This is a genomic window from Vagococcus sp. WN89Y, assembly GCF_052220145.1.
In the GTDB taxonomy this organism is placed as follows: Bacteria; Pseudomonadota; Gammaproteobacteria; order Enterobacterales; family Enterobacteriaceae; genus Kosakonia.
This window is the reverse complement of sequence record NZ_JBQPOM010000030.1, coordinates 57,672-115,342: the sequence shown is the minus strand read 5'-3', so window position 1 is coordinate 115,342 and position 57,671 is coordinate 57,672. Positions and strand designations below refer to the sequence as shown.

The window sequence follows — 57,671 nt, the reverse complement described above, 5'->3', positions numbered from 1 at the left end:
GCTGAACGTGGTTACCTGGCGGATGTTGAACTGGCGAAAATCGGTAGCTTTGAAGCCGCTCTGCTGGCTTACGTTGACCGTGACCACGCTCCGCTGATGCAAGAGATCAACCAGACCGGTGGCTATAACGACGAGATCGAAGGCAAGCTGAAAGGCATCCTCGACTCCTTTAAAGCAACCCAGTCCTGGTAACGTCTGGCGGCTTGCCTTAGGGCAGGCCGCAAGGCATTGAGGAGAAGCTCATGGCCGGCGCAAAAGAGATACGTAGTAAGATCGCAAGCGTCCAGAACACGCAAAAGATCACTAAAGCGATGGAGATGGTCGCCGCTTCCAAAATGCGTAAATCGCAGGACAGAATGGCGGCCAGCCGTCCTTATGCAGATACCATGCGCAAAGTGATTGGTCACCTTGCTCACGGGAATCTGGAATATAAGCACCCGTACCTGGAAGAACGCGACGTTAAGCGCGTGGGCTACCTGGTGGTGTCGACCGACCGTGGTCTGTGCGGTGGCTTGAACATTAACCTGTTCAAGAAACTGCTGGCGGATATGAAAGAATGGTCTGATAAAGGCGTTCAGAGCGAACTCGCAATGATCGGCTCAAAAGGCGTCGCGTTCTTCAATTCTGTTGGCGGCAATGTTGTCGCACAGGTGACAGGCATGGGGGATAACCCTTCCCTGTCCGAACTGATCGGCCCGGTTAAAGTGATGTTGCAGGCCTATGACGAAGGTCGTCTGGACAAGCTTTATATTGTCAGCAACAAATTTATCAACACCATGTCTCAGGCTCCGACCATCACTCAGCTGCTGCCGCTGCCGGCTGCAGAAGATGAAGAGTTGAAGCATAAGGCTTGGGATTATCTGTACGAACCCGATCCGAAAGCGCTGCTGGATACCCTGCTGCGCCGTTACGTCGAGTCGCAGGTTTATCAGGGTGTTGTGGAAAACCTGGCCAGCGAGCAGGCCGCACGTATGGTGGCGATGAAAGCCGCGACCGATAATGGTGGCAGCCTGATTAAAGAGCTGCAGTTGGTATACAACAAGGCTCGTCAGGCCAGCATTACTCAGGAACTCACCGAGATCGTCGGTGGTGCATCCGCGGTATAACCAGGTTAATTCGTAGAGGATTCAAGATGGCTACTGGAAAAATTGTCCAGGTAATCGGCGCCGTAGTTGACGTCGAATTCCCTCAGGATGCCGTACCGCGCGTGTACGATGCTCTTGAGGTGCAAAATGGTAACGATCGTCTGGTGCTGGAAGTGCAGCAGCAGCTCGGCGGCGGTATTGTTCGTACTATCGCAATGGGTTCTTCCGACGGCCTGCGTCGCGGTCTGGAAGTGAAAAACCTTGAGCACCCGATTGAAGTCCCGGTGGGTAAAGCCACTCTGGGCCGCATCATGAACGTACTGGGCGAGCCGGTCGACATGAAAGGCGAGATCGGTGAAGAAGAGCGTTGGGCTATTCACCGCCCTGCTCCGACTTACGAAGAGTTGTCTAACTCACAGGAACTGCTGGAAACCGGCATCAAGGTTATCGACCTGATGTGTCCGTTCGCGAAGGGCGGTAAAGTTGGTCTGTTCGGTGGTGCGGGTGTAGGTAAAACCGTAAACATGATGGAGCTGATTCGTAACATTGCAATCGAGCACTCCGGTTACTCTGTGTTTGCGGGCGTGGGTGAACGTACTCGTGAGGGTAACGACTTCTACCACGAGATGACCGACTCTAACGTTATCGACAAAGTATCCCTGGTGTATGGCCAGATGAACGAGCCGCCGGGAAACCGTCTGCGCGTTGCGCTGACCGGTCTGACCATGGCAGAGAAGTTCCGTGACGAAGGTCGTGACGTTCTGCTGTTCGTTGACAACATCTACCGTTATACCCTCGCCGGTACTGAAGTATCCGCACTGCTGGGCCGTATGCCTTCAGCGGTAGGTTACCAGCCGACGCTGGCAGAAGAGATGGGCGTGCTGCAGGAGCGTATTACCTCCACCAAAACCGGCTCCATCACCTCTGTTCAGGCGGTATACGTACCTGCGGATGACTTGACTGACCCGTCACCAGCCACCACCTTTGCGCACCTTGACGCAACCGTGGTACTGAGCCGTCAGATTGCTTCTCTGGGTATCTACCCGGCCGTTGACCCGCTGGACTCCACCAGCCGTCAGCTGGACCCGCTGGTTGTTGGTCAGGAACACTATGATGTTGCTCGTGGCGTGCAGTCTATTCTGCAGCGTTACCAGGAACTGAAAGACATCATCGCCATCCTTGGTATGGATGAACTGTCTGAAGAAGACAAACTGGTGGTAGCTCGCGCTCGTAAGATCCAGCGCTTCCTGTCCCAACCGTTCTTCGTTGCGGAAGTATTCACCGGTTCACCAGGTAAATACGTTTCCCTGAAAGACACCATCCGTGGCTTTAAAGGCATCATGGAAGGCGAATACGATCACCTGCCGGAGCAGGCGTTCTATATGGTCGGTTCTATCGACGAAGTCGTGGAAAAAGCCAAAAAACTTTAACGCCTTAATCGGAGGGTGATATGGCAATGACTTACCACCTGGATGTCGTCAGCGCGGAGTTACAGATGTTCTCCGGGCGGGTCGAGAAAATCCAGGTAACGGGCATCGAGGGTGAACTGGGTATCTACCCAGGCCACGCGCCGCTGCTCACCGCCATTAAGCCTGGTATGATCCGCATCGTGAAACAGCACGGTCATGAAGAGTTTATCTATCTGTCCGGCGGCATTCTTGAAGTGCAGCCTGGCAACGTGACCGTTCTGGCTGATACCGCTATTCGTGGTCAGGATCTCGACGAAGCGCGAGCCCTGGAATCGAAGCGTAAAGCTGAAGAGCACATTAAATCTTCTCACGGTGACGTGGATTACGCTCAGGCGTCTGCGGAGCTGGCGAAAGCTATTGCGAAACTGCGTGTTATCGAGTTGACCAAAAAAGCGATGTAACCCGGCTTGCAACTGAAAAAGCCAGTCTGTTATCAGGCTGGCTTTTTTTATGGCTGCGTTTCAGGAAAAATAAAACTGAAACGTTAGTTTATTTATTTTGTGACACACATCACAAAAATGTTGATCGGTTAAAAAATGAGGCGTAGACTTGTTTTTGTGAAGTTCATCACAAAATTAATTCTGACAATAACGGACACCATCATGAAACTGATCAACAAAATCATCGCACTCTTTAGCAACATGAACGTTTCCTTCGGTACGTTCAATCACTAATACGCGACGCGACGTGGCGCTGCGCTTACTATGAGATGGTAAGCGAGCGCCATCCTGCTACATTTTCAGCTCTGCCAGCACAGCCTTGCTGTCCATGATTCTCCCTGCTTTATTCATGCTTTTGCCATCGACGATAAAATAATTTGTCGCGTCTATATTCCCCACCACCGCATCGTCATATTTTCCCGGATTACTACGTAACGACACATTGCCGCGAAATACACCCTGTGTAGACGCATCGCCATAAGGGCTGGCGCGGAAAATAAAGTTAAAGCGTTGATTATCAGCAGCAATATTGTTTTCAACGACTAACTTGCCGGGGTTAAAATTATCGGTAAAACCATCCAGATGGTTGCCCGTGGCTTTGCTGTTGCGAATTTCATGCGCGACCGGCTGCCCCTCTCCACCCAGCTTGAAGCCGTTGCTGGTATTGTTGCGGGCAATAGAATCCTCGATCACCACAACGCCATTGGCTCCGTCTTCGATTTTGTTAAACAGGTCAAAGCCGTCATCAATGTTGTCGTGGGAGTAGCATCTTTCCAGACGATTGCCCTCGCCCACGCGCATCTTCACCGCAAATCCGTCGGCGTTAATTTTGCCCGGATCTTCATTTCCCCAGGATTCCGAGTCGATAACTCTGTTATGACTTGCCCATAGCGCACGGCCAATTTTCTCCGGCGAAGAGATTTGAATACCGGTATCGTCGTTGCGCCAGGCGACAACTTTTTCAATCAGGTTATGGCTACCCTGCACGCGCAGGCTTTTCTCCGTCACGTCGATCCCTTTGATGTGCCAGAAATTGGCATCCACCAGCAAACCGCGAATCACCACTTTCCCTTCTGCTTGCAGTGTTTTTAGCTTCCCTGGCAGGCCGCTGGCCGTCAGAGGGATCTCTGCGCGTGCGTAATCGCCTGCTTTCAAAAGCAACGTACCGCCAGGCGCGAGCAGATTAATGGCTGAAGATAAATCTAACGGCGAGGCCGCCGTTCCTTTGCCGTCAGGCGTACCATCCGCCGCAACGTACAGCTGATTAGCCGTTGGCCCGGCGATTTTCTCCACGTTAATGGTCTGGCTTACCGGCTCGCCGCTGGCAGGGGTAAACGTCAGCACATAAGATGCCGTCGCTTCCTTAATAGTGGTGGGAAGGGTATACATCTCACCCGCTTTTATCGATTTTTCATTACCGATCACCACTTCGTTTTGCCGCACGTTAAACTGGCCGTCAATGTTGGCGCGTGCCTGTAACGTATAGTTTTCGCTGGTGGTTTTGGCGGGAGAAGCCACCTGGACGATGGTCGGCAGCGGTTTAGCTTGCCAGGGTTCAGACACGACAGTTTGCGCCGTGCTGGTGGTGAGTGACGCCTCACTGACGGTAATTTTTGCATTACGCGCAGCAAAGAAGCCCACGTAATAATGTTCTTTATTTTGCACGGCGATGAGATCCGCGCGCGGGATCGTTTTACTCACCCACTGGTCACTGCCCTGCGGGGCCCATGAGCTGATAAAACCGTCATTAGTGCGCTCAAGCTTCAGGCGGAATGTCGGCGTCTGGCGCAAATCTATCTCTTCGCGATAGCTCTGTTTGGTAATTTGCGCCCCTGAATTTCCCCACGGCTGGCTAATCCCTTCGCGGGAAATTGCCTGCATTTTGACGCGGAAATGATCTTTTTTATCCTGCGTCATGATGGCGTTCATCACCATGTTCGATGCCGCAGGAAACTCTTCATAGCCTTCTTTCAACGGTTGCTGGCGCGGGATACCAATAATATCGCGCACCAGTAACCCGGCGCCCTCCTGCGCGGCGGGCTTTGCACCATTCTCCGGGCCGAATTGATCCACGCGAATGGTTGCCTGCAAGACAAAATTTTCCTGTATGGGAAGCGTGGTATAAAAGAAGGTCAGCCCATCGTGCGAATTGCCTATTTTGCCGCCACGGCTCTCAATGGTGAAAGGTTTTGCGAGGTCGGCTTTTTCATCGACCGCGAGTTTCTTGCCGTCGAGAGTGACATCATTGACGCCAATCTTTTCCGGCAGCACATTTGATGAAAAGTTAAGGTCAGTCGATTGCCCGAAAGCGATAGCGTGCCAGGCCGGGGTCGGTGCAGCCAGTGAATATGCTGAAATAAGTGAACTGCAAATGCTAAGTGCCAGAGGTATCTTATAATTCATTTTTTATTCTCCTGATTAATGATTGCTGGCTATTATCATCAACTTGAAACGCTGTTTCTTTTTTGTGCGTCACACTCTTCGATGATTAAAACAGCGTTTTGTTTTTGTTTAACCTTTATTCAATCAGGAAAATAAGGGCTAACCCCTTGTATGATTGAGCAACAAAGAGAAATGTCGCTATTTTTTCACGATCAACCGTTCGGCTCTGGCGTTAAAATAGCTGTCAAAGGGCTTGTATTTCGTCGCGCTGGTCGTTTTATCAGCAGCCCATTTCATGCTACAAAATATGTAGAATTTTCAAAGTGAAACAGGTTAACTTCTCACTCCAGTGACAGTCAGGACGCGTATGTTGAACACAAATTTAAGCGTAGTGATCCTTGCCGCAGGCAAAGGTACACGCATGTATTCCGACCTTCCAAAAGTGCTGCATACCCTTGCAGGCAAAGCGATGGTTCAGCATGTCATTGATGCTGCCAATACTCTTGGCGCAAACCACGTTCATCTCGTTTATGGTCACGGCGGCGATTTACTCAAAGAGCGCCTGACGGGCGATAAACTCAACTGGGTGCTGCAAGCTGAACAGCTCGGCACCGGTCACGCCATGCAACAAGCGGCTCCCGGGTTTGCCGACGACGAAGATATTCTGATGCTGTATGGCGACGTGCCGCTGATCTCGGTTGAGACGCTGCAACGCCTGCTGGCGGCGAAACCGCAGGGCGGTATAGGGTTATTGACGGTGAAACTCGATGACCCGACAGGGTATGGCCGTATCACGCGCGATAACGGTGTCGTCACCGGTATTGTTGAGCAAAAAGATGCCAGCGAAGCCCAGCTACAAATTCAGGAAATCAATACCGGTATTCTGGTCGCCAACGGCGCAGATTTGAAACGTTGGTTGAGTAAGCTCACCAATAATAATGCGCAGGGTGAATATTACATTACCGACATTATCGGTCTGGCTTATCAGGAAGGGCGCGACATCGTTGCCGTGCATCCACAGCGCCTGAGCGAGGTGGAAGGGGTGAACAACCGCCTGCAACTCTCTCGCCTTGAGCGGGCCTATCAGGCTGAGCAGGCCGAAAAGCTGTTGCTGGCAGGCGTTATGCTGCGCGATCCGGCGCGTTTTGACTTGCGCGGTACGCTTGCTCATGGGCGGGATGTGGAAATCGATGCTAATGTCATCATTGAAGGTGATGTCAGGCTCGGTAATCGTGTCGTGATCGGTGCGGGCTGCGTTATTAAAAACAGCGAGATTGGCGACGATTGCGTTATCAGCCCTTATAGCGTGGTCGAAGATGCGCGTCTTGAAACCGGCTGCACCATCGGGCCGTTTGCACGCTTACGTCCTGGCGCTGAGTTGCTGGCGGGCGCGCATGTCGGCAACTTTGTTGAGATGAAGAAAGCACGCCTGGGGAAAGGCTCGAAAGCCGGGCATCTGACCTACCTGGGTGATGCGGAAATCGGTGATAACGTTAATGTTGGCGCAGGTGTTATCACCTGTAATTATGATGGTGCCAACAAACATAAAACCATTATTGGTGATGATGTGTTTGTCGGTTCCGACAGCCAGCTGGTCGCGCCGGTGACTATCGGCAAAGGCGCTACCATTGCCGCAGGCACAACGCTGACGCGTGATGTTGGCGAAAACGAACTGGCTATCAGCCGCGTGCGTCAGACTCAAAAACAGGGCTGGCGTCGCCCGGTAAAGAAATAGAATTTTTTCGGGTTGAGGGGAAACCATAATTCCCCCGCCCAACAGGCAGTACCTATAAAAAATAACCCCACTCTCTACAAGGCTCGGGGAATACAGGTTGACCGACAACAGCTGGCGAAAAGCCAAAATCGGAATCTAAATCTATGTGTGGAATTGTTGGCGCAGTCGCGCAGCGTGATATTGCAGAAATCCTTCTCGAAGGTTTACGTCGTCTGGAATACCGTGGATATGACTCTGCCGGTCTGGCAGTGGTTGACAACGAAGGGCACATGACCCGCCTGCGTCGTCTCGGTAAAGTACAAATGCTCGCCCAGGCAGCAGAGGAGCACCCTTTGCACGGCGGAACCGGTATCGCGCATACCCGTTGGGCAACGCACGGTGAACCTTCCGAAGGTAACGCGCACCCCCACGTTTCTCAACATATTGTGGTGGTGCATAACGGCATCATCGAAAACCACGAACCGTTGCGGGAACTCCTTAAATCACACGGTTATGAATTCGTGTCTGAAACAGATACGGAGGTCATCGCGCATCTGGTGCACTGGGAGCTGGAGCAAGGCGGAACGTTACGTGAAGCCGTACTCCGCGCTATTCCCCAACTGCGCGGGGCTTATGGCACCGTGATTATGGATACCCGCGATCCTGGCACTCTGCTCGCTGCCCGCTCCGGTAGCCCGCTGGTTATCGGTTTGGGTATGGGCGAGAACTTTATCGCGTCTGACCAACTGGCATTGTTGCCGGTTACGCGTCGTTTTATCTTCCTCGAAGAGGGGGATATCGCCGAAGTGACGCGCCGCAGCGTCGCGGTCTTTACTAAATCTGGTCAGCCTGTACAGCGCCAGGAGATCGAGTCCAATCTGCAATATGATGCGGGCGATAAAGGCATCTATCGCCACTATATGCAAAAAGAGATCTATGAGCAGCCGAACGCCATTAAAAATACCCTGACCGGGCGCATCAGCCACGGTGAGGTGGATTTAAGCGAGTTGGGGCCGAACGCTAACGATCTGCTGGCAAAAGTTGAGCATATTCAGATTGTTGCTTGCGGAACGTCTTATAACTCCGGGATGGTGTCGCGTTACTGGTTTGAAGCGCTGGCCGGTGTGCCGTGCGATGTGGAAATTGCCTCCGAGTTCCGTTATCGCAAATCCGCCGTGCGGCGCAACAGCCTGATGATTACGCTGTCGCAATCCGGTGAAACTGCGGATACGCTGGCGGCGCTGCGTTTGTCGAAAGAGCTGGGCTACCTGGGTTCGCTGGCGATTTGTAACGTGCCGGGCTCCTCGTTGGTGCGTGAGTCCGATCTGGCGATGATGACCAAAGCCGGTACCGAAATTGGCGTGGCCTCGACCAAAGCATTTACCACTCAGTTAACCGTGTTGCTGATGCTGGTGGCGAAACTGAGCCGCCTGAAAGGGCTGAGCGAATCTATCGAGCACGATATTGTGCACGGTTTGCAGGCGCTGCCTAGCCGCATCGAGCAGATGCTGTCGCAAGATAAGCGCATTGAAGCGCTGGCGGAGGATTTCTCTGACAAGCATCACGCGCTGTTCCTGGGCCGTGGCGATCAGTATCCGATTGCGCTGGAAGGCGCGCTGAAGCTGAAAGAAATCTCCTATATCCACGCAGAAGCATACGCAGCGGGCGAGCTGAAGCATGGCCCTCTTGCGCTGATCGATGCGGATATGCCGGTGATTGTTGTCGCGCCTAACAATGAACTGCTGGAAAAACTGAAATCCAATATCGAAGAAGTGCGCGCCCGTGGCGGTGTTCTGTACGTCTTTGCCGATCAGGATGCTGGTTTTAGCAGCAGCGACAATATGCACATTATTGATATGCCGCATGTTGAAGAGGTGATTGCGCCTATCTTCTACACCGTGCCGCTGCAGCTGCTGGCGTACCACGTGGCGCTGATTAAAGGCACTGATGTTGACCAGCCGCGCAACCTGGCGAAGTCGGTGACGGTGGAATAATCCGTAACCATAAAGAGGATGCCAGGCGGCATCCTCTTTTCTTAATTATTTGATTTTGCTGCTGAGATCGCTCACCGAACGCTTCAGTTCATCAAGGTTGCGCTGCAAATCATCCACTTTACGGCTCAAAGCTTCGTTGCTGCTTTTCAGACTGTTATTTTCTCTTCTCTGCTCTTCGACCGTTCGTTGCAGGTCACTTAAATTCCGGGTTTGCTCCGGAAATTTATCCACCACCTCTTTCAGGCTACGTATAGACAAATCGCCTCTGACAGCAAGTTCTTGCGCGCCGGATTTATCTGTCCCCTTATAAACCAGCAACGAATCAGAATAGTAATCCGAGCTGGAGGAAACCACGACCTCCGCATGACTCGGTACGGCGGGGAACAGCGCGAGACAGCAAATGGCCAAAACAGAAGACTTACGCATCCTTTAATCCTCAATGTTTTGCAGACATACCTGCCTTTGCAACGTAGCATGAAAACATCGCTTCGGTAAGATGTTTTTTCCGGACTATTATCTTAAATATCTTATATATAAAGAAGATACAGAGCTAAGGCGTTGCCTGGATACAGGCGGCAAAAAGTACGCTTTTTTCGGCACGGCCGGAGATAAATATATTCGGGATGATAATGAATTTATGGCAACATATTGCTGGCACTGATCTCCTGGCGCTGATTGATTACTGTCAAACCGTTGATGAACAGATCGCCGGACGAAAACTGGCCCGCCTGAAGGAAACCGCGCAGAGGTTTCGCGAAATGCCGAAGGCGTATTACATTGGCGTGGCGACCTATTTCGCCAGCGCCATCACGTTATTTTATGCTTTGCTGCTGAGCACTCTCTGTCTCGCCATCATTCAGGACGGCGGCCGGGCGTTTATCGCGGGCGTCACTGTGTTTGTATTGCTCGCTATTGCGTTGTCCGGCGTGACAAAAGCACGCGCCTTATCCCTGCGTCTGTTTCTCAGCATCTGGTCTTTGTTATGTCTTTATCATCTGCTGATGGCAGGATGGCTGCTGTTTTTGCCATTTTCATGGCTCTCGCTGGGGTTATGGACGGCAAGCGGGCTACTGTTGTGGCTGGCAAGGCAAATTATGAACGGGCCGGAATTAACGAAACTGATGCAATGGCGCGTGTCAGTAAAAATCGCGCAATTTCGCCGCCTGGCATTAACGCAGCCGAAACATAAATAACACGATATACGGCTATTTTTTATCGCTTTTTGTTGTGACTTCTTGCCAGCTTCAGCTACTTTTTTAATGTCACAAAAAGAAAATATGCCTGAAATTTTCTTTTGCTAACCAGACTCAATTGCTTGATTTAAATCATTTTTACTTGTCGCGGCAATGATTTTTCTGCGTTGTCATTAAACAGTAACAATCATTGCATATAACTGTCATCAAAGTGTCCTATTTTGCTCCGAGTAGCAACTCAAACAACAATTTACGATCCCTGGCAGGAGACATTATGAACGTTATGCGTACCACTGTCGCAACTGTTGTCGCCGCGACTTTTTCCCTGAGTGCTTTTACTGTTAACGCGGCTGCAAGTCTGACGGGTGCGGGCGCCTCTTTCCCGGCCCCGGTATATGCCAAATGGGCTGATACTTACCAGAAAGAAACGGGTAATAAAATCAACTACCAGAGCATCGGTTCTTCTGGCGGCGTAAAACAGATCATTGCTAAAACCGTTGATTTTGGTGCTTCTGATGCGCCGCTGTCTGATGAAAAACTGGCTCAGGAAGGCCTGTTCCAGTTCCCGACCGTGATTGGCGGTATCGTGCTGGCTATCAACGTTCCTGGCGTGAAAGCCGGTGAGCTGGTACTGGACGGTAAAACGCTGGGTGATATCTACCTGGGCAAAATCAAAAAATGGGATGACGCAGCAATTGCTAAACTCAACCCTGGCCTGAAACTGCCTTCACAGAACATCGCTATTGTGCGCCGTGCTGACGGTTCCGGTACTTCTTTCGTGTTCACCAGCTACCTGGCAAAAGTTAACGAAGAGTGGAAATCTAAAGTCGGTTCCGGCTCCACCGTTAACTGGCCGACTGGTCTTGGCGGTAAAGGTAATGACGGTATCGCGGCTTTCGTACAGCGTCTGCCGGGTTCAATCGGTTATGTTGAATATGCTTACGCTAAGCAGAACAACCTGACCTATACCAAGCTTATCTCTGCTGATGGTAAAGCCGTTAGCCCGACGGAAGAGAGCTTCTCTAACGCGACAAAAAATATCGACTGGAGCAAATCCTTCGCTCAGGACCTGACTAACCAGAAAGGTGATGATGTGTGGCCGATTACCTCCACCACTTTTATTCTGGTGCACAAAGAGCAGGCTAAACCGGAGCAAGGCGCTGAAATCCTGAAATTCTTTGACTGGGCTTACAAAGACGGCAGCAAACAGGCTAACGAGCTGGACTATGCAACCCTGCCGGACAGCGTGGTTGAGCAGGTTCGCGCGGCCTGGAAAACTAACGTGAAAGACAGCAGCGGTAAAGCGCTGTACTAAGAGCAGATTTTTGAAGAATATGGCGAGTGGCGCTTACACCGCTCGCCTTACAGAATCTCTGTATGCCCGGCGATGTAAGCTTCTCCGGGCAAATTCGTAAGACGTTAAACTGAAGAGTAATTTATGGCTGCAACCAAGCCTGCATTTAACCCGCCGGGTAAAAAAGGTGACATGTTATTCAGCGCGCTGGTCCGACTGGCTGCGCTGATTGTGTTATTGCTGCTTAGCGGCATCATTATTTCGCTGATTTTCTCCGCATGGCCAAGCATCCAGAAGTTTGGTTTCTCTTTCTTGTGGACCAAACAGTGGGATGCACCGAACGATATCTATGGCGCGCTGGTGCCTATTTACGGCACCGTGGTCACCTCCTTTATTGCGCTGCTGATTGCCGTTCCGGTGAGCTTCGGTATTGCTCTGTTTCTGACGGAGCTGGCGCCGAACTGGCTGAAGCGCCCGCTCGGTATTGCTATTGAGCTGCTGGCCGCCATCCCCAGTATCGTGTACGGCATGTGGGGGTTGTTTATCTTCGCTCCGCTGTTCGCCACTTACTTCCAGGAGCCGGTGGGCAACGTGCTCTCCGCCATTCCATTCATTGGCGCTTTGTTCTCCGGCCCGGCGTTTGGTATCGGTATCCTGGCGGCTGGCGTGATCCTCGCCATTATGATTATTCCCTACATTGCGGCGGTAATGCGTGATGTATTTGAACAAACACCGGTGATGATGAAGGAGTCGGCCTACGGTATTGGCTGCACCACCTGGGAAGTGATTTGGCGCATCGTGCTGCCGTTCACGAAAAACGGGGTCATTGGTGGCGTCATGCTGGGTCTTGGGCGCGCGCTGGGTGAAACCATGGCGGTGACCTTTATTATCGGTAACACCTACCAGCTCGACAGCCCATCGCTGTATATGCCTGGCAACAGTATTACCTCTGCGCTGGCGAATGAATTTGCCGAAGCGGAATCCGGCCTGCATGTTGCAGCGCTGATGGAGCTCGGCCTGATCCTGTTTGTGATTACTTTTATCGTGTTGGCATTCTCTAAAATTATGATCATGCGACTGGCGAAAAACGAGGGGGCGCGCTAATGGCGACACTCGAATTGCAGAGTACCGCGCAGCTGGCTGAATCGCGCCGTAAGATGCAGGCTAAGCGCCGCATGAAAAACCGTGTCGCACTGACACTCTCCATGGCAACCATGGCGTTTGGTCTGTTCTGGCTTATCTGGATTTTGCTCTCAACGCTCGCGCGTGGTTTTGATGGCATGTCGCTGGCCCTGTTTACCGAAATGACGCCGCCGCCGAATACAGCAGGTGGCGGTCTGGCAAACGCCCTGGCAGGCAGCGGCCTGCTGATCCTGTGGGCGACGGCTATCGGGACGCCGCTGGGTATCATGGCGGGGATTTATTTAGCGGAATATGGCCGAAAATCGCTGCTTGCTGAAGTGATCCGTTTTATCAACGACATTCTGTTGTCCGCGCCTTCCATCGTCGTCGGTCTGTTCGTTTACACCATTGTGGTTGCGCAGATGCAGCACTTCTCTGGCTGGGCGGGCGTGATCGCGCTGGCGCTGCTGCAGGTGCCTATCGTTATTCGCACCACAGAGAATATGCTCAAACTGGTGCCGGACAGCCTGCGCGAAGCGGCTTACGCCCTGGGGACACCGAAGTGGAAAATGATCTCGGCGATTACCCTGAAAGCTTCGATTTCCGGGATCATCACCGGCGTGCTGCTCGCTGTTGCGCGTATCGCCGGGGAAACCGCGCCGCTGCTGTTTACCGCGCTCTCTAACCAGTTCTGGAGCACGGACATGATGCAGCCCATCGCCAACCTGCCGGTGACTATTTTTAAATTCGCTATGAGTCCATTTGCTGAGTGGCAGCAGCTGGCCTGGGCCGGGGTGCTACTTATCACGCTCTGCGTACTGCTGCTGAATATTCTGGCGCGCGTTATTTTTGCGAAGAATAAACACGGTTAATTTTTGCGGCGCGGCCAACGCGGCGCCGAGTTGAGGAATGAAATAAATGAGTATGGTTGATACCACGCCGGGAAAAATTCAGGTTCGTGATTTGAACTTCTACTACGGCAAATTCCATGCACTGAAAAACATCAGCCTGGACATTGCCAAAAATCAGGTAACAGCCTTTATCGGCCCGTCTGGCTGCGGTAAATCTACGCTGCTGCGTACCTTTAACAAAATGTTCGAGCTCTATCCTGAGCAGCGCGCCGAAGGCGAAATCCTGCTGGATGGCGACAACATTCTTACCAATACCCAGGATATCGCGCTGCTGCGCGCGAAGGTCGGGATGGTGTTCCAGAAGCCGACGCCGTTCCCGATGTCGATTTATGACAACATCGCTTTCGGCGTGCGCTTGTTCGAAAAACTCTCCCGCGCAGAAATGGACGAGCGCGTGCAGTGGGCGTTGACCAAGGCCGCATTATGGAACGAAACGAAGGATAAACTGCATCAGAGCGGGTACTCTCTCTCTGGTGGTCAGCAGCAGCGTCTGTGTATTGCTCGTGGTATCGCTATTCGCCCGGAAGTGCTGTTGCTTGATGAACCGTGCTCGGCGCTGGACCCGATTTCAACCGGTCGTATCGAAGAGCTGATTACGGAGCTTAAACAGGATTACACCGTGGTTATCGTGACGCACAACATGCAGCAGGCTGCGCGTTGCTCCGATTACACCGCGTTTATGTATCTTGGCGAGCTTATTGAGTTCAGTAATACGGACGATCTGTTCACTAAGCCGAAGAAGAAACAAACCGAAGACTATATTACCGGGCGCTACGGTTGATATGCCCGAACCGCAAAGGTTTTCGCAACCTTAATCACGTGAAATTTATCGGGCATCTGGAGTTGAACAATGGACAACCTCAACCTTAACAAACACATTTCCGGGCAGTTCAACGCTGAACTGGAAAGCATCCGCACTCAGGTGATGACCATGGGTGGCATGGTGGAGCAGCAGCTTTCTGATGCGATAACCGCCATGCATAATCAGGACAGCGAGCTGGCAAAGCGCGTTGTCGAGGGTGATAAGCAGGTCAATATGATGGAAGTTGCCATCGATGAAGCCTGTGTGCGTATTATCGCCAAGCGTCAGCCGACGGCGAGTGATTTGCGTCTGGTGATGGCTATCATTAAAACCATCGCCGAGCTTGAGCGCATCGGTGACGTGGCGGATAAGATTTGCCGCACGGCGCTGGAGAAATTTTCCCAGCAGCATCAGCCGCTGCTGGTAAGTCTGGAGTCCCTGGGCCGCCACACGGTGCAGATGCTGCATGATGTGCTGGATGCGTTTGCCCGTATGGATCTGGACGAAGCGGTGCGTATCTACCGGGAAGATAAAAAAGTGGATCAGGAGTACGAAGGCATCGTCCGTCAATTAATGACGTATATGATGGAAGATCCACGAACCATCCCAAGCGTGCTGACGGCGCTGTTTTGCGCCCGCTCCATTGAGCGTATCGGCGACCGTTGCCAGAACATCTGTGAATACATTTTTTACTTCGTGAAAGGGCAAGACTTCCGTCACGTTGGCGGCGATGAGCTGGATAAGCTGCTCGCCGGAAAAGATCCCAAAGAGTAACCCTCCCGCCCCCTCGCCCTGAGGGGGTTTTTGTATCTTGTATGTAGCGTTTTTTAAAATACACAAAAGAATCAATTTGTTAAAAATTCCTTTCACTAATTGATGGGCGTAAGTTTCTCTGGCTTTGGGTTGTAATGGCCAGACGTCACGCGCTGCGCTGTTTGCCCTTTGCTTAATCAATTTGCCCTCCGCTCCGTCCAGACCTCTGAATATTTCCCGTAATTACAACAAAATGGATTTTTAACGATGCTCGATAAAATATACCCCGTGAGCCGCACTTCGTGTGCTCTTGTTGAAACCGTCAGCCAAACACAAAAAACCGGAAAAATGGTGCCGCAGCTTACCTCTGTGAGTAACCAGGCCGCGTCGCCTGCGCTTGCCGCTTCGTCTGTTTTACCCGAAGAGACGCCTGTCGATACCTTATATCAGGCGGCAAAACAAAAATTGGCTGAAAAACTTCCGCTGTATAAGGAATACCTTTGTTATGGCAGCAACTTTGAGGATACGGACAAGCTCTTAAAGGCGCTGAGCGCCACGCTGGCACATACGCCGCAGGCTGAGCAGCTCAACGTGCAATTACCGGCCCTCAATTACCTGAGCAGAAAGCTTCAACAGTGGGACGAAAACACAACGCTAACCCCGGCACAGCGAGCGGCGCTGACTCAGCGAAAGGAGGTGATTCAGCGTCTGGTGAGCGCTTTTTGCCGCTTACCCGATCTGCTGCTAAAAACCGACTGGCAAGAGCACTTCGCCGCCACGCGCGCGGCCCGCCAGGGACTGAAAGATACGCTGGAGGAAAGTACTTTACGCCGGTTGCTAAACGGAAAATGCAACGGACAGGAAGAACTCAAAGCGCAAGTTCGCCAGTTGCTTGATGCCTGTCCGCAGCCGGTCGCGCTAAAAGAGCGGCTCGAATACTTTTATGCCACCGGCCTGATGAAGCTCCAGCAGCCGGTGCGTGATGAGCTTAAAGAGCAGATTCGCACCTTGAATGATGTGGTTAAAGCCACCCGGCATCTTATTGCCTGGAGCGATCCTGGTGAAGATACCCGCTTTGTTTCGGCTCCTGGCGAGCTGGCTACTGCGCTTGAGAGGATTGCGCAAGAGCTGGAAAAGCGTCTTGTGGTCATGTGCAGCGCAGAGCATGAGATAAAAAAACCGGTTCGCAACCGGGATCAATGGCTGAGCCATGACGGCATACGCCTTTCGGTGCCGGGAAAGAAACTGGCGCATGCGGCGCAGCGTTTATCGCAAAAGATGTTGCCCGTCGACAAATTAAAATCTCTCAATATCAGCCTGCCATCTACCTCTTTTATGAAACTTTCCCGCGAAGAAAAAGAGCACTGCCTGAGGCTGAAAAAAATCGCCTCGCCCGTGCGGGCAAATGCTGCCTTGTTGCAACAGGCAGCCGGGCGGCTAAAAAAAACCATTCACCAGGCCATCGGTGAAAATATCCGCGCCCTGCCGGGTTCTCACTCCGCTGAAACGGCGCTGTACGCCGAACTGCTGGCATTAACGGAAGATAACGCGCAAACGCGCTTGATGAGCGCAATTCAGGCCGCTCACACTCTTGCAAGCCAGGTGTTAAGTACGTCGGCATTGCTTCATGCGCCCGCAGAAAAAAACAGTTTCCCCAACCTTGTGGCTGAACTTAGCGGCACGCTGACATCTGTTGCGGCATCACTTAGAGACAGCGCTTTACACGCGCAGCACAATTTTCGCCAGCAGAGCGTCATCAGCGCCCTGAATAATGTGGAAAAAACGGCGGGCGATATTTGTGGTTTGCTGGATAACGGCCTGACCGCTGCCACGGGGGTATCGAGCCATGAGGGCCATGTATGGCTTGATAAGCTACAGCTGGACATTCGCAACAACTGGCAAGGCATCACCGGGCTACTCAGCAAAGGTTCGCGGCGCTATCCGGTCATAAAAGACAACACCCGGCAAAGTGCGCAAGAAAAAGCGTTGTATAGCGACATTCACCAGGCCGTACTGCCGCTGCTTAATGAAACAGAAAAATTGCGTCTGGCATGTCGGCAGCTGGAAATGACCGCCGGTAAACGCGGCGTCAGCGATGACGCGTCCCGGGATCAGGCGGCCGAAAAGTGCCGCAGTATTGATTTGGCATATATTCAAAAAGCGGGCGAGGCGGTAATCCGGCGGCTTGGTAAGCAGGATATCGCGGTCTATCAGAAAGGCGATGAATATGTCGGTAATTCGGTCACGCTGGGGAAAATAGTGTCTCGCCTGGCGATGAACCTGGTAAAGGCGGGCGATACCTTACAACAGGCGTCATGGTATGCCGTCTGGGCGCCTGGCAATGACGAACTCAAACTGGCGCTTTCTGAGGTTCGCGGCGAGCTGGAGAGCATCAAAAAAGGATTCAAAGATGTGGTGGAAGCCGCGACCGGAACCCGGCTGCATAATAACCCGCCGGAAGGCATGATAGCGAAAGATGCCGGAGAGTGGCTTGCCAGTTTAAAGCAACAAGGCGCGGAACAAAGCATGATCGAAGACATTACCCGCCAACTTGCTCGCAAGTTTGCCACAGACGACGATCCGGCGGGTAAATTATTTCACCAGCGGGTGGCTCTGGCGATTCGTGATACTGAACTGGAGCAATTACCCTGGCCTTTAACCGCAGAAGAGCATCTTGCCGGTACGAAAACGCAAAAAGACTATACGCTGGCCTGGGCTGAAAAACGCCTGACATACGGATTATTGTACAACGTGCTGATCCACGGCTCGCCAGCAGGCATGTTATCACTGTACAAAAAAACGTTTGTTTCCCCGCTGCGTTTGTTGAATCTCTTCCTCACGCCTTTAAGGATGGAACTGACGCAGCGGAATATTAAGAAGGTAAAGCCGGGCGAAACACGACCCGTCGCGCAACTTGAAGAGTATCGCGCGCGTGAGATATACCAGATGGCTTTCCGTCTGGTTTCAATGGTAATGCCGCAGCTTCCTAAGACTCTCGTTGCACTTGGCATTGCGGGGTACGGGCTGGCAGAAGGGGGAGAATATCGCGATGCATTTTTGCAGCGTGCTGTCTCCAGGCTACCGGCCGATTTGTTCTGGGTAAGCGGGTTTGCGCTGTGGCGGCAGGCGGCAAGCGTTATTGGCGGCAATGTGCATGCTGGCCAAACTGCAATATCACACGAAAGGAAGCAGCTTGCCGAACTGGCTCAGGTAGCGACCTACCCCGCTGCGCTAGCGTTGCAAGGCGCTACCCATGAAGAGAAAGCGCCTTCGTCGGCGAAACCTGTTGCTGGCAGCAGACGGATACCTCGTTCGGTTGTTCTGGATGATTTACGTTTAGCAGCACAGAATAATGCGTATGTTACGGCATCGTTGTCCGCGATAGATAATGAAGAATTGCCGGAGAAAATCTATTCGCGAGAGGAAATAGAAAAACTTATTATTAAAGTAGCAAACAATTATAACTATGTCGATTCTGCCAGTAATATCATCAATTATAAGTATATTGATGAACGGGTGGCTGCGTCAGCGTTCTCTGCGGATGGCGCAGTAAATAATAATTTTTTAATGACACAGGGTGAGTTTAAGTCTTTCTTTAAAGATAAGTTATTGCAAGTGGTATGCCAGCATGATGTCGATAACGCTTTTCACGATTATATTGATAATCTTCTGCAAAAGGTGCTGTCGCAGAAAGAGGTGGAGTATAAAAGAGGAGAGGAAACATATATCAAACTACCTACCGCTATTTTTTATATGTACAACTCAATGCTTAATCATGTCAGGAATTTTGATAAGTACAGTTATTTTGGCAACTTTGAAACAGATGAAATATTAAAGTTCACCCGTCTGAAAAACAGCCTTAAGATTTCCAGTGAATGGGTAAAAGATCATTATCAACAAGATATTGTTAAAGAGTTTGATAAAATCGATGACGTTATTTACCATACGACAGGCATAAACGAAGCTGAGCAGCGAAAACTGCTGGATTATCTTACTCAGCCCGCGCTGGACAAAACATCTGGCCTTTATAAAAAAATCGCTAAAGATATTACAGACAATCATAATCAGTATGATACGCAACACATAATCAGCGGTGTTTATAATAAAACCCTGGATGAAATAAAAAAAGTGATAAACCTTCCTCTTCCTTTTATGAATGAGGAATCAGAAACCGGAAAGTACATCAATACGCTTACTCAGGTATTAAAAAATGCGCAGAACATGTTTGGTGGGCTTTACTATTTTGATAGAGAAGATTCTGTTAATACATCTCTTGCTGATTCGGTTAGAAGCAAGATACTGACAACATATGATGCGCTTGATAAAGCAGGAGGCAGCAGTGGCTATAGTGATGAGGTCGAGAAATTTGCGTCTAACAACACGCTGGCTGATGACAAAAACAAACTGGCTAAAAAATACCGGGCTCTCATTAATAAGCAACTGGATAATTATCTTCGAACTTTAAGTGATAAAGATTTTATCAAAAAACAAACCAGCGTTAACAACAGCAATACAGCTTTTATCGCTGAACTACAGCGGCTGGTGGCGAAAAAAAACTCCCGATACTCTAATAAGAACGAACAGCTTTATGTTACGCTGGATAAATTCTGCAAAGGTAAATTAAGTAAGCAAGATTTCAATTTACAACGAAGTGATATAGTTAAGTTTTTTACTGATAAAACCCTTAAATCTTTTATGAATGATAGCAATTTGCGATCTGACTGGTCTTTATCATTGTTAACGAAACTCTCTGGTATTGATTTCACTAAAATAAATAATAACACAGAACAAGCGCTGTTACATAACGGTGAGTTTGCCAGGCTAAAAAAACACAGCCTGGGAAAATATAACAACGAAACCATTAAATATTTAGAGTATGGTGTAAAGTTGCTATCGCTGAAAAATCCTGATGAAAAGGAGAAAATAATCATCAAAGCCTTAACGGAGAGTCCAGGTACGCCGTTAAATGTGGATGATATCAAGGATGAAAAGGACATTATTCTGCATGAAGATTTTAACCTTGCTCTTGATTTTGTTTCAAAGACACTGCGCGCCGATGATGATATCAAAACGTTCACTGAAAGTGTAATTTCAGAAAAAATAACAAAGCTTGAAAAACAAAAAAAATTGGTCGAGTCTCAACTTTATAAAAGTGGGGTAAGTCAAATCGATTTTGATGTAAATAATTTACGCCTGAAGAAAATTAATATTTCATTGTTAAACCTTAAGCTTGAGTTAAAAGAACGTTTTGAGGTTATAAATTATATTGATGAAATTATTGAAAAATGCCAAAAGGTTAACAATAAATATGTTTCACTTTGCCTTCCGGAAGAACAATCTGCAGACGGTGTTAAAAATATCGAAGATGTAAAAATAGCGGCAATCAAACACTTTTATAATCTAAAAGGTGCGCTAACGACAGAAAAAAAACAGGAGTATCTGAATATTTTTAATGCGCATATTGCGGGAGAGACGGCGGATGCATACCACTTGAAAAATCTCGCTTCGCTGTATTGGGTTATTTTTTATCATCCCTCTTTCACCGATATTACCCAGGATGTGCTGCCCTGGTTTGGTAAAGATAAATCAAGCGGGAAAAGAAAGGATTTTAGCGATATTGTTAACAATGAAAGCAATAGCTTACGTCTTAAAGCATTAGTTTCTTATGCTTCTATCTCCCGATTAAATACTTTACTGGCCAGATATACTGATATTTATCAGCAAAAAGAGGCCTTTGCGGAAGTTATTACCAGTGGCGATAACCTTCCCGGTACCTATTTCTCCATCTCGGATATTAAGAAGCGCTCAGAGATCCCTGGTCGTTCTCTGGAGTCATTTGCGGCACAATTTAGCCGCTATACGCCCGCTGACATGGAAGCGGACATCACCGTGATTACCGGGCAAAGGATACGTAAGTCAGGTGTTGATGTTCGCCAGTTAAGCTTAAAACCCAAAGCTGTATATTCTTTTAAGCATATTGAACGTCCGTGTGGTCAACCGTTATTTGTGCGCGATCGCACTCGTCAGCAACCGAGGGGCAATGACGTCCTTATTGTGGTGATGCAGGATAACAGTATGTTACTTTCTGCTGCCTGGGGTGGCCAAAGCGCTATTTCCTGGCTACCGCCATCAAGTCAGGAGCCAGGCTTAGCGAAGCTGCCTGCGGTAGTTAAAGATCTCGCACCCTGGGCGCTGGATTATCAGTTTAAAAATCGGGATAAACCTGAACAGATGGCAAAATGGCGTAATGCGGTCAGCAACGGTATGTCACTATTTTATCAACTGGACGGCGAGTTAAATTATTCTTTTAATAATTCCACACTCTCTTCGGATTACCTTGTCCTGGATGCGAACGAACTTAATATTCCGGCAGATAAGGATATTTACTCCTGGGCGCGTAAGAATCTTATCCTTTTACAAAAGACGTCCGTTAATGTTGCGGATACCGATACTGTGGAGAACATTTTCCGTCAACAATTTAAAGATTCGCTCAATGAATCTCTCGAAGTCATGAAGGAAGTTTATAATGATCAGGAAGATATTGTTGGCGAGGTTATAAATGCGGCCCCTTTGCCTTTAACCTCTGTGGCGGCAGCTGCTCGTAAATTAATCGATGGGCTTCCTTTAAATGATGCTGATGTTGGGCTGATGATTGCTGATGTCCTGGGGATCAGCGATTATTTTGCCAAAGGCGTCAATACAATAAGAAAAATTAATCTGATAAACAAAACACGCAACGCAATCGGTGCGCTAAAAATCAATAAAAGTACCCTTGCTGCCGATGCTGAAAGTGGACTCGAAAAAGCAGTGCGTGGATCGGTAAGTAATGTGATCAGTAAAAGTTCTCTGTCGGCATTTTTGCCTGGGGGTAAAATTATGAAACCTACGGCAGAACAGTTGCAATATGATTTTTCAGATCTTGCTCTCAGCAATGATGGAAAATTCCTCACGTCAGCGTCACAAGTGCCGCTGAAAAAATCATCTGCACAATCTGCATCAGTGTTTAAAGATGCCAGAGATTTCGCGGATAAATTTTATTACGATGAACTGCGTAAAACCCTGGGTAAAAAAAAGCTGGGCGATTTAGGAATTAAAAGTAGTTATTCAAAAGGTAAAAATTTATTCTTTCAGGGAGATATTGAAGAATATATTGAGTTTGTTGAAATGCACGAGCAAGCAAATATTCTGGCTGACGGGCAATACAGAGATTCACATATTGCTTACGACCAAAAAGTCAATAACGCATATGTACGTTTTAGCCCGGCCACTCAGCATGCTTACATACCGCTGGCAAGTATGCTGGCTGAAGGTAATATCATTTATGGATACGGTATGCCCGGTTTAAGAGAGCTGGAGAAACTGGGTGCTGAAGGAGGGGATTTATTTCATCGGGCGCAGAATATGGTGAATGGCGTCAAATCCGCCGATATGTTGGTCAGCAAAGCTGGACTTATTTTTGATAAGGCTTTTCAACCTGGCAATGAAGCATTATTAAACAATCTGAAAGCAGATATCAGGAACATGTGGGCTGAGCTTGATGAAGTGCAAGTCACCGATATACTGCGAACGATTTCTGCACGTAATAAGCTAATGATAGAGTTGATGGACGGAATAAAAGCGGACAATTTTTCGCGACTCTGTTTTTTTAGCGGATCAGATCCTAATGCACGCACGGTACTGGGGAGAATATACCCAAACGACAGTAGCAGAACGATATACGTTAATATCGGTAATGAGTATTTACCCGCCCATAAACTTATTCTGCATGAGACCTCACATTATGCCTCTACAGAAGACTTTATTTATCAGAATGCCGGAGTGTATGGTGCCGAAATCCCTTTAAAGGATATTTTAACCGCCTGGAAAGGGGCACCGGATATCAATGCCTTTATGGAAGTCGTACCCCGGCAAGCCATTGGCGATTTTCTTGGATTAAGTGAGGAGGAAACGCTTGGGTTGGCGCACTATCAGGCGGTGTTTGAAATTGTGCAATCGCCAAAATTCGTTCCGGAAATGTTGAAAAATAATGCCGACAGTTTTGTTGAAATTATTGAGAATCTTGATAAGAAATATATTGTTAATGATGAAAATCAGATAGTTATAAATCCTTATTTTGCGCGCACGCGATCCGCGAGAGAGGCCACAACCGTTGCTAAAACAAACGAGGCGGATAATAAGGCAAAGCAGTTTATGTTAAAAATTGTCTGGCAGATGGCGCAGGCATGATCGACGGGTTAAAAGGCCGGTGGTGCAGAGAATGGTACTACCGGTCGGTTCTGCGCACATTGCTGACGTATCTGTGCATGATTATCGTTTTTTTAACGCAGATTGCAGGGCGCAATCGTTGCCGTATAAGTAAATTCGATGAAAAAAAATGTGCGCCGGACATCAACTTCGTCGTTTTTTGGTATAGGATAGCGACGAATTTTCCTTCCTTACCCGGAAACAGATAATGAGCCAACAACAGTCTACCCAGGCATCAAGCCAGGGGTTGCTCGACCGCGTGTTTAAACTGCGCGAGCACGGAACTTCGGCCCGCACCGAAGTGATCGCCGGTTTCACCACCTTCCTGACGATGGTGTATATCGTTTTTGTTAACCCGCAGATTTTAGGTGTGGCGGGGATGGACACCAGCGCAGTCTTTGTGACCACCTGCCTGATCGCTGCATTTGGCAGCATTCTGATGGGGCTGGTCGCTAATCTTCCGGTCGCACTGGCACCGGCGATGGGGCTGAACGCCTTCTTTGCTTTTGTGGTTGTGGGCGCAATGGGCCTTTCCTGGCAGATTGGTATGGGCACCATATTCTGGGGCGCGGTTGGTCTGTTGCTGTTAACCCTTTTCCGCGTTCGTTACTGGATGATTGCCAATATCCCGCTGAGTCTGCGCGTGGGGATCACCAGCGGCATAGGTCTGTTTATCGGTATGATGGGCCTGAAAAACGCAGGCGTGATTGTGGCGAATAAAGACACATTGGTAAGCATTGGTAACCTGACATCTCACAGCGTGCTGCTCGGTGTGCTGGGGTTCTTTATCATTGCTATCCTGGCGTCGCGTAACATTCACGCGGCGGTGCTGATCTCTATCGTTGTCACTACGCTGCTGGGCTGGCTGCTGGGTGATGTGCAGTATCACGGTATCGTTTCTGCGCCGCCGAGCGTAGCCACCGTGGTGGGTAACGTTGATTTAGCCGGTTCATTTAACCTTGGCCTGGCTGGCGTCATCTTCTCATTTATGCTGGTCAACCTGTTTGACTCCTCCGGTACGCTGATTGGCGTGACTGATAAAGCAGGCCTGGTCGATGCACGCGGCAAATTCCCGCGTATGAAGCAGGCGCTGTATGTAGACAGCATCTCATCGGTTGCCGGTTCTTTTATTGGCACCTCTTCGGTCACCGCCTATATCGAATCTTCTTCTGGCGTGTCTGTTGGTGGGCGTACTGGTCTGACGGCTGTCGTCGTGGGGCTGCTGTTCCTGCTGGTTATCTTCCTGTCGCCGCTGGCGGGGATGGTGCCGGGCTACGCTGCGGCGGGTGCGCTGATTTATGTTGGCGTGTTGATGACATCAAGCCTGGCGCGCGTGAAGTGGGATGATTTAACCGAGTCCGTCCCGGCGTTTATTACCGCAGTGATGATGCCGTTTAGCTTCTCTATTACTGAGGGGATTGCGCTTGGCTTTATTGCTTACTGTGTGATGAAAATCGGCACCGGCCGCCTGCGCGATCTCAGCCTGTGCGTGGTTGCGGTTGCGCTGCTTTTCCTGCTGAAAATCGTCTTTATTGACGCACATTAATCGTGATGCCCTCTTCGTTATGAAGAGGGCAATCTTCTATCGCTTCACGCGCTGGATAAAGTCGCCAAAAGCAGTTAATTGCCCGGTCAGGTGATCGAGCGTGCTTTGATCGACTACCTCTCCCGTCTGCTGATCCACTTTGTTTTGAATCACGCCGCCCATAAATTCGGGCTTATTCATCACCATGGCATCCAGAAATACCAGAATCTGGCGCAGATGATACTGGCAGCGCGCGCCGCCGATGGCACCCATCGAGCTGGTTTGAATCAGCACCGGCTTACCGGCCAGCGGCTGTTCCGGCAGGCGGGAGAGCCAGTCGATCGCGTTCTTTAACCCGCCGGGAACAGAGTAGTTATATTCCGGCGTAACGATGACCACACCGTCTGCTTCACGGATTTGTGACGCGATAGCCTCCACGGTCTGCGGGAAACCTTCTTCCTGCTGGAGATCGGCGTCATAAAGGGGAATATCGGCGATAGAGGGCAGCGCTGCTATCTCCATACCTGTCGGCGCAACTTTCGGCAGCGTGCGCGCCACCATTGCATTGAATGAAGCTTTACGCAGGCTACCCAGTAGCGTAACGACTTTCAGAGCATCAGACATTATGACTCCTTTAACCTATCAGTTAAAAATCAGCGATTTTTCTGCGGGCAAACTGGTGAATCGCATCAGGCGTGAGGCAGGATCGTTGGCGCGCGTTTGCACGTCGGAAAGGTAACGCCAGCCTTTTTGACTATCGAACTCCCAAATTTTCAGGCTTTCGATTGCCGGGCTGACGGCCACCGACCAGATCAGCACATCCTCTGCATCGCTCATCACTTCAACCTGCGTCAGACCGGTCACACGCAGTCGCCCGGCCCCGGGTAAAAGCTGTAGCTGTTGGGGATCGTCCTGCATACGATGAATCAGCTTCATCACACACTGGCGCAGTGTCAGGATCTGGGTTTGCGCTTCATTAGGATCGTTTTGATTATTGATCCATAACTGTTCTGTATTCGTTAAACGCGGCGGTTTTTGCCCGTGCGGGCTATGAAAGCCACGGGTGGCTCGCTGGAGTTCCATATCAAGGCCGCATTCACCTTCAGTGGTAATCGCGGCGCCGACCATGTTTCCCGCATAGGCTAACGAAAAATGCGGCAGGCTGGTATCTGCAAACTTCGGGCGCCCGCTGGGCTCGACAATAATCTCCGGCAGCTCGCTGATACCATAGAGCATAAATATCATTTCGGCGAGTAAAGCGCGGGAGGCAAGAAAACGTGAGCGACGGTGTTCCGGCAACTGACTGGCAATATCATAACTGGCCTGAGGGATTCGGTTTGAGACGAGATGCCCTTCTGACAGGATCCCTCTTGCAAAATGCGTTGCCATTTTTCGCTCCGTGATAATGGTCTGAAAATAATCAATCGATAATTTATATTATCGCGCAAACTGTCCAGGTTTTAATGCGGAAATTCGTTTCAGAAAAGTCCTGGTTGGATATATTTAAACATTATCCAGACGATTATAGGAAATTTGTAAACATCAGGCTTTGGCAGCGATTTGTGGCGATTGGCTCAGAATCGGCCGTTAAAACGGCCGTTCTGCGATTATTTACCAATACAAAAACTGGAAAATATACGTCCTAATAAATCATCTGAGGTAAATTCGCCGGTAATTTCACTCAGGCTCTGCTGAGCAAGACGAAGCTCTTCTGCCAGCAGTTCGCCCGCCCAGGCACCCAACAGCTGCGCTTTACCCTGCTGCAAATGTTCTGCGGCTTTTTCCAGCGCCTGCAAGTGACGGCGGCGCGCCAGGAAGCCTCCTTCCATGCTGGTATCAAAGCCCATGCTCTGCTTTAAGTGCTGGCGCAGAACATCAACGCCTTCACCAGTACGTGCCGAGAGACGTACAAGTGAGTGATTATTCACTTCGCTGATGCCCAGCGTTTCGCCGGTGATATCGGCTTTATTTCGCACAACGGTGATGGGTAAACGCCCCGGCAAGCGTGCAATAAAGTCCGGCCAGATGTCCTGCGGATCAACCGCATCGGTGGTGGTGCCATCAACCATAAACAGTACCCGGTCGGCCTGCTCAATTTCCTGCCAGGCACGTTCGATACCGATACGTTCCACTTCGTCGCTGGCTTCGCGCAATCCCGCGGTATCGATAATGTGCAGCGGCATCCCGTCGATATGGATATGCTCGCGCAGCACGTCGCGCGTGGTACCGGCGATATCCGTAACGATAGCCGCTTCACGCCCGGCCAGCGCGTTTAACAGGCTCGATTTACCTGCGTTAGGGCGACCGGCTATCACTACCTTCATGCCTTCGCGCAGCAGGCTGCCCTGGCGCGCTTCGGCCCGCACTGCATCCAGATCGGTAATCACGTTGTTTAGCTGGGCTTCTATTTTGCCATCGGAGAGAAAGTCGATTTCTTCATCCGGGAAATCAATCGCTGCTTCCACATAGATGCGCAGGTGAGTAAGTGCTTCCACCAGATGATTTACGCGTGCGGAAAACGCCCCCTGTAACGAGTTCAACGCGGAGCGCGCCGCCTGTTCGGAACTGGCGTCAATCAGGTCGGCAATCGCCTCAGCCTGGGCTAAATCGAGCTTATCATTGAGAAAGGCGCGCTCGGAGAACTCGCCAGGGTTAGCGATGCGCAATCCCGGCAGGGTTAAAATGCGTTTTAACAGTAAATCAAGGATCACCGGGCCGCCGTGGCCTTGCAGCTCCAGCACGTCTTCGCCAGTAAAGGAGTTTGGCCCCGGAAACCACAAAGCAATTCCCTGGTCCAGCGCGGTGCCGTCGGCATCCAGAAAGGGCAGATAATCGGCATAACGCGGCTTGGGTAATTTGCCTAATACGGCCTGTGCGACGTCGCGCGCTTTGGTGCCAGAAATACGCAAAATGCCCACACCACCGCGTCCCGGTGGGGTTGCCTGGGCGACGATAGTGTCGTTATGGCTCATAGTTTTTTTCCGATACCTCAAAATAAGAAAGGCGGTCTGATGACCGCCTTGTCTGATTAAAGAATGAAGCTATTTATCAGGGCTTCTTCTTCTCGCGGCTGTGCAGGCCACGTTTTTCCAGCCCGCGGTAAATCAGCTGTTGCTGAATGATGGTCACCAGGTTGCTGACGATATAGTACAGCACCAGACCTGACGGGAACCACAGGAAGAACACCGTGAAGATGACCGGCATAAAGGTCATTATCTTCTGCTGCATCGGGTCGGTTACCGTGGTCGGCGACATCTTCTGGATGAAGAACATCGTCACGCCCATCAGAATCGGCAGGATGTAGTACGGGTCTTGTGCAGACAGGTCATGAATCCACAGCGCGAACGGCGCATGGCGCAGCTCAACGGAGCCCATCAGCATATAGTACAACGCAAGGAAGATAGGCATCTGGATAAGCAGCGGGAAGCAGCCGCCCAGCGGGTTCACTTTCTCTGCTTTGTACAGCGCCATCATCTCCTGACTCATACGCTGTTTGTCATCACCCAGACGCTCACGCATAGCCTGAATTTTCGGCTGCAGCATGCGCATCTTCGCCATGGAGGTGTACTGCGCTTTGGTCAGCGGGTACATGATGCCACGCACGATAAAGGTGATAGCGATGATGGAGAAGCCCCAGTTACCCAGGAAGCTATGGATCCACTTCAGCAGTTTGAACAACGGCTGAGAGATAAACCACAGCCAGCCGTAATCCACGGTTAAATCCAGGTGCGGCGCAACGGCTGCCATCTTGTCCTGAATTTCCGGGCCGACCCACAGGGTGCTGCTCAGCGTGCCAGTCTGGCCTGGCTGAACTTTCACCGGCTGAGACTTGTAACCGATAGCCGCAACGCCGTTACCCAAATTGCTGGTATAGAAGTTGTTTGCGCCAGCGGTACGTGGAACCCACGCAGTCGCAAAGTACTGTTGCAGCATCGCAACCCAGCCGCCATTAGAGGTGACGTTCAGGTTTTCGTTATCCGCGATGGTGTCGAATTTGTACTTCTCATACTTCTCGTCAGGCGTGGAGTAAGCCGCGCCACGGAAGGTATGCAGCGCAAAGTTGCTGCTACCGGTATCACGATGCGACGGCAGATCAATAGTCTGCTTCAGCTGGCCGAAGCTTGCCACTTCCAGCGGTTTTGCGCCCACGTTCTGCACGTTGTAATCAACATTCACCGAATATTCACCGCGTTTGAGCGTGAATGTTTTGGTGAAGGTGTTGCCGTTTGCATCGGTGTAAGTCAGCGGGATCGCCAGTTCGTTCTGGCCATCAGCCAGTACAAACGCATCTTTTTCCACGTTATACAGCGGGCGTGGGCCGTTGTCCGGGTTATCCGGGCCATCACGACCGGTCAAGCCACTTTGTGCCTGGTAAACAAACTGAGGCGTCGTTTCCAGTAACTGGAACGGCTCGCTGGAGCCCAGCTCTTTCGGGTAACCCGGAAGCAGTGCCTGCTCAACATCACCACCACGGGTGTTGATGGTCAGCTCAAGCACATCGGTTTTAACCGTAATCAGTTTTCCCTGGCCACTGGCCGGTACGCTCTGGTCGGCTGCGCTACCCGCTGCGGTGGTCGTAGTCTGCGTGGTCTGCTGCGTTTGAGGAGGATTTTTATCCTGCTCCCACGCTTGCCAGATCATGAAAGACACGAACAACAAAGCGATGATAAAAAGATTGCGTTGCGAATCCATCGTTAGTGTTCTCTGGTTTTAGAAGGCCCTGGCGGGACGGGATCGTCTCCACCCGGGTGTAAAGGGTGGCATTTTAATACGCGTTTCACTGTCAACCAACTGCCTTTTATCACTCCAAACCTGCGCAATGCCTCAATTCCATAGTGAGAGCAGGTTGGTGTGAAACGGCAATGCGGCCCGAGTAGAGGACTAACCAGGCGTTGATAGACCCGAATGAGGGCAATCAGGAGCCTTGAGCCAGGCGACAATGGCGGCGCCATAGTTTTTCCAACGCTTCCGAGAGAGCACGGTTATCGAGGTCGGCAACCCCTTTCTTCGCCACCACCACAAAATCCATTGCAGGCAGTTCATGCTGACGTAAACGAAAGCTTTCACGCGTCAGACGTTTGATCCGATTGCGCTCATGGGCTCGTTTAACATTTTTTTTGGCGACGGTAAGACCGATACGGGGATGCCCCAGCGAATTCAGGCGGCCGAGGATGGTGATTTGCGGCGTGCCAGCCCGTTGTGGCTGCTGGAAGACGAATGTGAAATGAGTGGGAGTTAACAAACGTAACTCCCTGGGAAAAGCGAGCTTAACCACTCAGGGGTTAGCTTTATTACTTGGAAACGGTCAGACGTGCGCGGCCTTTAGCGCGACGACGAGCCAGAACCTGGCGACCATTTTTAGTAGCCATACGAGCACGGAAGCCGTGAGAACGGTTGCGCTTCAGTACAGACGGTTGAAAAGTGCGTTTCATGGCGATTTCTACCTAAACTTGAATAAATTCACTGACTTTTGCGTATGCCTGGACAGTTATCGAACGACAGGCGCGTAAGTCATGGGTAATTAAAGAGGCCGGATTGTAATAATTGTACACTCCGGAGTCAATTCACTTTCCTTATAGCGCACCTATTTTTGCACAGGTTTGTGCAAAATATAAGCAGCGTTCGACGACTAAAAAGAGCATAACGCGCCGGGGGCTGAATTATACGTAGCTAATAGTAAAGCGCAAGGATCGGCCCGGATCTTCATTAGATCGATTAAGCCAAAAATTGTCCTTACTCATTAAATTTTCCAATATGCGGCGTAAATCGTGCCGCACGCCTGCCTGATCGTTTACACTTACCCGGTTCGGAATTGCCCTGTGGATAAATAGTGAAGAATCTGTGATAAACAGAAGATCTCTGCCTCGGTTTACGTTATGATCCGCGGTTCCGATCGCGATCCGGGATCGTGAACAGGGCAAAAACCGCAAAGAGCGGTTCGCACGTCACCCGGTTGGGTCTTATCGACGTGTGTCAAAAAACATTAATGTTTCTGTCTTTACTATTTATCGATTTTCGTTCGAGTGGAGTCCGCCGTGTCACTTTCGCTTTGGCAGCAGTGTCTTGCCCGATTGCAGGATGAGTTACCAGCCACAGAATTCAGCATGTGGATACGCCCGTTGCAGGCGGAATTGAGCGATAACACGCTGGCTTTGTATGCGCCAAACCGTTTTGTGCTCGATTGGGTAAGAGATAAGTACCTCAATAATATCAACGGGCTGCTGAATGATTTCTGCGGTACGGATGCCCCACAGCTGCACTTTGAGGTCGGCTCGCGCCCGGCCAACCAGACCCTGAAAGAACCGGCAAACCTTGCAGCGCCTGCCCAGGCCGCGCAGGTCGTTGTCCAGCGTGCAGCGCCAGCCGCGCGCTCAGGCTGGGACAATGTTCCGGCACCGGCGGAACCGACTTATCGCTCTAACGTAAACGTCAAACATACCTTTGATAACTTCGTCGAAGGTAAATCCAACCAGCTGGCGCGCGCTGCGGCCCGCCAGGTTGCTGACAACCCAGGCGGCGCTTATAACCCGCTGTTTTTATATGGCGGCACCGGTCTGGGTAAAACGCACCTTTTGCACGCCGTGGGTAACGGCATCGTAGCGCGTAAGCCCAATGCAAAAGTGGTGTATATGCACTCCGAACGCTTTGTCCAGGATATGGTAAAAGCGTTGCAAAACAATGCTATCGAAGAGTTTAAACGCTACTACCGCTCCGTTGATGCATTGCTTATCGATGATATTCAGTTCTTTGCCAATAAAGAGCGATCCCAGGAAGAGTTCTTCCATACCTTCAACGCATTGCTGGAAGGTAATCAACAGATAATCCTGACCTCGGATCGTTATCCCAAAGAGATTAACGGTGTTGAGGATCGTCTTAAGTCCCGTTTCGGCTGGGGCTTAACTGTGGCGATCGAACCGCCGGAGCTGGAAACACGCGTTGCTATCCTGATGAAAAAGGCGGACGAAAACGATATCCGTCTGCCGGGTGAAGTCGCCTTCTTTATTGCCAAGCGTCTGCGCTCAAATGTGCGTGAGCTGGAAGGTGCGCTGAACCGCGTCATTGCTAACGCTAACTTCACGGGCCGCGCTATCACCATTGATTTTGTGCGTGAAGCGCTGCGCGATCTGCTGGCACTGCAGGAAAAGCTGGTCACCATCGACAATATCCAGAAGACGGTGGCAGAGTACTACAAGATCAAGGTGGCGGATCTGCTGTCAAAGCGCCGCTCCCGTTCGGTAGCGCGTCCGCGCCAGATGGCGATGGCGCTGGCGAAAGAGCTGACCAACCACAGTCTGCCGGAAATCGGCGATGCGTTTGGCGGCCGGGACCATACTACCGTACTCCATGCCTGCCGTAAGATTGAGCAGTTGCGTGAAGAAAGCCATGATATAAAAGAAGATTTTTCCAATTTAATCAGAACACTATCTTCGTGACGCTATGAAATTTACCGTTGAACGTGAACATTTACTAAAGCCGCTGCAACAGGTTAGCGGCCCGCTGGGCGGACGCCCTACGTTACCGATCCTCGGTAATCTGCTGCTTCAGGTTACCGAAGGCGCGTTGTCGCTTACCGGAACCGATCTCGAAATGGAGATGGTGGCGCGTCTTTCGCTTGGGCAGCCACACGAGCCAGGCGCAACAACCGTACCGGCGCGGAAATTTTTTGATATCTGCCGTGGCTTGCCTGAAGGCGCAGAGATTGCCGTGCAGCTGGAAGGCGAAAGGATGCTGATTCGTTCCGGTCGCAGCCGTTTTTCACTTTCCACGCTGCCTGCTGCCGACTTCCCGAACCTGGACGACTGGCAGAGCGAGGTAGAGTTTACGCTACCGCAGGCCACCATGAAGCGCCTGATCGAAGCCACGCAGTTTTCTATGGCTCACCAGGATGTACGTTACTACCTGAACGGCATGCTGTTTGAGACCGAGGGCGAGGAGCTGCGTACCGTCGCGACGGACGGGCACCGCCTGGCGGTTTGCTCGATGCCAATCGGTGAGGCGCTGCCGAACCATTCGGTGATCGTGCCGCGAAAAGGCGTCATTGAGCTGATGCGTATGCTGGACGGCGGCGACACACCGCTGCGTGTGCAAATCGGCAGCAATAATATCCGCGCTCACGTGGGTGATTTCATCTTCACATCGAAGCTGGTTGACGGTCGTTTCCCGGATTATCGCCGCGTATTGCCGAAGAACCCGGACAAAACTCTGGAAGCAGGCTGCGATCTGCTGAAGCAGGCGTTTGCCCGCGCGGCCATTCTCTCTAACGAGAAGTTCCGCGGCGTGCGTTTGTACGTCAGTGAAAACCAGATCAAAATCACGGCAAATAACCCGGAGCAGGAAGAAGCTGAAGAGTTTCTTGACGTCACCTACGCAGGCAGCGAAATGGAGATCGGCTTCAACGTAAGCTACGTGCTGGACGTTCTCAATGTACTGAAGTGCGAAAATGTGCGGATATTGCTGACGGATTCAGTTTCGAGCGTGCAGATTGAGGATGCGGCTTCACAGAGCGCGGCCTATGTTGTCATGCCTATGCGTTTGTAGCCCATAAAGGGGCTGGTTTACTTGCCATTTCGCCTCCCGGCAGTGCTCGAAATGCTCACGTACTCTGTGTACGCTCCGCTTTTTGCGCGCTGGCGGTAGACGAACTGGCTGCGACACTCACGCCCCTGGACTTAGGCCCGGAATCGTTTTATATGTCATTGACCCGCCTTCTTATTAAAGATTTCCGCAACATAGAAAATGCGGATCTTGCGCTCTCTCCTGGCTTTAATTTCCTGGTTGGAACCAACGGCAGCGGAAAAACCAGCGTGCTGGAAGCTATCTACACGCTGGGACATGGCCGCGCTTTTCGCAGCCTACAGATAGGGCGGGTTATCCGTCATGAACAGGACGCTTTTGTTCTGCACGGCCGATTGCAGGGCGAAGAGCGCGAAACCGCTATTGGACTGACCAAAGATAAGCAGGGTGACAGCAAAGTACGCATTGATGGTACGGATGGGCACAAAGTCGCGGAACTGGCGCTGTTGATGCCGATGCAACTGATTACGCCGGAGGGGTTTACTTTACTCAACGGCGGCCCCAAATACAGAAGAGCATTCATTGACTGGGGATGCTTTCACAACGAAGCCGGGTTTTTTTCCGCCTGGAGCAATCTCAAACGCCTGGTGAAACAGCGTAACGCCGCGTTGCGCCAGGTGAGTCATTACGCACAGCTGCGCCCGTGGGATAAAGAGCTGATCCCGCTGGCGGAGCAGATAAGCCGCTGGCGCGCCGAGTACAGCGCGGCGATCGCCGAAGATATGGCGGATACCTGCCAACAATTTTTGCCGGAATTTTCCCTGACCTTCTCATTCCAGCGCGGATGGGAAAAAGAGACGGACTACGCCGAGGTGCTGGAGCGCAGTTTTGAGCGCGACCGCATGTTGACCTATACCGCCCACGGTCCGCATAAAGCGGATTTCCGCATTCGTGCCGACGGTGCGCCGGTAGAAGATACGCTGTCGCGCGGGCAGCTCAAACTCCTGATGTGCGCGCTGCGCCTGGCGCAGGGGGAGTTTTTAACGCGTGAAAGCGGACGACGCTGTTTATACCTTATAGATGATTTTGCCTCGGAGCTTGATGACGAAAAGCGCGGGTTATTAGCCAGCCGGTTAAAAGCCACGCAGTCGCAAGTTTTCGTCAGCGCTATCAGCGCTGAACACGTTATGGACATGTCGGACAAAAATTCGAAGATGTTCACCGTGGAAAAGGGTAAAATAACGGATTAACCCAAGTTTAAATGAGCGAGAAACGTTGATGTCGAATTCTTATGACTCCTCCAGTATCAAAGTCCTGAAAGGGCTGGATGCGGTGCGTAAGCGCCCGGGTATGTATATCGGCGACACGGATGACGGCACCGGTCTGCACCACATGGTATTCGAGGTGGTAGATAACGCTATCGACGAAGCGCTCGCGGGTCACTGTAAAGATATTATCGTCACTATCCATGCCGATAACTCAGTTTCCGTACAGGATGATGGCCGTGGTATTCCCACCGGTATTCACCCGGAAGAGGGCGTATCGGCGGCAGAAGTGATCATGACCGTACTGCACGCGGGCGGTAAATTTGATGATAACTCCTATAAAGTTTCTGGTGGTCTGCACGGCGTAGGTGTTTCCGTGGTGAACGCCCTGTCGCAGAAGCTGGAGCTGGTGATTCATCGCGATGGCAAAATTCATCGCCAGATTTACGAGCATGGCGTGCCGCAGGCACCGCTGGGCGTCACCGGGGATACCGAAAAAACCGGTACGATGGTGCGTTTCTGGCCGAGCCTCGAAACCTTTACGAACGTTACCGAGTTTGAGTACGAAATTCTTGCCAAGCGTCTGCGCGAGCTGTCGTTCCTCAACTCCGGCGTCTCTATTCGCCTGCGCGACAAGCGTGACGGCAAAGAAGATCACTTCCACTATGAAGGCGGTATCCGGGCGTTTGTTGAGTATCTCAACAAAAACAAAACGCCTATCCACCCGAACATTTTCTATTTCTCTACCGAAAAAGACGGTATTGGCGTGGAAGTGGCGCTGCAATGGAACGACGGTTTCCAGGAAAACATTTACTGCTTTACCAACAACATTCCACAGCGCGATGGCGGTACTCACCTGGCGGGCTTTCGCGCGGCGATGACCCGTACGCTGAACGCCTATATGGATAAAGAAGGCTACAGCAAGAAAGCGAAAGTCAGCGCGACCGGCGACGATGCCCGTGAAGGCCTGATAGCTGTGGTTTCTGTCAAAGTGCCGGACCCGAAATTCTCCTCGCAGACCAAAGATAAACTGGTGTCGTCTGAGGTGAAATCAGCGGTAGAGCAGCAGATGAACGAGCTGCTCAGCGAATATCTGCTGGAAAATCCGTCTGACGCGAAAATCGTGGTCGGGAAAATTATCGATGCGGCCCGTGCGCGTGAAGCGGCGCGTAAAGCGCGTGAAATGACCCGTCGTAAAGGCGCGTTGGATCTGGCCGGTCTGCCGGGCAAGCTGGCGGATTGCCAGGAGCGCGACCCGGCGCTGTCTGAACTCTACCTGGTGGAAGGGGACTCCGCGGGCGGTTCTGCGAAGCAGGGCCGTAACCGTAAAAACCAGGCAATTTTGCCGCTGAAAGGTAAAATCCTCAACGTTGAGAAAGCGCGCTTTGACAAAATGCTTTCGTCGCAGGAAGTCGCTACGCTTATTACCGCGCTCGGCTGTGGTATTGGTCGTGACGAGTACAACCCGGACAAACTGCGTTATCACAGCATTATTATCATGACCGATGCGGACGTCGATGGTTCGCACATCCGTACTCTGCTGCTGACCTTCTTCTATCGTCAGATGCCGGAAATCGTTGAGCGCGGGCACGTTTATATCGCTCAGCCGCCGCTGTACAAAGTGAAGAAAGGCAAGCAGGAACAGTACATTAAAGATGATGACGCGATGGATCAGTACCAGATCTCTATCGCGCTTGATGGCGCAACCCTGCATACCACCGAAGGCGCGCCGGCGCTGCAAGGCGAAGCGCTGGAAAAAATGGTTTCTGAGTACAACGCCACGCAGAAGATGATCACGCGTATGGAGCGCCGTTTCCCGCGTGCCCTGCTGAAAGAACTCATCTATCAGCCGACGCTCACAGAAGCGGATCTCAGCGATGAGCAAGCAGTGACCCGCTGGGTTTCTCAGCTGGTTAGCGTGCTGAACGAGAACGAAACGCATGGCAGCGTGTGGAAGTACGACATTCGCGAGAATGCAGAACTGAACCATTTTGAGCCGGTGATCCGCGTGCGTACGCACGGTGTGGATACCGACTATCCGCTGGATAACGAGTTTATTACCGGTGGCGAGTACCGTCGTATCTGCACGCTGGGCGAGAAGCTGCGCGGCCTTATCGAAGACGATGCCTTTATTGAACGTGGCGATCGCCGCCAGCCGGTTGCCAGCTTCGAGCAGGCGCTGGACTGGCTGGTGAAAGAGTCCCGTCGCGGCCTCTCCATCCAGCGTTATAAAGGTCTGGGCGAGATGAACCCGGATCAGCTATGGGAAACCACAATGGACCCGGACAGTCGCCGTATGCTGCGCGTCACGGTAAAAGATGCGATTGCTGCCGATCAGTTATTTACCACGCTGATGGGTGACGCGGTAGAACCTCGTCGCGCCTTTATCGAAGAGAACGCCCTGAAAGCCGCGAATATCGACATCTGATTTTTAGCGCTTGTTACTCTCAGGCCCGGTACGCTTCGCGTTACCGGGCTTTTTTATGCATGAATTATTCAAATGAGGAATCTTTCGCCCTGTTTCCATCCTCCTTTTCAGGACATCGCTGTACTGTTTTTTGAGCGGAATCGCGTTAGCATGGAGATGGAAAATTCTCACCTGGGGAACTCATGGCTATCAAACTTATTGCAATCGATATGGACGGCACCTTATTGCTGCCGGACCACACCATCTCTCCTGCGGTTAAAAACGCTATTGCTGCTGCCCGTGAACGCGGCGTCAACGTGGTGCTGACCACCGGTCGGCCCTACGCCGGGGTGCAAAATTATATAAAAGAGCTGCATATGGAGCGGGAAGGTGATTATTGCATCACCTATAACGGTGCGCTGGTCCAGAACGCAAAAGATGGCAGCACGGTGGCGCAAACGGCACTGAGCTATGACGACTATCGCTACCTGGAAAAACTCTCCCGCGACGTCGGCTCCCATTTCCACGCGCTCGATCGCAACACGCTCTACACAGCGAACCGTGATATCAGCTATTACACGGTGCATGAATCTTATGTGGCCACCATTCCGCTGGTGTTCTGCGAAGCCGAGAAGATGGACCCTGCAACGCAGTTCCTGAAGGTGATGATGATTGATGAACCGACCATCCTCGACCAGGCCATTGCCCGCATTCCGCAGGAAGTGAAAGAGAAATACACGGTGCTGAAAAGCGCGCCCTACTTCCTCGAAATACTGGATAAACGCGTCAATAAAGGCACGGGCGTGAAATCCCTGGCCGAGGCGCTGGATATCAAACCAGAAGAAATTATGGCCATTGGCGATCAGGAAAATGATATCGCGATGATCGAGTACGCCGGTATGGGCGTGGCGATGGATAACGCTATTCCTTCTGTAAAAGAAGTGGCTAACTTCGTGACCAAATCTAACCTGGAAGATGGCGTCGCCTGGGCCATCGAGAAGTTTGTGCTGAACTAAGCCTTTCCCTGTTATACCCTGAGGCCACACTATGGCATCAGGGTTCTTTATGAAACAACTTACCTTCGCACCGCGCAATCATCAGCTTACCAATATCAATACCTGGACGCCGGACAGCCAGTGGCTGGTATTTGATGTGCGCCCCAGCGGGGCTTCGTTTTCCGGGAAAACGATTGAGCGCGTCAATGTGCACAGCGGCGATGTGGAAGTGCTGTACACCGCACCGGATGGCGCGCATGTGGGCGTTGTGACGGTGAGTCCGCTGGCTGAAAAATACGTTTTCATACACGGCCCGGAAAACCCTGATGCCAGCTGGCACTATGATTTTCACCATCGTCGCGGTGTGGTGCTGGAAAAGCATCGCGCACGGAACCTGGATGCTATGGATATCACCGCGCCTTATACGTCGGGCGCATTGCGCGGCGGCACGCATGTGCACGTGTTTAGCCCTAATGGTGAATACGTCAGCTTTACTTATAACGACCATGTATTGCATGAGCGCGATCCGGCGCTTGATTTGCGCAATGTCGGCGTGGCCGCGCCGTATGGCCCGGTGGTTCCACCCTGTTCGCATCCCCGTGAATACAGTGGCAGCCATTGGTGTGTGCTGGTCAGTCGTACCACGCCTGAGCCGCAGCCGGGCAGTGATGAAATCAATCGTGCCTATGAAGAAGGATGGGTCGGTAACCAACGGCTGGCATTTATTGGCGACACGCTGTCAGACAAGAGTGAAAAGGTTCCGGAGCTGTTTATCGTTGATTTACCCACCGATGAGCAGGGCTGGAAGAGCGCTGGCCGGGGAACGGCTGAGACAATGCCGACGCCGCCGCAGGGCGTGGTGCAAAAGCGCCTGACATTTACCCATCATCATACTTTTCCTGGCCTTGTCACTGCGCCGCGCCACTGGGTGCGCGCTAACCCCCAGGCGACAGAGATTGCGTTTTTAATGCGCGATAATCAGGGCATCGTGCAGCTGTGGTTGATTAGCCCGAACGGCGGCGAACCCCGGCAATTAACCCACACCACCGGCGGTATTCAGTCGGCGTTCAACTGGCACCCATCCGGCAATGCGCTGGGTTTTGTGCTGGATAACCGGCTGGCGCGGTGTGATGCCCGAAGCGGCGAAATCACCTTTTTGACGGTCGATCATGGAAATCCGCCATCAGCGGACGCGGTTGTGTTCTCGCCGGACGGTAAAAAAATTGCCTGGATGGAAGAGACGAAGGGCTTCCGCCAGCTATGGATAACGGAAACCGGCCTGTAATTATTGTACAGGCAGGGCCGCGGGCGGAATGACTGAATTGGTCGCCAGGTTAGCCTGCTCGCTTTTCTCAACGCGTGATTTTAGCGAGTTATCACGGCGGAAAAGATCCCACGGCAAAAGAAGCGTGTCTACAATTGCGGTAAAAGGTAAATCCAGCGCCGCGAGGGACTTCATACCGATACCGGCGTCATCACTGACCAGCATCGATGAACTGGCACGCGTACCGGGATAAACTCCCTCTTTCCCGCCGGTATGGGACATTACGCTTGAGCAGCCCGACAACCCCACTGCGCCGAGCAACGTAATAACTATAAGAGTATTTTTCATCATCTGTAATCATCGTTAAATGCAGTGTGAACGCTGCCTGAGTGTTTATAGCTTCCCGCAAAGGAAAGGGATAGCGTTCGTGCTCCGCTCTGTGGCGGCATTCGCACTTTAACTTTATGTGCTGTGATCCCAAGTCTATGCATTACTGACGAAAGTGCAAAAAAAAGTCAGTTTTAACCCTTGAAATGCTCTTCTAAAGCCACATTTTAGGAATGTAGCCCGGGAACATGCCGGAAGGGTGTTTGGCTACGTTAGCTTGCCTGTCCATTTTGGAAGGCATGTGACAACCTCGCTGACTTCAGGAGTTTTATGTATGCGTAACTACGATCTTTCTCCGCTGTATCGTTCTGCTATCGGTTTTGACCGTCTGTTTAATCTGCTGGAAAACAGCCAAAGCCAAAGCAACGGCGGTTACCCTCCGTACAACGTCGAATTAGTGGATGAAAACCACTATCGCATTGCTATCGCTGTCGCGGGCTTTGCCGAAGATGAGCTGGAGATTACCGCGCAGGATAACCACCTGGTGGTGAAAGGCTCCCACGCGGCGGAACAGAAAGAACGCACCTATCTCTATCAGGGGATCGCTGAGCGTAATTTCGAACGGAAATTCCAGCTGGCGGAAAACATTCATATTCAGGGCGCTAACCTGGTGAACGGCCTGCTCTATATCGAGCTTGAGCGTGTTATCCCGGAAGAGAAAAAAGTGCGTCGTATCGAAATTAATTAATTGCGTCGGGTCGCGTACGCGGCCCACAAAACATGCTCGCCGACAGGGAGCATATGCGAGCCATCGCGCTCGTAAGTTTTCACTCGCTTCTAAGAAGGAGAAACATAATGCGTAACTTTGATTTATCACCTCTCATGCGTCAGTGGATCGGTTTTGACAAACTGGCGAACGCACTGCAAACCGCAAACGAACAGCAAACTTTTCCGCCCTATAATATTGAAAAGGGTGATGACAACCACTATCGCATAACCCTGGCGCTGGCAGGTTTCCGCCGGGAAGAGCTGGATATTCAGCTGGAAAATGGTCGCCTGACGGTGAAAGGTACACCGGAAAAACCGACCAATGAGCCAAAATGGCTGCATCAGGGTCTGGTTATCCAGCCGTTCAGCCTGAGTTTTACCCTGGCTGAATTTATGGAAGTTGCTGGCGCGACCTTTACTAACGGGCTGTTGCATATCGACCTGACTCGCAATGTGCCGGAAGTCGCCGCGCCGCAGCGTATCGCCATTAGCGAACGGCCTGCGTTAAATAGCTAAGCGTAAATTGGTTAAAAGGCTCCAGAAATGGAGCCTTTTTTGTTGATAGAGATCTCATTTGTATACAGAGACAGGCATCGGAATTGTTTTTTAATACTTTTCCAGGAGATATGCCGTTACTGTTTTTTAATACATAAGGAGGTCACCATGTTAATTAATAACTCATCTAATATTGCACAACGTAAAATAAGCGAAGAGCTTCCATCATATAAAGCATCCGAAGCTGCCACTTATACATCGAGGTTTATTCGCTTAATAAAAAGCGTGAGAAATGCCGCTGTTTTGAAAGGCGATCATGGAATGGCTGCGTATATAAACACCGCGCATTGTTCGCATAAGATGCTGAATAATATATATAAAAACAAAATGGATAAAGCACTTGTAGACTTACAGCATGTGAAAAAGCATTCTGATGAACTCTTTGCAATTGCAAATGTTTCTATTCTTTATAAACATATTTATTATGCACGAGAAATATACCGGAATATTGACGTTATCTTAAATAATGATTAATTGTTCGGGTTGCTTAATTACGCTGAAATAACTGTTCAGAGATTATTCAAAACCAAAGGATTGGAATATGTAATTATTTTAACCTGCCGCACGCTATACTGCGGTTTTTACGAATAATCAAAGTGATAATATGAAAATTCCGGCTCCCGTAACGAATGCTTATAACCATGCTTCTGCTGGTTTGGATAACGCGAAAAAGAGTGCTGAGGCAAAGTACGCACAGTTCTCTGAAACGAAGGCTGGCAAGCGCGTCCATTCTTTTGTCGATTTCGTCAAAAAGGTATGCAATGTCCCGGTGCAGTTTGTGCGTAATCACCCGAAAGCCACTATTGCCGTGGGTATGATAACCATGCTTGTTGGCGGTATTACCGCTAACCCGCCAGCGGCAACCATTGGCGCGACGTTGCTCGTCTCCGGCTTGATGGCGCAGCTCGCCAACCGCCATGATGTGATGAAAGCCGCTATGCAGCAGCAACAGCAGCCTGTTATGCCGGAGGCCAGCCTTTCTTTTGATAAAGCATAACGTTAAGTTATCATTTCGCGCCCGCAGCAGACGATCGCATCGGGCGCGCCTTTAATCCTTCCAGCTGCAATTTTCGCGGCAACATGTGCGCCATCACCCATACAAGCCCTTACAGCTCTGCCAAAATCCTGTTGGTCATCATGTACAGGGAAAAGAATCATGAGTGATATTGCGTTAACGGTAAGCGTACTGGCTTTAGTTGCCGTTGTCGGGTTATGGATTGGCAGCGTAAAAATTCGCGGCATCGGTTTTGGCATTGGCGGTGTGCTGTTTGGCGGGATAATTGTCGGGCATTTTGCCGATCAGGCTGGCATAGCCTTGAGCAGCCCAATGCTGCATTTTGTGCAGGAGTTCGGCCTCATTCTCTTCGTTTATACCATCGGCATCCAGGTCGGTCCGGGCTTTTTTGCCTCGCTGCGCGTTTCGGGTTTGCGGCTCAACTTATTTGCCATTCTTATCGTGATTATCGGCGGTCTGGTGACCGCAATTCTGCATAAACTCTTTGCGATTCCATTACCGGTGGTGCTTGGCATCTTCTCCGGTGCCGTGACCAATACGCCTGCCCTTGGTGCCGGTCAGCAGATCCTGCATGATTTGGGTACGCCGGGTGCGCTGGTTGACGCGATGGGGATGAGTTATGCCATGGCCTATCCGTTTGGTATCTGCGGGATTTTACTCACCATGTGGCTATTACGCGTGGTGTTCCGGGTGAATGTTGATGAGGAAGCGCGGCGGCACGATGCCACCCTGAGCAACGGCACTTCACTTATACGCACAATCAATATTCGCGTCGAAAACCCCAATCTCAATAATATGGCGATTCAGGATGTCCCGATCCTTAACAGCGACAAAATTATCTGCTCGCGGTTAAAACGAGGAGAATTGCTGATGGTGCCTGCGCCGGGCACGCTCATCCAGTCCGGGGATTTGCTGCATCTGGTTGGGCTTCCGGCCGATCTGCATAATGCCCAGTTGGTCATCGGGCAGGAAGTTGACACCTCTTTATCGACACGCGGTACCGATCTGCGCGTGGAGCGCGTCGTTGTGACCAACGAAAAAGTGCTGGGGAAAAAAATCCGTGATTTGCACTTTAAAGAGCGCTACGACGTGGTGATTTCCCGCCTGAATCGTGCAGGCGTTGAGCTGGTTGCCAGTAGCGGCGCCAGCCTGCAGTTTGGCGATATCCTGAACCTGGTCGGGCGACCGGCGGCTATTGATGCGGTGGCTAACGAAGTGGGCAACGCGCAACAAAAATTGCAGCAAGTCCAGATGCTGCCAGTGTTTATTGGTATCGGTCTTGGCGTCTTGCTCGGCTCGATACCGCTGTTTGTGCCTGGTTTTCCGGCGGCGCTGAAACTAGGGCTGGCAGGCGGGCCGCTGATTATGGCGCTGATACTTGGGCGTATCGGCAGTATTGGCAAGCTGTACTGGTTTATGCCGCCGAGCGCTAACCTTGCGCTGCGTGAACTGGGCATTGTGCTGTTTCTGTCGGTCGTGGGGCTGAAATCCGGCGGTGATTTTATCGCCACCCTGACCCAGGGGGACGGGCTGAAATGGATGTGTTATGGCATCTTTATTACCGCCGTCCCGCTGATTACCGTGGGCGTGCTGGCACGGATTCTGGCGAAGATGAATTACCTGACGTTGTGCGGCATGCTGGCAGGTTCCATGACCGACCCGCCAGCGCTGGCGTTTGCTAATGGTCTGCATCCCACCAGCGGTGCCGCCGCGCTCTCGTATGCCACGGTTTACCCACTGGTGATGTTTCTGCGCATTATTACGCCTCAATTGCTGGCCGTCCTCTTCTGGGGCATCGGTTAGCAGGCCATTTGGTGCGACAAAATGATTTGCTACAGTGGAAACATATCCGCTACGTTGTTTCCGGGGCATACCATAAGGAGCATCAATGAAAATATCCCGCGTTGGCGAAGCGCCGGATTACCGTTTCTCACTGGCTAATGAGCGTACTTTTCTGGCATGGATCCGTACCGCGCTGGGTTTTCTCGCGGCGGGCGTTGGGCTGGATCAGCTGGCGCCTGAATTCGCGACCCCGCTCATCCGTGAAACGCTGGCATTATTGCTGTGCTTCTTTTCCGGGGCGCTGGCGCTGTATGGCTACCTGCGCTGGCTGCGTAACGAAAAAGCGATGCGTCTGAAAGAGGATTTGCCCTACACACGCGCACTGCTGCTGATAAGCATCATTCTGCTGGCGGTTGCGCTGATGGTCATGGTACTGGTGCTGTATGCCGACTAGGCGCAAAATCCGCCGCGAAACCGATCCCGGTCTGCAGCCTGAACGCACCTCGCTTGCGTGGTTTCGCACATTGCTCGGCTATGGCGCGTTGATGGCGCTGGCGGTCAGGCATAACTGGCAACAGTCCGGTTTACCGTTCTGGATTTCGCTGGCGGTACTGGCGCTGGTGGCGGCTATTCTTTGGCGCTACACGCGAAAACGTATCGTGATGGACGTCGATCGCAGCGATTTTGCCCAATCTGGCGCAATACGTGACAAATTTTTGATCTCTCTTGGGGTCTTTTCCCTCGCATTGCTGTTTGCTGTAACACACATACATCAGCTGTATTTACTTTTCTGAGGGATCAGCATGCAAGGCTGTCACGTTATGGCTAAGCCTGCCAGCTCACGTTGCAACCTGAACTGTCGCTACTGTTTCTACCTTGAAAAACAGCAGCAAAAGGTGATGGATGACGCGACGCTGGAGGCATTCATTCACCAGCAGATTGAGGCGCAGCCAGGGCATATTGTGCAGTTTGCCTGGCAAGGCGGCGAACCGACATTGTGTGGCCTGCCCTTTTTTCAGCGCGCGGCAGCTTTGCAAAAGCAATACGCTAACGGAAAGCGGATTGAAAATGCGTTTCAAACCAATGGAATATTACTGAACGACAGCTGGTGTCGTTTTTTTCAGCAAGAGGGCTGGTTAGTCGGCGTATCGCTTGATGGCCCGGCAGAGTTGCACGATGTTTATCGCGTAAATCGTCGCGGCAAACCCTCGCATCATCACGTCATCAACGCCATTGAAACCCTGAAGAAGCATCACGTGGCCTTTAACCTGCTCTGCGTGGTCAACAACCTCAACAGCCAGCAGCCGCAGCGCCTGTACCGTTACCTGCGAACACTCGGCACGCCGTTTCTTCAGTTTATTCCTCTGGTCGAGCAGGACGCGCAGGGGAATTTATCTGCTGAATCGGTCAGTGGTGAGGCGTGGGGAAACTTTCTTACCACGGTGTTTGACCTCTGGGCAAGGAACGATATTGGCCGGGTCTATATTCAGCTCTTTGATTCCACGCTCGCTGTATGGAGCGGTTATCCCTCGCAGATGTGCACGTTCGGTGAAACCTGCGGGCACGCCTTTGCAATGGAAGCGAACGGCGATCTTTACCCGTGCGATCACTACGTCTATCCACAGTATCGGCTCGGCAACCTGCATCAAATACCTATAAACGTTATTAATGCCAGCCATAAAGTGAGCGCTTTTGGAATGCGTAAGAAGAGCGGTTTATGTGATGATTGCCGACGCTGCGATGTGCTGCGCTTGTGCCGTGGCGATTGCCCGAAGCACCGTTTTATTCAGGGCAAAAGCGCGTTATGCGAAGGTTATGCACACTTCTTTAGTTATACCGCGCCACATATGTGCGCGATGCGCGACTTGCTCCGCCAGAGGCGATCGCCCATGGAGTTGATGATCGCACTTCGCCAGCAACATTAACCGTCAGGCATTACCAGGGAGAGCGTTATGCCAAACACCATCAATCAATATCGTCTTCACAGCGGGAAACATAATAACTGGCTGCAACATACCCCTCCTGCGCCCGCAAGGAGTGCGCCGCATCAGCAAGACGGCGAGCAGCTGTTACAGAACGTCTCTTATGTGGCGTCTGAACCAATTGAAAACAGAGAGATACGGCCGCTTAAATTCAAACGTCTGGCGGGTGGAATAGTTGCGGGCCTGCTGGTGGGCTGTGCGATTGGCTCTGTTGTCACGGTCGCGGTGCGTCGCAGTTATGACGCAGAGCAGCCCAAACCGTTTAATCCTCCACCTGAAGCATCGGCAAGTGTGGCGGAAGGAAATTTTACCGTAGCAAATACCGGTGCTGGCAATCGCACAAGGGAGGCTGCGGCGGTGTGCCCAAAACCGGAGAATATCGTGGCAACGCAGCAAATCATCGATAGCTATGATATTCCCAGCATGAAATATTGCTCACCCTCGCGTACAAACTGTCAATGGGAGGGGTACGATCCGTTTGCGGATGAAGCCAGCACGGTGACGCAAGAGTTGAACACGGCGCGTCAGCCGACGTTAAATAATGGGCTAACCTATTGTGACTACGGCTTAGCGAGCGGAAGTGAGATTCGCATGGCGTTGCAAAAACCCCCGCAAACAGGCGGCTAAACCGCCTGCTGATGATGAGCAGCGCGCGAGGCGAGCGGCAGCCAGCACAGTACAATCAACAGGCCAGCCAGCGTCATCAGCATCCCGATACTAAACTGGCTGTTCTGCGGCAAATGCGCAGACAGCCAGGCCAGGCCGCCAGAACCCATATTTTGCAGGCCGCCAACCAGCGCACCAGCTGTACCGGCCAGGAATGGGAACGGCTCCATCGCACCGCTGGTCGCCAGCGGGAAAAGCATCCCGGCACCGAAGAAAAACAGCGCAGCGGGAACCAGCAGCGTCCAGATATTCATCACGTCTAACCAGCCAGGGATCCACATCAGGATACCGGCGACCAGGCAGCTTAGCGCTGCTTGCCACATCAGGGTGGTGAACCGTTTGTTTTGACGGCCAGCAAACCACGCGCCGAAAAAGGCCGCCGGAATAGGCAGAATAAACAGAATGCTCACCATCATGCTATTCAGCCCAAGCACTCCGCCCATCAGCACGCCGGAACTGGCTTCGAACACAGCGATGCCCGCCAGCCCACCAATCAGCATCAGTAAATAACAGTTAAAAGCACTGCTACCGAACAGTGTTTTGTAGCTGGCGAGCAGACGCACGCGCGGCGCATCTTTTGGCCGCGTTTCAGGCATCCAGTGCGCCATGCTATAGGTCACAATCACGCAGAGCAGAAGCAGGAACATAAAACAGGCGCGCCAGTTGAACAGCGTATTCAGTACGCCGCCGATCAGCGGCGCAAGCAGGGGACTGACAAGAATGCCCATGTTCAACAGGCTATTGGCGTGGCGTAGCTCGGTGCCGGAGTAGAGATCACGCGGCAGTGTTCGCGCCATCACGCCGCCCACGCCCGTGCCGACACCCTGTAGCGCACTGGCAAAAATCAGCATCACCAGGCTATGGGTGGTGATAGCAACCGAGGTCGCCAGCATAAAGATGGTCATCCCGGCGAGGATCACCGGGCGGCGGCCCAGGCGGTCGGCCAGCGGGCCATAAACCAGTTGCGATACGCCATAGGTCAGCAAATAGGCCGCCATCACGCTCTGCACTGCGCCTTCGCGCACGTTAAGATCGCGCGCCATATCGGCGATGGCCGGAATATAAATGGTTTGCGCCATCTGACCGACGGCCACCAGCAGCACCAACATTAATAGTAAGTTGACGCTTCTTTCTCTTTTCATGTCGCTGATTACTTCTGAAAAATGGGTAATTATAGAAGATGGTGCTGTAATAAAGCCTTTCCGGTAGAGGAATCTACCATATAAAGAGTGCGGAACCACTACAAGGCGCAGGAAAGAATGTGACGGGCCAGGCAGGAAATCTAAACAATATTCGGCAACTTTACTTGCCAGTGTTTTTCAGGAAAGGCGTAACAAAATCGCCCCGGCGGCGATGCCGCAAGCGGCAACGATGCGCAGCCCGGCAACGTTTTCTTTGAGCAGCGCAAAGGCAATGACGGCCCCAAAGAGAATGGAGGTTTCGCGCAGCGCCGCTACGACAGCTAGCGGTGCCTGCGTCATGGCCCAGAGCGCCAGGCCGTAAGAACCCATCGTACCGATCCCGCCCGGCAAGCCCTTTTTCCAGTTAGCGACTAAATAGCGCGAAATCTCCTGGTGCCGTGCCAGCATCGCCCAGAGCAGCAGACAAAAACCATTCATAAAGAACGTCCACAGGGTATAACCCAGCGTGGAACCGGCAAGGCGCACGCCGCTGCCATCCACCAGCGTATAGGCTGCGATAAAACATGAGTTCAACAGCGCCAGCCAGATTCCCCGGCGCGCCTGGTGACGGCCATTAAAAGCCATACCGAGAATCGACAAACAGATAACCACAATGCCGCTCCATGCGACGAGCGATAGCGTGTCGCCCAGGATCAGAACACTGATGAGCGCCACCAATAAGGGTGCGGTGCCGCGCATCAGTGGGTAGGTCTGACTCATATCAGACACCTGGTAAGTTTTGGCAACCAGTACGGTGTAAATCACCTGTAAAACGCAGGATGCTGCCAGAAAAGGCACGCTGGCAAGGGACGGCTGAGGAGAGAAAGGGAGCAAAATCAGGGCAATAAGCGCAGAAAAACCGCTTACGGCAATGGCGGAGTAAAGCTTATCGCTGCCTGCTTTGACGATGGCGTTCCAGCTGGCGTGCAGCAGCGCGGCAAACAGCAGAATGCAGAAAACAGAAATAGTCATGGCAGCGTCAGTAGCGGATTGTCACTAAAATGTAACATAGCCGCCAACGCAGATGCCAGAATCCGTTTGTTGAAGGGGAGCGGTTGCCCGCCCCCCTCCGGTGCGGCTTGAACCCGAATTACCGCAGGTATTTCAGGACAGCATCAAGCAGTTGCAGTAATGCAACAATGAGTTTCAGGATAAGAACAACCAGCTCCATCTCACCCATACGCGTCTCCTGTGGTCTTAGGAGCACCGGCTGACGTACCTTTCCGCTGCCTGTTATCAGCCGTGTTGTTGACGTAACGCAGTGTGCTCTTAAGGGGTTAAGGTACTGACGGCACCACCCGTTTCAGCCAGGACTTTTTGCGCCGTAGAAGTGCGGCCCCCACACTGGTTAACGGAAACAGTATAGCTGGATACTGTTTTTTTATACAGTAATCTCTGGCGAAAATAGTCTTAATGTTCCATACTCAAAATGCATGAAAATGCCTAAAATTTGTGCCTGCTGCGGATTCGACATATACTTCAGATGTTGATGTAACGCAGTGTGCTTTGCGGTTACCAGCCGTAAAAGACCTGCTGAAAACCTCGCTCCGGCGAGGTTTTTTGTTTTCAGCGCCTGTGCAGGCGAACGTGATCCGCCGCGCAAATTTCCGCCGTCGTAAAAAAAGCGGTTGTCGGTAGCCGTAAGCTGTGCTTGTATAAATATCGTTGCAAACATCACAGACAGGCCCCTAATGAACACTTCCATCACTACGATGAACCTACTAAAAACCGCGCATCACGCCGCGGTGGTCGTCGTGCGTGTGGTGGTCGTCGGCAAAGCGCCGTAGGGTCCGGGTCAACACACGATTCCAAAACCCCGCCGGCGCAAACCGGGCGGGGTTTTTCGTTTAAGCCTGCCTGGAAAGTCGGCCCAGAAGAAAAAGGACTGGAGCATGGCAAGTTCAGGCACAACATTTCAACCCCGGCGCTTTACCGGCGCGCAACTGATTGTTCATTTACTGGAGCGCCAGGGCATTACCACGGTGACAGGCATACCCGGCGGCACGGTTCTCCCGTTATATGATGCGTTAAGCCAGAGCAAACAGATTCGCCACGTACTGGCGCGCCATGAGCAGGGCGCAGGGTTTATCGCCCAGGGCATGGCGCGCACCGAGGGCAAACCGGCAGTCTGTATGGCTTGTAGCGGGCCGGGGGCCACTAATCTGGTCACCGCTATCGCCGACGCCCGTCTCGACTCTATCCCGCTGGTCTGCATTACCGGCCAGGTACCGACCTCAATGATTGGCACCGATGCCTTTCAGGAAGTCGACACCTACGGCATCTCCATCCCCATTACCAAACATAACTACCTGGTACGTGACATCAGCGAGCTGCCGCAGGTTATCAGCGATGCGTTTCGTATTGCGCAGTCTGGCCGCCCAGGCCCGGTGTGGATTGATATTCCAAAAGATGTGCAGACGGCGGAAATTACCCTCAGCGCGTTGCCGGAACCCGGTGCTAAAGCGCCAGCGCCTGCTTTTGACGCCATCCGGGTACGCGAGGCGGCAGCAATGATTAACGCCGCGCAGCGCCCGGTGCTTTACCTGGGCGGCGGCGTGATTGATGCCCCGCAGCAGGTGCGCGAGCTGGCTGAAAAAGCAAACCTGCCCACCACAATGACTCTGATGGCGCTGGGCATGCTGGAGAAGAATCATCCGCTGTCGCTGGGGATGCTCGGCATGCACGGCGCGCGCAGCACCAACCATATTTTGCAGGAAGCGGATTTGCTGGTGGTGTTAGGCGCACGTTTTGATGACCGGGCGATTGGCAAAACGGAGCAGTTCTGCCCGAACGCGAAGATTATCCACGTGGATATCGACCGCGCAGAGCTTGGCAAAATCAAGCAGGCGCATGTGGCAATCCAGGGAGATGTGCGTGAGGTGCTGGATGCGCTTGTCCCGCAGGTCACTGCTCAGCCGCGCGAAAATTGGCGCAAACTGATTAGCGAGCTGCAACAGGAGTTTCCTTGCCCGATTCCTCAGGCAGGCGATCCGCTTACCCATTACGGCATTATCCAGGCGGTGGCGACATGTGTTGATGATGAGGCAATTATCACCACCGATGTGGGCCAGCATCAGATGTGGGCTGCGCAAGCGTATCCTCTGAACCGGCCTCGCCAGTGGCTGACTTCCGGCGGCCTGGGAACGATGGGTTTTGGCCTACCGAGCGCCATTGGTGCGGCGCTGGCAAACCCGCAGCGCAAAGTTATCTGTTTTTCCGGCGATGGCAGCCTGATGATGAATATTCAGGAGATGGCGACCGCCGCCGAAAACAATCTCGATGTAAAAATCATTTTGCTGAATAACGAAGCGCTGGGCCTGGTGCATCAACAACAAAGCCTGTTCTATGAGCAGGGCGTGTTTGCGGCGACGTATCCAGGAATGATTAATTTTATGCAAATTGCCGCAGGTTTTGGCCTGCAAACCTGCGATTTGAATACCCAAACCGATCCGCTGGCGGCCTTGCAGGCGATCATTGCTAAGCCTGGCCCGGCGCTGGTGCATGTGCGCATTGCGCAGCAGGAAAAAGTTTACCCGATGGTGCCTCCGGGCGCGGCAAATACTGAAATGGTGGGGGAATAAACCATGCAAAATGAAAACGTCATTCTCGAACTCACCGTGCGCAACCATCCGGGTGTGATGACGCATGTCTGTGGGCTGTTTGCCCGCCGGGCGTTTAACGTTGAGGGCATCCTTTGCCTGCCGTTACAAAATGGCGAGCACAGCCGGATTTGGCTACTTGTGGCAAACGATCAGCGCCTGGAGCAGATGGTCAGCCAGATCGATAAACTGGAAGATGTGGTGCAAATTATCCGCCATCAAACCGATCCGGGCGTCTTTAACAAGCTGGGGCTATTTTTTGAATAAGCGCCCGCTGCGCAGTTAGCGCTGCGCGGGTTTTCCCCGTATGATGAGCCTCTTTTTCACGGCGGGGAGGGATTATGATTTGGTTGATGCTGGCAACGCTGACTGTCGTTTTTGTCGTCGGTTTCCGGGTGTTAACGTCTGATACTCGCCGCGCTATTCGTCGCCTGACCGACAGGCTTACTCTTCAGCCCGTGCCGGTGGAGTCGATGATTGATCAGATGGGTAAAACCGCAGGCAGCGAGTTTTTGCACTATCTGGCGCGCCCGGACGAAGCGCACCTGCAAAATGCCGCCCAGGTGCTGCTTATCTGGCAGGTATGTATTGTTGATAGCAGCGAGCAAAATTTGCTCTACTGGCACCGCGTGCTGCAAAAAGCCCGGCTGGCTGCGCCAATTACGGATGCCCAGGTACGCCTGGCGCTGGGTTTTTTGCGCGAGCTGGAACCGGATGCCGCCGAGCTGAATAACTTTCAGATGCGATATAACGCGCTGTTTCTGCCCGAAGAAGGCGTGCACTGGCTGCATTAGCCAGTGCAAAGTTAGCGGTTACTTATAAAGCCAGTTATTAAAGGAGACTCTTTTACCCTTTTCCATGTCTTCACTCAGAGCGTGTCTCAGCGTTTGCTCAGTTGTCTGCGGTGACTGTGCGCCATAGCTGCGATCGAATCTGTCATTGGCTTCAAATATCCTGTACAGACGAGCCCCTATCATCTCACCTTCGTTGCGACCGATACGGTGGTGCATGGGTATTGTTCTGGGTTCGCAAGCGGGCTGCTGCGCTTTCTCTACATTTGAATTCTTAATATTCATTACATTCTGAAAAAAATGACTGACGGCCCGGCCTGCTTTTTTAAATGAGTCATTCACTGAATGAATATGCTGAGCAGAAAAAATATGACCAATTTTCATGTCCATCCCTCTTATGTATACAACGGAATACAAATTTCTCAGTGATAGAACTAATAATCTTTCAGAATTCGCTTCTTGAATTTCAGATCTTTGTTCCGGGCGAGCCTGAGGATGAAAGAGTTGCCAAATTGTTAATGGCGTCACATATTTTGAATGTTACACTGCGCGACTTTCACCAATAACAACAATCGGAAGACAAATGAGCGAGCAAACTTTTCCTGATACGGTGACCCGCCCAAACTGGTCTGCCGTCTTTGCCGTGGCATTTTGCGTGGCGTGCCTGATAACTGTTGAATTTTTACCGGTCAGCCTGCTGACACCGATGGCGCAGGAACTCGGCGTCTCTGAAGGTGTGGCGGGGCAGACCGTGACGGTGACAGCGTTTGTCGCCATGTTTGCCAGCTTGTTTATCACCACGGTGATTCGCGCGGCGGACAGGCGCTACGTGGTGATCGCCTTTGCCGCGCTGCTCACCCTCTCCTGCCTGCTGGTGTCGTTCGCCAATAGCTTCACTCTGCTGCTGCTGGGGCGCGCCTGTCTTGGCTTAGGGTTAGGCGGTTTCTGGGCGATGTCGGCTTCTCTGACGATGCGCCTGGTGCCTGCGCGCCTGATCCCTAAAGCGCTGTCGGTTATTTTCGGGGCAGTTTCCATCGCACTGGTGATCGCCGCGCCGCTGGGCAGCTTTCTCGGCGGAATCATTGGCTGGCGAAATGTGTTTAACGCCGCTGCGCTGATGGGGTTCGCATCTGTTGCCTGGGTATGGGTTGCGCTGCCGTCGCTGCCGGGTAAAACCGAGCATCACCAGAACATGTTTGGCCTGCTAAAACGCCCTGGCGTGCTGGCGGGGATGCTGGCGATTTTTCTGGTCTTTGCCGGTCAATTTTCCTTCTTTACCTATATCCGGCCTGTTTATATGAATCTTGCCGGGTTCAGCGTCGACGGGCTGACGTTGGTATTGCTGAGCTTTGGTATCGCCAGTTTTGTCGGCACCTCTTTCTCCTCCGTGGTGATGAAGTTTTCCGTGAAGCTGGCGCTGGCGCTGGCTCCTCTGACGCTGGCGGTCAGTGCGCTGGTGCTGATGCTGTGGGGCAGCGAGAAAGTGGTTGCGGCGGGGATTGCCATCATCTGGGGGCTGGGCTTTGCCTTAGTACCTGTAGGCTGGTCCACGTGGATCACCCGCTCGCTTGCCGATCAGGCTGAAAAAGCCGGGTCGATTCAGGTTGCTGTTATTCAGCTTGCCAATACCTGTGGTGCAGCGATTGGCGGTTTAGCGCTGGACCACTTTGGCTTGCTGGCACCGCTGGCTATCTCCGGTAGCCTGATGTTACTGACCGCGCTGCTGGTGGCTGCCAAAGTGCGGGTGAAAAAAGCGTAGGGGCCGGGAAGCCCCTTTACCGCGTCAGGCTGGCGCCCTTTTACGGCGCGAGTCGAGGGAAATGAGCAGCACGGATGAGACAATGAACAGCGTGCCCAGCCAGTCCGGGAGCGTAAAGGCGACGCCAAGCAGCACGACGGAGAGCAACGCGCTGCTGAGCGGTTCGGCACAACTCAGGATGCTGGCTCTGGAGCCGCCAATCATCTGCGCACCTTTCAGATAGAGGCTAAAGGTTAGCGCCGTGCCGATCACCACCAGGTAGAAGAAGGCCATTAACAGGCCGCCATCAATAACAAAATCATTGCTTTGCCCGCCAAAGAACGGTGTCAGCATTAAGCCTGCCAGCAACATACTCCAGCCAACGATGGGCAGCGTACCGTAGCGGGCGATCAGCGCCGAAGGGTACGTGGTATAGAACGCGGCGGCAAACGCCGAGACAATGCCCCACACCAGCGCCGCCGGTGAAATCGACAGCGAAGTCAGGTTGCCGTGCGTCACCAACAGAAAGGTGCCGAACAGAGAGGTGCAGATGGCCAGTGCTACCGGCACGGTGGGCCGCGCTTTGCGCGCCAGCGCCAGCCACGCAACAATAATCGTCGGTGATAGAAATTGCAGCACGGTTGCCGTGGCGGCGTTGGATTCCTCAATGGTCATCAGGAACGTCAGCTGCACGGTAAGTGCGCCAAACAGCGAGAAAAACAGCAAACTTAGCGTATCTTTGCGGTTTTTCAGGATCGAGAAGGTTTTATCGCCGTGAAAAAACGACAGCGTTAATAAAATCACTCCAGTGAATAACAGCCGCGTCATGGTCAGCCACGGCGACGAGATATGGCTTGTCGCCATAATATGTTGCGCGCAAACTCCGGAACTCCCCCATAAAACTGCCGCGACCAGTACGTATAACATCCCTTTTTTTGTGGAAACCATTGTAAACCCAGTCCTGCTTGCTACTTATCACTGTGGTATCAAGCATATCATACGAACCGGGTTTAGCCGGAGGCGGCAGGCAGCCGCCTCCAGGTGTTATCAGAACCACGCCTCCCACATGGCACCGAAATTGAGCGAGTCGAGCGTGGTATCGTTGGTGCCGTTAACGCGTGCAGTACGGTCATTATCCACTTCGCCGCCGGTCACATAGAAGCGCAGCATTGGGCGGAATTCCGGGCCCATCGCGATGGAAATATTCTGCGACAGCGTCAGCTTCCAGCCGTGGTTATCGCCGCCGTCGTCATAATCGACGCGCTGATAACCTGCTTCCAGCCAGGTAGAATGCACGTCGTTCCACCAGTGCATAGGACGCACGATAACGCCGTAGTTGCGACGGTTGTCGGTTTTAATTCTGCTGTTATCGTAATCGTGGAAGGCCAACAGATAATCTATCTGCGTTGCCTGGGTAAAGATGTGGCGACCTTCGAAGCTGGCATAAATTGCGGTCAGATCGTCGGTTTTGTTAAATACGCTATTGTCGGAGTTATCGGAATAGCGCGCGATGACGCGGTTGAAGCCGCTGTCGTTGGTATGGCCTAACACCACGCCGCCCTGCCAGGCACGCAGGCGATCGTCGCTTTCAATAGCTTTCGAATCGAAGCCATAGTTGGCATAAATTTCCAGATCGAGCGGCCCGATTTTCATGCCGTGAATTTTAGAGGTGGCCGCGTAGTTGCCTCTGTCGCCGACGTTAGAGCTACCGGTACAGGTGATACGCGACGGGTTGGCTTCATCTTCCTGGATTTGCGGGTTACAGGACTCCACCGCGGCGACGGCGGCCACATCAAACTGCACGCCGCCGATGTCGAAGTTTTTCACCCCGCCGCCCTGGCCGTCATGGGTCATCCAGAAGTAATCGTTGATACCCTGTTGTGGACGCTGATGGAAGTCGCGACCTGCCCAGAAGTAAGCGTTCGGGTTCGATGCCAGCAAGTTAGTGACGCCCGCGTAGGCTTTTTTCAGGTTCACCTCGTCGCCCCAGTGATCGAACATCACGTTCACGTCCCAGATAGCGCCGTTATCACCCTTAAACGCTTTAGAAAGCTGGAACTCACCGCCATTGCCTTCGTTACCCAAACGGCCGATGGCCGATGCGCCATTATAAGAACCGTCGACACCGACATATTTTTGATCGCCGCTCTGGAAATGCGCGCCATAGCGGGCGTAGCCGGTAAATTTCACGCCGTAAGGGATCTCTTTTTCCGGGCTGGGTGTGGCGTTGGCTGTTTCGGTCGTCGCTGTTTCACTCACCACGTCCGTTTTTTTATTAACGTTGGCATTCATTTTTGCGTCACGTTCAGCCAGTGCTTTATCTACGGCTCTGGCAACGATGGCATCTATTTGTTCCTGAGTAAATTCCTGGGCGTAGAGTGTCCCTGAGGCAAGGGCTGCTATCACCGCCAGTGCCACTGGAAGTTGTTTTTGTATTTTCATGGTTATCTCAATTTAATAAGTTATTTTCAGACAATAACCTTCCCGTTCTGAAAGGGCAGAAAATATGGCCATCATCAAAACAAGTTGATTTACTTTTATATGTTTGGGTACAGATTAATTAAAATTACCGTAATCGATTCTCCATTTAACGCTGATACAGATGAATAATTTCTTCTGATAACTCACGGGCCAGCAGTGAGTTCATTAAATGATCCTGAGCATGCACCATAATTAATGTCATCGGTTGCCTGGCTTCCCCGGCATCCTGTTCGATTAATTTAGTTTGCATCTGGTGCGCCTGGCGCGAATAGCCATCGGCTTCGCGCAGCAGACTACGCGCTTCTTCCATGCGGCCCTCCCTTGCTGCGTGCAGCGCCTCAAAACAGAGACTACGCGACTGCCCGGCATTAACGATGATCTCCATTACCGCTTCTTCAAGTTCGATCATAATAATTAGTCCTGTATAAAACCATTAAGGGCTGCGGTGTTAGCAAACCACTCTCCGCTTTTCTTAACGATACGTTGCTGAGTTTCTAAATCTAATTGCACAAAGCCGTAACGGTTTTTATATGCATTACACCATGACCAGTTATCAATAAATGTCCACATATGGTATCCGAGGCACTGGCAACCTTCGCTAATACCTTTATGCAGCCATTTAAGATGCTCGCTAACAAACTCAATGCGATAGCTATCGTTTATTTGCCCGTTTTCAATAAAACGCTGTTCGTTTTCTACACCCATACCATTCTCGGAAATAAAACAGCGTGGATTGCCGTAATTTTCCCTAAGGTTAGTGAGAATATCGTAAATACCCGGCTCATAAATTTCCCAGCCACGATAGGGGTTCATTTTTCGCCCCGGCATTTCGTAATAATCAAATAACCACTCTGGCATAAACGGTGCCTGTGGATTGACCGCGCTATCACGGCATTTTACCCGCCGGGGCTGGTAATAATTAATGCCGAGCAGGTCAATGACCCCTTCGCCAATCAGCGTAATATCGTCCGGCTGGCAGGCGGGCAATTGATCGTACTCTTTTAATAACGCGACCAGCTCGGGCGGATATTCACCGCGCAGTACCGGGTCGAGAAAGCTACGGTTAAATAATAAGTCTGCATAGTTTGCCGCTTGCAAATCCATCGGGTGTTGCGAGCGCGGGTAGGATGGCGTCAGGTTCAGAACGATACCGATTTCACCCGAATAGTGCCCGGCGCGAAACGTTCTTACCGCGCTGGCATGAGCCAGTACCGTATGGTACGCCACCGTCGCCGCGCGTTTGAAATCCACCACATTTGGGTAGTGGAAGTCGTACAAGTACCCGCCTTCTACCGGTACAATCGGCTCATTAAAGGTGAACCAGTGCTGCACTCTGTCACCGAACAGGTCGAAACAGACCTGCGCATAGCGGGCGAATGCCTGCACCACTTCCCGATTTTCCCAGCCGCCCTT

Annotated in this window: 55 protein-coding genes (2 of these 55 cut by a window edge); 35 read left to right on the top strand and 20 right to left on the bottom strand. The window is 51.8% G+C overall.

Annotation, left to right across the window (positions count from 1 at the left end; all coding sequences use genetic code 11):
* The 4 genes in view from atpA to ACTU3N_RS12750 are tightly spaced (at most 50 nt apart) and all read left to right on the top strand, a layout consistent with a single transcriptional unit that may run on beyond the window.
* Positions 1–192: the end of a F0F1 ATP synthase subunit alpha gene (atpA, locus tag ACTU3N_RS12765; protein ID WP_443086504.1), read on the top strand. The gene continues 1,350 nt to the left of window position 1, outside the view; 192 of the gene's 1,542 nt are visible here — the last part of the coding sequence; its start codon lies beyond the left edge, outside the window; its stop codon occupies positions 190–192.
* 50 nt (positions 193–242) lie between these two features.
* On the top strand, positions 243–1,106 hold the full coding sequence (atpG, locus tag ACTU3N_RS12760) for a F0F1 ATP synthase subunit gamma (protein ID WP_443086503.1): 864 nt from the start codon (positions 243–245) through the stop codon (positions 1,104–1,106).
* Between the two features lie 26 nt (positions 1,107–1,132).
* The gene (gene atpD / locus ACTU3N_RS12755; protein ID WP_443086502.1) at positions 1,133–2,515 is read left to right on the top strand and encodes a F0F1 ATP synthase subunit beta; all 1,383 of its coding nucleotides are present in this window, start codon (positions 1,133–1,135) and stop codon (positions 2,513–2,515) included.
* 20 nt (positions 2,516–2,535) lie between these two features.
* Entirely contained in the window at positions 2,536–2,955 is a 420-nt protein-coding gene (locus ACTU3N_RS12750) for a F0F1 ATP synthase subunit epsilon (RefSeq protein ID WP_443086501.1), read from the top strand.
* Between the two features lie 330 nt (positions 2,956–3,285).
* Here ACTU3N_RS12750 and ACTU3N_RS12745 read toward each other — a convergent pair whose 3' ends face one another.
* Positions 3,286–5,397: a right-handed parallel beta-helix repeat-containing protein gene (locus ACTU3N_RS12745; protein WP_443086500.1), complete on the bottom strand. Its 2,112-nt coding sequence runs from the start codon at positions 5,395–5,397 to the stop codon at positions 3,286–3,288.
* Between the two features lie 150 nt (positions 5,398–5,547).
* On the opposite strand from ACTU3N_RS12745, the gene ACTU3N_RS12740 reads away from it, so the two are divergent.
* The 3 genes from ACTU3N_RS12740 (at position 5,548) to glmS (ending at position 9,084) form a co-directional block, all read left to right on the top strand.
* Positions 5,548–5,703 (top strand): hypothetical protein, encoded by a 156-nt coding sequence (locus ACTU3N_RS12740; protein ID WP_443086499.1) that lies wholly within the window; start codon positions 5,548–5,550, stop codon positions 5,701–5,703.
* A 40-nt stretch (positions 5,704–5,743) separates the two neighbouring features.
* Positions 5,744–7,111 carry a bifunctional UDP-N-acetylglucosamine diphosphorylase/glucosamine-1-phosphate N-acetyltransferase GlmU gene (gene glmU, locus ACTU3N_RS12735; RefSeq protein ID WP_443086498.1) on the top strand — a complete coding sequence of 456 codons (1,368 nt, stop codon included), beginning with the start codon at positions 5,744–5,746 and terminating at the stop codon, positions 7,109–7,111.
* Between the two features lie 143 nt (positions 7,112–7,254).
* Positions 7,255–9,084 carry a glutamine--fructose-6-phosphate transaminase (isomerizing) gene (glmS, locus tag ACTU3N_RS12730; protein WP_443086497.1) on the top strand — a complete coding sequence of 610 codons (1,830 nt, stop codon included), beginning with the start codon at positions 7,255–7,257 and terminating at the stop codon, positions 9,082–9,084.
* A 45-nt stretch (positions 9,085–9,129) separates the two neighbouring features.
* Here the strand turns inward: glmS and ACTU3N_RS12725 are convergent, their stop codons facing one another.
* Positions 9,130–9,510 (bottom strand): hypothetical protein, encoded by a 381-nt coding sequence (locus ACTU3N_RS12725; RefSeq protein WP_443086496.1) that lies wholly within the window; start codon positions 9,508–9,510, stop codon positions 9,130–9,132.
* Between the two features lie 203 nt (positions 9,511–9,713).
* On the opposite strand from ACTU3N_RS12725, the gene ACTU3N_RS12720 reads away from it, so the two are divergent.
* The 8 genes from ACTU3N_RS12720 to ACTU3N_RS12685 all read left to right on the top strand — a co-directional run bounded on the left by ACTU3N_RS12720 (position 9,714) and on the right by ACTU3N_RS12685 (position 24,949).
* Positions 9,714–10,277 (top strand): hypothetical protein, encoded by a 564-nt coding sequence (locus ACTU3N_RS12720; protein WP_443086495.1) that lies wholly within the window; start codon positions 9,714–9,716, stop codon positions 10,275–10,277.
* Between the two features lie 274 nt (positions 10,278–10,551).
* On the top strand, positions 10,552–11,592 hold the full coding sequence (pstS, locus tag ACTU3N_RS12715) for a phosphate ABC transporter substrate-binding protein PstS (protein WP_443086494.1): 1,041 nt from the start codon (positions 10,552–10,554) through the stop codon (positions 11,590–11,592).
* A gap of 123 nt (positions 11,593–11,715) precedes the next feature.
* Positions 11,716–12,675, top strand: a complete 960-nt coding sequence (gene pstC, locus ACTU3N_RS12710) for a phosphate ABC transporter permease PstC (RefSeq protein ID WP_443086493.1) — start codon at positions 11,716–11,718, stop codon at positions 12,673–12,675.
* Positions 12,675–13,565 carry a phosphate ABC transporter permease PstA gene (pstA, locus tag ACTU3N_RS12705; RefSeq protein WP_443086492.1) on the top strand — a complete coding sequence of 297 codons (891 nt, stop codon included), beginning with the start codon at positions 12,675–12,677 and terminating at the stop codon, positions 13,563–13,565. The genes pstC and pstA overlap by 1 nt, the downstream gene beginning before the upstream one ends.
* A gap of 52 nt (positions 13,566–13,617) precedes the next feature.
* Positions 13,618–14,385: a phosphate ABC transporter ATP-binding protein PstB gene (pstB, locus tag ACTU3N_RS12700; RefSeq protein ID WP_443086528.1), complete on the top strand. Its 768-nt coding sequence runs from the start codon at positions 13,618–13,620 to the stop codon at positions 14,383–14,385.
* A 69-nt stretch (positions 14,386–14,454) separates the two neighbouring features.
* Positions 14,455–15,180, top strand: coding sequence for a phosphate signaling complex protein PhoU (phoU, locus tag ACTU3N_RS12695; protein ID WP_086872200.1), 726 nt, complete (start codon positions 14,455–14,457; stop codon positions 15,178–15,180).
* 246 nt (positions 15,181–15,426) lie between these two features.
* Entirely contained in the window at positions 15,427–23,385 is a 7,959-nt protein-coding gene (locus ACTU3N_RS12690) for a hypothetical protein (protein WP_443086491.1), read from the top strand.
* 226 nt (positions 23,386–23,611) lie between these two features.
* A complete protein-coding gene (locus ACTU3N_RS12685; protein ID WP_443086490.1) occupies positions 23,612–24,949 on the top strand; it encodes an NCS2 family permease in 1,338 nt (445 codons plus the stop codon).
* A gap of 36 nt (positions 24,950–24,985) precedes the next feature.
* Here the strand turns inward: ACTU3N_RS12685 and ACTU3N_RS12680 are convergent, their stop codons facing one another.
* The 8 genes from ACTU3N_RS12680 to ACTU3N_RS12645 form a co-directional block, all read right to left on the bottom strand.
* A complete protein-coding gene (locus tag ACTU3N_RS12680) occupies positions 24,986–25,552 on the bottom strand; it encodes an NADPH-dependent FMN reductase (RefSeq protein WP_443086489.1) in 567 nt (188 codons plus the stop codon).
* Positions 25,553–25,570: 18 nt separating this feature from the next.
* Complete coding sequence (locus tag ACTU3N_RS12675; RefSeq protein ID WP_443086488.1) at positions 25,571–26,317, bottom strand: 4'-phosphopantetheinyl transferase family protein; 747 nt, start codon at positions 26,315–26,317, stop codon at positions 25,571–25,573.
* 218 nt (positions 26,318–26,535) lie between these two features.
* Positions 26,536–27,900 carry a tRNA uridine-5-carboxymethylaminomethyl(34) synthesis GTPase MnmE gene (gene mnmE / locus ACTU3N_RS12670; protein WP_443086487.1) on the bottom strand — a complete coding sequence of 455 codons (1,365 nt, stop codon included), beginning with the start codon at positions 27,898–27,900 and terminating at the stop codon, positions 26,536–26,538.
* Between the two features lie 76 nt (positions 27,901–27,976).
* Positions 27,977–29,620 carry a membrane protein insertase YidC gene (gene yidC / locus ACTU3N_RS12665; protein ID WP_443086486.1) on the bottom strand — a complete coding sequence of 548 codons (1,644 nt, stop codon included), beginning with the start codon at positions 29,618–29,620 and terminating at the stop codon, positions 27,977–27,979.
* Between the two features lie 2 nt (positions 29,621–29,622).
* A complete protein-coding gene (yidD, locus tag ACTU3N_RS12660) occupies positions 29,623–29,880 on the bottom strand; it encodes a membrane protein insertion efficiency factor YidD (protein ID WP_443086485.1) in 258 nt (85 codons plus the stop codon).
* Positions 29,844–30,203: a ribonuclease P protein component gene (gene rnpA, locus ACTU3N_RS12655; protein WP_017458071.1), complete on the bottom strand. Its 360-nt coding sequence runs from the start codon at positions 30,201–30,203 to the stop codon at positions 29,844–29,846. Before rnpA ends, yidD begins: the two co-directional genes overlap by 37 nt.
* Positions 30,204–30,219: 16 nt before the next feature.
* Positions 30,220–30,360, bottom strand: coding sequence for a 50S ribosomal protein L34 (gene rpmH, locus ACTU3N_RS12650; protein ID WP_000831330.1), 141 nt, complete (start codon positions 30,358–30,360; stop codon positions 30,220–30,222).
* Positions 30,361–30,588: 228 nt separating this feature from the next.
* Positions 30,589–30,669 (bottom strand): hypothetical protein, encoded by an 81-nt coding sequence (locus ACTU3N_RS12645; protein ID WP_443086527.1) that lies wholly within the window; start codon positions 30,667–30,669, stop codon positions 30,589–30,591.
* Between the two features lie 294 nt (positions 30,670–30,963).
* On the opposite strand from ACTU3N_RS12645, the gene dnaA reads away from it, so the two are divergent.
* The 6 genes from dnaA to ACTU3N_RS12615 all read left to right on the top strand — a co-directional run bounded on the left by dnaA (position 30,964) and on the right by ACTU3N_RS12615 (position 39,394).
* Complete coding sequence (gene dnaA / locus ACTU3N_RS12640; RefSeq protein ID WP_443086484.1) at positions 30,964–32,361, top strand: chromosomal replication initiator protein DnaA; 1,398 nt, start codon at positions 30,964–30,966, stop codon at positions 32,359–32,361.
* 4 nt (positions 32,362–32,365) lie between these two features.
* Entirely contained in the window at positions 32,366–33,466 is a 1,101-nt protein-coding gene (gene dnaN / locus ACTU3N_RS12635) for a DNA polymerase III subunit beta (protein ID WP_443086483.1), read from the top strand.
* 152 nt (positions 33,467–33,618) lie between these two features.
* The gene (gene recF / locus ACTU3N_RS12630) at positions 33,619–34,692 is read left to right on the top strand and encodes a DNA replication/repair protein RecF (RefSeq protein WP_443086482.1); all 1,074 of its coding nucleotides are present in this window, start codon (positions 33,619–33,621) and stop codon (positions 34,690–34,692) included.
* A gap of 28 nt (positions 34,693–34,720) precedes the next feature.
* Positions 34,721–37,135: a DNA topoisomerase (ATP-hydrolyzing) subunit B gene (gyrB, locus tag ACTU3N_RS12625; protein ID WP_443086481.1), complete on the top strand. Its 2,415-nt coding sequence runs from the start codon at positions 34,721–34,723 to the stop codon at positions 37,133–37,135.
* A gap of 182 nt (positions 37,136–37,317) precedes the next feature.
* Positions 37,318–38,130 (top strand): sugar-phosphatase, encoded by an 813-nt coding sequence (gene yidA, locus ACTU3N_RS12620; RefSeq protein WP_443086480.1) that lies wholly within the window; start codon positions 37,318–37,320, stop codon positions 38,128–38,130.
* Between the two features lie 49 nt (positions 38,131–38,179).
* The gene (locus tag ACTU3N_RS12615; protein WP_443086479.1) at positions 38,180–39,394 is read left to right on the top strand and encodes a DUF3748 domain-containing protein; all 1,215 of its coding nucleotides are present in this window, start codon (positions 38,180–38,182) and stop codon (positions 39,392–39,394) included.
* Here ACTU3N_RS12615 and ACTU3N_RS12610 read toward each other — a convergent pair whose 3' ends face one another.
* On the bottom strand, positions 39,395–39,724 hold the full coding sequence (locus tag ACTU3N_RS12610; protein WP_443086478.1) for a YceK/YidQ family lipoprotein: 330 nt from the start codon (positions 39,722–39,724) through the stop codon (positions 39,395–39,397).
* 310 nt (positions 39,725–40,034) lie between these two features.
* Between ACTU3N_RS12610 and ibpA the strand changes: the two genes are divergently transcribed.
* From ibpA to ACTU3N_RS12565, 9 genes are all read left to right on the top strand, one after another.
* The gene (gene ibpA, locus ACTU3N_RS12605; protein ID WP_443086477.1) at positions 40,035–40,448 is read left to right on the top strand and encodes a small heat shock chaperone IbpA; all 414 of its coding nucleotides are present in this window, start codon (positions 40,035–40,037) and stop codon (positions 40,446–40,448) included.
* Positions 40,449–40,555: 107 nt separating this feature from the next.
* Complete coding sequence (gene ibpB, locus ACTU3N_RS12600) at positions 40,556–40,984, top strand: small heat shock chaperone IbpB (protein ID WP_443086476.1); 429 nt, start codon at positions 40,556–40,558, stop codon at positions 40,982–40,984.
* A 147-nt stretch (positions 40,985–41,131) separates the two neighbouring features.
* The gene (locus tag ACTU3N_RS12595) at positions 41,132–41,497 is read left to right on the top strand and encodes a hypothetical protein (RefSeq protein WP_443086475.1); all 366 of its coding nucleotides are present in this window, start codon (positions 41,132–41,134) and stop codon (positions 41,495–41,497) included.
* A 130-nt stretch (positions 41,498–41,627) separates the two neighbouring features.
* Positions 41,628–42,020 (top strand): hypothetical protein, encoded by a 393-nt coding sequence (locus ACTU3N_RS12590; RefSeq protein ID WP_443086474.1) that lies wholly within the window; start codon positions 41,628–41,630, stop codon positions 42,018–42,020.
* A gap of 159 nt (positions 42,021–42,179) precedes the next feature.
* On the top strand, positions 42,180–43,841 hold the full coding sequence (locus tag ACTU3N_RS12585) for a putative transporter (RefSeq protein WP_443086473.1): 1,662 nt from the start codon (positions 42,180–42,182) through the stop codon (positions 43,839–43,841).
* 85 nt (positions 43,842–43,926) lie between these two features.
* Entirely contained in the window at positions 43,927–44,274 is a 348-nt protein-coding gene (locus tag ACTU3N_RS12580; RefSeq protein ID WP_443086472.1) for a YidH family protein, read from the top strand.
* Entirely contained in the window at positions 44,264–44,614 is a 351-nt protein-coding gene (locus ACTU3N_RS12575) for a DUF202 domain-containing protein (protein WP_443086471.1), read from the top strand. The genes ACTU3N_RS12580 and ACTU3N_RS12575 overlap by 11 nt, the downstream gene beginning before the upstream one ends.
* Before the next feature lie 27 nt (positions 44,615–44,641).
* Complete coding sequence (locus ACTU3N_RS12570) at positions 44,642–45,745, top strand: anaerobic sulfatase maturase (protein ID WP_443086470.1); 1,104 nt, start codon at positions 44,642–44,644, stop codon at positions 45,743–45,745.
* A gap of 27 nt (positions 45,746–45,772) precedes the next feature.
* Complete coding sequence (locus ACTU3N_RS12565; protein ID WP_443086469.1) at positions 45,773–46,429, top strand: hypothetical protein; 657 nt, start codon at positions 45,773–45,775, stop codon at positions 46,427–46,429.
* Here ACTU3N_RS12565 and emrD read toward each other — a convergent pair.
* The 4 genes from emrD to ACTU3N_RS12545 all read right to left on the bottom strand — a co-directional run bounded on the left by emrD (position 46,426) and on the right by ACTU3N_RS12545 (position 49,327).
* Positions 46,426–47,610, bottom strand: a complete 1,185-nt coding sequence (gene emrD / locus ACTU3N_RS12560; RefSeq protein WP_443086468.1) for a multidrug efflux MFS transporter EmrD — start codon at positions 47,608–47,610, stop codon at positions 46,426–46,428. The two genes, ACTU3N_RS12565 and emrD, sit on opposite strands and share 4 nt — an antisense overlap.
* Positions 47,611–47,787: 177 nt before the next feature.
* Positions 47,788–48,621 carry an EamA family transporter gene (locus tag ACTU3N_RS12555; RefSeq protein WP_443086467.1) on the bottom strand — a complete coding sequence of 278 codons (834 nt, stop codon included), beginning with the start codon at positions 48,619–48,621 and terminating at the stop codon, positions 47,788–47,790.
* Positions 48,622–48,739: 118 nt separating this feature from the next.
* Complete coding sequence (gene tisB / locus ACTU3N_RS12550) at positions 48,740–48,829, bottom strand: type I toxin-antitoxin system toxin TisB (RefSeq protein WP_443086466.1); 90 nt, start codon at positions 48,827–48,829, stop codon at positions 48,740–48,742.
* Between the two features lie 201 nt (positions 48,830–49,030).
* A complete protein-coding gene (locus ACTU3N_RS12545) occupies positions 49,031–49,327 on the bottom strand; it encodes a hypothetical protein (protein ID WP_443086465.1) in 297 nt (98 codons plus the stop codon).
* Between the two features lie 13 nt (positions 49,328–49,340).
* On the opposite strand from ACTU3N_RS12545, the gene ivbL reads away from it, so the two are divergent.
* The 4 genes from ivbL (at position 49,341) to ACTU3N_RS12525 (ending at position 52,042) form a co-directional block, all read left to right on the top strand.
* On the top strand, positions 49,341–49,436 hold the full coding sequence (gene ivbL, locus ACTU3N_RS12540) for an ilvB operon leader peptide IvbL (protein WP_443086464.1): 96 nt from the start codon (positions 49,341–49,343) through the stop codon (positions 49,434–49,436).
* Between the two features lie 105 nt (positions 49,437–49,541).
* Positions 49,542–51,230: an acetolactate synthase large subunit gene (ilvB, locus tag ACTU3N_RS12535; RefSeq protein WP_443086463.1), complete on the top strand. Its 1,689-nt coding sequence runs from the start codon at positions 49,542–49,544 to the stop codon at positions 51,228–51,230.
* A gap of 3 nt (positions 51,231–51,233) precedes the next feature.
* Positions 51,234–51,515 (top strand): acetolactate synthase small subunit, encoded by a 282-nt coding sequence (ilvN, locus tag ACTU3N_RS12530; protein ID WP_443086462.1) that lies wholly within the window; start codon positions 51,234–51,236, stop codon positions 51,513–51,515.
* 74 nt (positions 51,516–51,589) lie between these two features.
* Positions 51,590–52,042, top strand: coding sequence for a DUF1198 domain-containing protein (locus tag ACTU3N_RS12525; protein ID WP_443086461.1), 453 nt, complete (start codon positions 51,590–51,592; stop codon positions 52,040–52,042).
* An 18-nt stretch (positions 52,043–52,060) separates the two neighbouring features.
* Here ACTU3N_RS12525 and ACTU3N_RS12520 read toward each other — a convergent pair whose 3' ends face one another.
* Positions 52,061–52,423, bottom strand: coding sequence for a hypothetical protein (locus ACTU3N_RS12520; RefSeq protein WP_443086460.1), 363 nt, complete (start codon positions 52,421–52,423; stop codon positions 52,061–52,063).
* A gap of 199 nt (positions 52,424–52,622) precedes the next feature.
* On the opposite strand from ACTU3N_RS12520, the gene nepI reads away from it, so the two are divergent.
* Positions 52,623–53,798 carry a purine ribonucleoside efflux pump NepI gene (gene nepI, locus ACTU3N_RS12515; protein ID WP_443086459.1) on the top strand — a complete coding sequence of 392 codons (1,176 nt, stop codon included), beginning with the start codon at positions 52,623–52,625 and terminating at the stop codon, positions 53,796–53,798.
* Positions 53,799–53,822: 24 nt separating this feature from the next.
* Here the strand turns inward: nepI and ACTU3N_RS12510 are convergent, their stop codons facing one another.
* The 4 genes from ACTU3N_RS12510 to ACTU3N_RS12495 form a co-directional block, all read right to left on the bottom strand.
* Complete coding sequence (locus tag ACTU3N_RS12510; protein WP_443086458.1) at positions 53,823–54,725, bottom strand: EamA family transporter; 903 nt, start codon at positions 54,723–54,725, stop codon at positions 53,823–53,825.
* 99 nt (positions 54,726–54,824) lie between these two features.
* Positions 54,825–56,219, bottom strand: a complete 1,395-nt coding sequence (locus ACTU3N_RS12505; protein ID WP_443086457.1) for a carbohydrate porin — start codon at positions 56,217–56,219, stop codon at positions 54,825–54,827.
* 145 nt (positions 56,220–56,364) lie between these two features.
* On the bottom strand, positions 56,365–56,667 hold the full coding sequence (locus ACTU3N_RS12500) for a PTS lactose/cellobiose transporter subunit IIA (protein ID WP_443086456.1): 303 nt from the start codon (positions 56,665–56,667) through the stop codon (positions 56,365–56,367).
* Positions 56,668–56,672: 5 nt separating this feature from the next.
* Positions 56,673–57,671, bottom strand: the 3' portion of a protein-coding gene (locus ACTU3N_RS12495; protein WP_443086455.1) for a glycoside hydrolase family 1 protein. Its footprint extends 390 nt past the window's final position; only the last 999 of its 1,389 coding nucleotides appear in the window; its start codon lies off the right edge, out of view; the stop codon is at positions 56,673–56,675.

Coding starts and splice junctions, on each gene's coding strand:
- atpG (WP_443086503.1), top strand. CDS start 243: ATGGCCGGCGCAAAAGAGATACGTAGTAAGATCGCAAGCGTCCAGAAC.
- ACTU3N_RS12690 (WP_443086491.1), top strand. CDS start 15,427: ATGCTCGATAAAATATACCCCGTGAGCCGCACTTCGTGTGCTCTTGTT.
- glmS (WP_443086497.1), top strand. CDS start 7,255: ATGTGTGGAATTGTTGGCGCAGTCGCGCAGCGTGATATTGCAGAAATC.
- ACTU3N_RS12525 (WP_443086461.1), top strand. CDS start 51,590: ATGATTTGGTTGATGCTGGCAACGCTGACTGTCGTTTTTGTCGTCGGT.
- ACTU3N_RS12520 (WP_443086460.1), bottom strand. CDS start 52,423: ATGAAAATTGGTCATATTTTTTCTGCTCAGCATATTCATTCAGTGAAT.
- yidA (WP_443086480.1), top strand. CDS start 37,318: ATGGCTATCAAACTTATTGCAATCGATATGGACGGCACCTTATTGCTG.
- yidC (WP_443086486.1), bottom strand. CDS start 29,620: ATGGATTCGCAACGCAATCTTTTTATCATCGCTTTGTTGTTCGTGTCT.
- ACTU3N_RS12680 (WP_443086489.1), bottom strand. CDS start 25,552: ATGTCTGATGCTCTGAAAGTCGTTACGCTACTGGGTAGCCTGCGTAAA.
- ACTU3N_RS12750 (WP_443086501.1), top strand. CDS start 2,536: ATGGCAATGACTTACCACCTGGATGTCGTCAGCGCGGAGTTACAGATG.
- ACTU3N_RS12510 (WP_443086458.1), bottom strand. CDS start 54,725: ATGGTTTCCACAAAAAAAGGGATGTTATACGTACTGGTCGCGGCAGTT.
- rpmH (WP_000831330.1), bottom strand. CDS start 30,360: ATGAAACGCACTTTTCAACCGTCTGTACTGAAGCGCAACCGTTCTCAC.
- recF (WP_443086482.1), top strand. CDS start 33,619: ATGTCATTGACCCGCCTTCTTATTAAAGATTTCCGCAACATAGAAAAT.
- mnmE (WP_443086487.1), bottom strand. CDS start 27,900: ATGAGCCATAACGACACTATCGTCGCCCAGGCAACCCCACCGGGACGC.
- ACTU3N_RS12610 (WP_443086478.1), bottom strand. CDS start 39,724: ATGATGAAAAATACTCTTATAGTTATTACGTTGCTCGGCGCAGTGGGG.
- ilvB (WP_443086463.1), top strand. CDS start 49,542: ATGGCAAGTTCAGGCACAACATTTCAACCCCGGCGCTTTACCGGCGCG.
- ACTU3N_RS12575 (WP_443086471.1), top strand. CDS start 44,264: ATGCCGACTAGGCGCAAAATCCGCCGCGAAACCGATCCCGGTCTGCAG.
- ACTU3N_RS12595 (WP_443086475.1), top strand. CDS start 41,132: ATGTTAATTAATAACTCATCTAATATTGCACAACGTAAAATAAGCGAA.
- ACTU3N_RS12675 (WP_443086488.1), bottom strand. CDS start 26,317: ATGGCAACGCATTTTGCAAGAGGGATCCTGTCAGAAGGGCATCTCGTC.
- ACTU3N_RS12745 (WP_443086500.1), bottom strand. CDS start 5,397: ATGAATTATAAGATACCTCTGGCACTTAGCATTTGCAGTTCACTTATT.
- ACTU3N_RS12645 (WP_443086527.1), bottom strand. CDS start 30,669: ATGAGTAAGGACAATTTTTGGCTTAATCGATCTAATGAAGATCCGGGC.
- glmU (WP_443086498.1), top strand. CDS start 5,744: ATGTTGAACACAAATTTAAGCGTAGTGATCCTTGCCGCAGGCAAAGGT.
- ibpB (WP_443086476.1), top strand. CDS start 40,556: ATGCGTAACTTTGATTTATCACCTCTCATGCGTCAGTGGATCGGTTTT.
- ACTU3N_RS12615 (WP_443086479.1), top strand. CDS start 38,180: ATGAAACAACTTACCTTCGCACCGCGCAATCATCAGCTTACCAATATC.
- gyrB (WP_443086481.1), top strand. CDS start 34,721: ATGTCGAATTCTTATGACTCCTCCAGTATCAAAGTCCTGAAAGGGCTG.
- emrD (WP_443086468.1), bottom strand. CDS start 47,610: ATGAAAAGAGAAAGAAGCGTCAACTTACTATTAATGTTGGTGCTGCTG.
- dnaN (WP_443086483.1), top strand. CDS start 32,366: ATGAAATTTACCGTTGAACGTGAACATTTACTAAAGCCGCTGCAACAG.
- ACTU3N_RS12725 (WP_443086496.1), bottom strand. CDS start 9,510: ATGCGTAAGTCTTCTGTTTTGGCCATTTGCTGTCTCGCGCTGTTCCCC.
- ilvN (WP_443086462.1), top strand. CDS start 51,234: ATGCAAAATGAAAACGTCATTCTCGAACTCACCGTGCGCAACCATCCG.
- pstS (WP_443086494.1), top strand. CDS start 10,552: ATGAACGTTATGCGTACCACTGTCGCAACTGTTGTCGCCGCGACTTTT.
- ACTU3N_RS12565 (WP_443086469.1), top strand. CDS start 45,773: ATGCCAAACACCATCAATCAATATCGTCTTCACAGCGGGAAACATAAT.
- pstA (WP_443086492.1), top strand. CDS start 12,675: ATGGCGACACTCGAATTGCAGAGTACCGCGCAGCTGGCTGAATCGCGC.
- ACTU3N_RS12505 (WP_443086457.1), bottom strand. CDS start 56,219: ATGAAAATACAAAAACAACTTCCAGTGGCACTGGCGGTGATAGCAGCC.
- ibpA (WP_443086477.1), top strand. CDS start 40,035: ATGCGTAACTACGATCTTTCTCCGCTGTATCGTTCTGCTATCGGTTTT.
- nepI (WP_443086459.1), top strand. CDS start 52,623: ATGAGCGAGCAAACTTTTCCTGATACGGTGACCCGCCCAAACTGGTCT.
- ACTU3N_RS12585 (WP_443086473.1), top strand. CDS start 42,180: ATGAGTGATATTGCGTTAACGGTAAGCGTACTGGCTTTAGTTGCCGTT.
- ACTU3N_RS12590 (WP_443086474.1), top strand. CDS start 41,628: ATGAAAATTCCGGCTCCCGTAACGAATGCTTATAACCATGCTTCTGCT.
- yidD (WP_443086485.1), bottom strand. CDS start 29,880: ATGGCGCCGCCATTGTCGCCTGGCTCAAGGCTCCTGATTGCCCTCATT.
- ACTU3N_RS12500 (WP_443086456.1), bottom strand. CDS start 56,667: ATGATCGAACTTGAAGAAGCGGTAATGGAGATCATCGTTAATGCCGGG.
- ACTU3N_RS12720 (WP_443086495.1), top strand. CDS start 9,714: ATGAATTTATGGCAACATATTGCTGGCACTGATCTCCTGGCGCTGATT.
- pstB (WP_443086528.1), top strand. CDS start 13,618: ATGGTTGATACCACGCCGGGAAAAATTCAGGTTCGTGATTTGAACTTC.
- ACTU3N_RS12740 (WP_443086499.1), top strand. CDS start 5,548: ATGATTGAGCAACAAAGAGAAATGTCGCTATTTTTTCACGATCAACCG.
- tisB (WP_443086466.1), bottom strand. CDS start 48,829: ATGGGTGAGATGGAGCTGGTTGTTCTTATCCTGAAACTCATTGTTGCA.
- ACTU3N_RS12685 (WP_443086490.1), top strand. CDS start 23,612: ATGAGCCAACAACAGTCTACCCAGGCATCAAGCCAGGGGTTGCTCGAC.
- phoU (WP_086872200.1), top strand. CDS start 14,455: ATGGACAACCTCAACCTTAACAAACACATTTCCGGGCAGTTCAACGCT.
- pstC (WP_443086493.1), top strand. CDS start 11,716: ATGGCTGCAACCAAGCCTGCATTTAACCCGCCGGGTAAAAAAGGTGAC.
- atpD (WP_443086502.1), top strand. CDS start 1,133: ATGGCTACTGGAAAAATTGTCCAGGTAATCGGCGCCGTAGTTGACGTC.
- ACTU3N_RS12555 (WP_443086467.1), bottom strand. CDS start 48,621: ATGACTATTTCTGTTTTCTGCATTCTGCTGTTTGCCGCGCTGCTGCAC.
- ivbL (WP_443086464.1), top strand. CDS start 49,341: ATGAACACTTCCATCACTACGATGAACCTACTAAAAACCGCGCATCAC.
- ACTU3N_RS12580 (WP_443086472.1), top strand. CDS start 43,927: ATGAAAATATCCCGCGTTGGCGAAGCGCCGGATTACCGTTTCTCACTG.
- ACTU3N_RS12570 (WP_443086470.1), top strand. CDS start 44,642: ATGGCTAAGCCTGCCAGCTCACGTTGCAACCTGAACTGTCGCTACTGT.